The 57671-nt window shown below is 60.5% G+C and carries 48 protein-coding genes, 3 pseudogenes and 2 other annotated features (1 of these 53 running past the window's edge); of the genes and pseudogenes, 20 read left to right on the forward strand and 31 right to left on the reverse strand.

Features of this window, described 5'->3' with window-relative positions; genetic code table 11:
• Nucleotides 1-74: 74 nt before the first annotated feature.
• From poxB to MF610_RS16850, 3 genes are all read right to left on the reverse strand, one after another.
• A complete protein-coding gene (gene poxB, locus MF610_RS16840; protein WP_242201450.1) occupies nt 75-1751 on the reverse strand; it encodes a ubiquinone-dependent pyruvate dehydrogenase in 1677 nt (558 codons plus the stop codon).
• A 250-nt stretch (nt 1752-2001) separates the two neighbouring features.
• Complete coding sequence (locus tag MF610_RS16845) at nt 2002-2244, reverse strand: hypothetical protein (RefSeq protein WP_242201452.1); 243 nt, start codon at nt 2242-2244, stop codon at nt 2002-2004.
• Nucleotides 2245-2463: 219 nt separating this feature from the next.
• A complete protein-coding gene (locus tag MF610_RS16850) occupies nt 2464-4551 on the reverse strand; it encodes a catalase (RefSeq protein WP_242201454.1) in 2088 nt (695 codons plus the stop codon).
• Nucleotides 4552-4805: 254 nt separating this feature from the next.
• Nucleotides 4806-4861, forward strand: a sequence feature (sul1 is cis-regulatory element that is thought to sense ions involved in sulfur or methionine metabolism; They are found in Alphaproteobacteria).
• A gap of 61 nt (nt 4862-4922) precedes the next feature.
• Here MF610_RS16850 and MF610_RS16855 point away from each other — a divergent pair.
• Nucleotides 4923-6404 carry a SulP family inorganic anion transporter gene (locus tag MF610_RS16855; protein ID WP_242201456.1) on the forward strand — a complete coding sequence of 494 codons (1482 nt, stop codon included), beginning with the start codon at nt 4923-4925 and terminating at the stop codon, nt 6402-6404.
• Nucleotides 6405-6656: 252 nt separating this feature from the next.
• Here MF610_RS16855 and mqo read toward each other — a convergent pair whose 3' ends face one another.
• The 4 genes from mqo to MF610_RS16875 all read right to left on the reverse strand — a co-directional run bounded on the left by mqo (nt 6657) and on the right by MF610_RS16875 (nt 11343).
• The gene (gene mqo / locus MF610_RS16860; RefSeq protein WP_242201458.1) at nt 6657-8372 is read right to left on the reverse strand and encodes a malate dehydrogenase (quinone); all 1716 of its coding nucleotides are present in this window, start codon (nt 8370-8372) and stop codon (nt 6657-6659) included.
• A gap of 262 nt (nt 8373-8634) precedes the next feature.
• On the reverse strand, nt 8635-9471 hold the full coding sequence (locus MF610_RS16865) for a helix-turn-helix domain-containing protein (protein ID WP_242201459.1): 837 nt from the start codon (nt 9469-9471) through the stop codon (nt 8635-8637).
• Nucleotides 9472-9917: 446 nt separating this feature from the next.
• Nucleotides 9918-10844, reverse strand: a complete 927-nt coding sequence (locus tag MF610_RS16870; RefSeq protein WP_242201461.1) for a replication initiator protein A — start codon at nt 10842-10844, stop codon at nt 9918-9920.
• A gap of 136 nt (nt 10845-10980) precedes the next feature.
• Complete coding sequence (locus tag MF610_RS16875; RefSeq protein ID WP_242201463.1) at nt 10981-11343, reverse strand: hypothetical protein; 363 nt, start codon at nt 11341-11343, stop codon at nt 10981-10983.
• Between the two features lie 317 nt (nt 11344-11660).
• On the opposite strand from MF610_RS16875, the gene rfbB reads away from it, so the two are divergent.
• The 3 genes from rfbB (at nt 11661) to MF610_RS16890 (ending at nt 14669) form a co-directional block, all read left to right on the forward strand.
• A complete protein-coding gene (gene rfbB, locus MF610_RS16880; RefSeq protein WP_242201464.1) occupies nt 11661-12713 on the forward strand; it encodes a dTDP-glucose 4,6-dehydratase in 1053 nt (350 codons plus the stop codon).
• A 67-nt stretch (nt 12714-12780) separates the two neighbouring features.
• Nucleotides 12781-14028 carry a DegT/DnrJ/EryC1/StrS family aminotransferase gene (locus MF610_RS16885; protein WP_277924185.1) on the forward strand — a complete coding sequence of 416 codons (1248 nt, stop codon included), beginning with the start codon at nt 12781-12783 and terminating at the stop codon, nt 14026-14028.
• Entirely contained in the window at nt 14025-14669 is a 645-nt protein-coding gene (locus tag MF610_RS16890) for a sugar transferase (RefSeq protein ID WP_242201466.1), read from the forward strand. Before MF610_RS16885 ends, MF610_RS16890 begins: the two co-directional genes overlap by 4 nt.
• 13 nt (nt 14670-14682) lie before the next feature.
• Here MF610_RS16890 and MF610_RS16895 read toward each other — a convergent pair whose 3' ends face one another.
• The 8 genes from MF610_RS16895 to MF610_RS16930 all read right to left on the reverse strand — a co-directional run bounded on the left by MF610_RS16895 (nt 14683) and on the right by MF610_RS16930 (nt 21493).
• The gene (locus MF610_RS16895) at nt 14683-15276 is read right to left on the reverse strand and encodes a GNAT family N-acetyltransferase (protein WP_242201467.1); all 594 of its coding nucleotides are present in this window, start codon (nt 15274-15276) and stop codon (nt 14683-14685) included.
• A gap of 9 nt (nt 15277-15285) precedes the next feature.
• The gene (locus MF610_RS16900) at nt 15286-16380 is read right to left on the reverse strand and encodes a DegT/DnrJ/EryC1/StrS family aminotransferase (RefSeq protein WP_242201468.1); all 1095 of its coding nucleotides are present in this window, start codon (nt 16378-16380) and stop codon (nt 15286-15288) included.
• Nucleotides 16377-16790 carry a sugar 3,4-ketoisomerase gene (locus tag MF610_RS16905; protein ID WP_242201470.1) on the reverse strand — a complete coding sequence of 138 codons (414 nt, stop codon included), beginning with the start codon at nt 16788-16790 and terminating at the stop codon, nt 16377-16379. Before MF610_RS16905 ends, MF610_RS16900 begins: the two co-directional genes overlap by 4 nt.
• Nucleotides 16787-17254, reverse strand: coding sequence for an acyltransferase (locus MF610_RS19110; protein ID WP_277924186.1), 468 nt, complete (start codon nt 17252-17254; stop codon nt 16787-16789). Before MF610_RS19110 ends, MF610_RS16905 begins: the two co-directional genes overlap by 4 nt.
• A gap of 39 nt (nt 17255-17293) precedes the next feature.
• Entirely contained in the window at nt 17294-18100 is an 807-nt protein-coding gene (locus MF610_RS16915) for a glycosyltransferase family 2 protein (protein ID WP_242201472.1), read from the reverse strand.
• A 106-nt stretch (nt 18101-18206) separates the two neighbouring features.
• Nucleotides 18207-19241, reverse strand: a complete 1035-nt coding sequence (locus MF610_RS16920; RefSeq protein WP_242201474.1) for an acyltransferase family protein — start codon at nt 19239-19241, stop codon at nt 18207-18209.
• A 38-nt stretch (nt 19242-19279) separates the two neighbouring features.
• Entirely contained in the window at nt 19280-20098 is an 819-nt protein-coding gene (locus tag MF610_RS16925; protein WP_242201476.1) for a hypothetical protein, read from the reverse strand.
• Nucleotides 20099-20728: 630 nt separating this feature from the next.
• A complete protein-coding gene (locus tag MF610_RS16930; RefSeq protein WP_242201479.1) occupies nt 20729-21493 on the reverse strand; it encodes a hypothetical protein in 765 nt (254 codons plus the stop codon).
• A gap of 315 nt (nt 21494-21808) precedes the next feature.
• Between MF610_RS16930 and gmd the strand changes: the two genes are divergently transcribed.
• The 3 genes from gmd to MF610_RS16945 are packed head-to-tail and all read left to right on the forward strand — an operon-like array spanning nt 21809 to nt 25045.
• Nucleotides 21809-22936: a GDP-mannose 4,6-dehydratase gene (gene gmd, locus MF610_RS16935; protein ID WP_242201481.1), complete on the forward strand. Its 1128-nt coding sequence runs from the start codon at nt 21809-21811 to the stop codon at nt 22934-22936.
• 4 nt (nt 22937-22940) lie between these two features.
• A complete protein-coding gene (locus MF610_RS16940) occupies nt 22941-23873 on the forward strand; it encodes a GDP-L-fucose synthase family protein (RefSeq protein ID WP_242201482.1) in 933 nt (310 codons plus the stop codon).
• A complete protein-coding gene (locus tag MF610_RS16945; protein WP_242201484.1) occupies nt 23870-25045 on the forward strand; it encodes a DegT/DnrJ/EryC1/StrS family aminotransferase in 1176 nt (391 codons plus the stop codon). The genes MF610_RS16940 and MF610_RS16945 overlap by 4 nt, the downstream gene beginning before the upstream one ends.
• Before the next feature lie 73 nt (nt 25046-25118).
• Here the strand turns inward: MF610_RS16945 and MF610_RS16950 are convergent, their stop codons facing one another.
• Together MF610_RS16950 and MF610_RS16955 are read right to left on the reverse strand one after the other, a co-directional pair.
• The gene (locus tag MF610_RS16950; protein ID WP_242201487.1) at nt 25119-25448 is read right to left on the reverse strand and encodes a hypothetical protein; all 330 of its coding nucleotides are present in this window, start codon (nt 25446-25448) and stop codon (nt 25119-25121) included.
• Between the two features lie 11 nt (nt 25449-25459).
• A complete protein-coding gene (locus MF610_RS16955) occupies nt 25460-26281 on the reverse strand; it encodes an IS5 family transposase (RefSeq protein WP_242201538.1) in 822 nt (273 codons plus the stop codon).
• Here MF610_RS16955 and MF610_RS16960 point away from each other — a divergent pair.
• Nucleotides 26280-26983: pseudogene (locus MF610_RS16960) on the forward strand (IS3 family transposase); the annotation flags it as partial. The gene MF610_RS16955 and the pseudogene MF610_RS16960 sit on opposite strands and share 2 nt — an antisense overlap.
• Nucleotides 26561-26677: a sequence feature (AL1L pseudoknot), on the forward strand. It overlaps the preceding pseudogene by 117 nt.
• A 47-nt stretch (nt 26984-27030) precedes the next feature.
• Here the strand turns inward: MF610_RS16960 and MF610_RS16965 are convergent.
• Nucleotides 27031-28271: pseudogene (locus MF610_RS16965) on the reverse strand (IS256 family transposase).
• Between the two features lie 66 nt (nt 28272-28337).
• On the opposite strand from MF610_RS16965, the pseudogene MF610_RS16970 reads away from it, so the two are divergent.
• Nucleotides 28338-28856: pseudogene (locus tag MF610_RS16970) on the forward strand (IS3 family transposase); the annotation flags it as partial.
• A 698-nt stretch (nt 28857-29554) separates the two neighbouring features.
• Here the strand turns inward: MF610_RS16970 and rfbA are convergent.
• From rfbA to MF610_RS17010, 8 genes are all read right to left on the reverse strand, one after another.
• On the reverse strand, nt 29555-30433 hold the full coding sequence (gene rfbA / locus MF610_RS16975) for a glucose-1-phosphate thymidylyltransferase RfbA (RefSeq protein WP_242201489.1): 879 nt from the start codon (nt 30431-30433) through the stop codon (nt 29555-29557).
• Nucleotides 30434-30451: 18 nt separating this feature from the next.
• A complete protein-coding gene (wecC, locus tag MF610_RS16980; RefSeq protein ID WP_242201491.1) occupies nt 30452-31672 on the reverse strand; it encodes a UDP-N-acetyl-D-mannosamine dehydrogenase in 1221 nt (406 codons plus the stop codon).
• The gene (wecB, locus tag MF610_RS16985; protein ID WP_242201493.1) at nt 31673-32818 is read right to left on the reverse strand and encodes a non-hydrolyzing UDP-N-acetylglucosamine 2-epimerase; all 1146 of its coding nucleotides are present in this window, start codon (nt 32816-32818) and stop codon (nt 31673-31675) included.
• Between the two features lie 59 nt (nt 32819-32877).
• Nucleotides 32878-34050 carry an N-acetyl sugar amidotransferase gene (locus MF610_RS16990; protein WP_242201496.1) on the reverse strand — a complete coding sequence of 391 codons (1173 nt, stop codon included), beginning with the start codon at nt 34048-34050 and terminating at the stop codon, nt 32878-32880.
• Nucleotides 34043-34792: an AglZ/HisF2 family acetamidino modification protein gene (locus tag MF610_RS16995; protein ID WP_242201498.1), complete on the reverse strand. Its 750-nt coding sequence runs from the start codon at nt 34790-34792 to the stop codon at nt 34043-34045. The genes MF610_RS16990 and MF610_RS16995 overlap by 8 nt, the downstream gene beginning before the upstream one ends.
• Nucleotides 34789-35412 (reverse strand): imidazole glycerol phosphate synthase subunit HisH, encoded by a 624-nt coding sequence (gene hisH / locus MF610_RS17000; RefSeq protein WP_242201500.1) that lies wholly within the window; start codon nt 35410-35412, stop codon nt 34789-34791. Before hisH ends, MF610_RS16995 begins: the two co-directional genes overlap by 4 nt.
• Entirely contained in the window at nt 35409-36734 is a 1326-nt protein-coding gene (locus MF610_RS17005) for a lipopolysaccharide biosynthesis protein (protein ID WP_242201502.1), read from the reverse strand. Before MF610_RS17005 ends, hisH begins: the two co-directional genes overlap by 4 nt.
• 114 nt (nt 36735-36848) lie before the next feature.
• Nucleotides 36849-37973, reverse strand: a complete 1125-nt coding sequence (locus MF610_RS17010; RefSeq protein WP_242201505.1) for a glycosyltransferase — start codon at nt 37971-37973, stop codon at nt 36849-36851.
• Nucleotides 37974-38135: 162 nt separating this feature from the next.
• Here MF610_RS17010 and MF610_RS17015 point away from each other — a divergent pair, with 162 nt between their 5' ends.
• From MF610_RS17015 to MF610_RS17040, 6 genes are all read left to right on the forward strand, one after another.
• Complete coding sequence (locus MF610_RS17015; RefSeq protein WP_242201508.1) at nt 38136-39902, forward strand: right-handed parallel beta-helix repeat-containing protein; 1767 nt, start codon at nt 38136-38138, stop codon at nt 39900-39902.
• Nucleotides 39903-40098: 196 nt separating this feature from the next.
• On the forward strand, nt 40099-41997 hold the full coding sequence (locus MF610_RS17020; protein WP_242201510.1) for a polysaccharide biosynthesis protein: 1899 nt from the start codon (nt 40099-40101) through the stop codon (nt 41995-41997).
• Between the two features lie 43 nt (nt 41998-42040).
• Complete coding sequence (locus MF610_RS17025; protein WP_242201512.1) at nt 42041-43423, forward strand: O-antigen ligase family protein; 1383 nt, start codon at nt 42041-42043, stop codon at nt 43421-43423.
• 51 nt (nt 43424-43474) lie between these two features.
• Nucleotides 43475-44173, forward strand: coding sequence for a polysaccharide biosynthesis/export family protein (locus tag MF610_RS17030; protein ID WP_242201513.1), 699 nt, complete (start codon nt 43475-43477; stop codon nt 44171-44173).
• 14 nt (nt 44174-44187) lie between these two features.
• Nucleotides 44188-46404, forward strand: coding sequence for a GumC family protein (locus MF610_RS17035; RefSeq protein WP_242201514.1), 2217 nt, complete (start codon nt 44188-44190; stop codon nt 46402-46404).
• Nucleotides 46405-46454: 50 nt separating this feature from the next.
• On the forward strand, nt 46455-47630 hold the full coding sequence (locus MF610_RS17040; RefSeq protein WP_242201515.1) for a hypothetical protein: 1176 nt from the start codon (nt 46455-46457) through the stop codon (nt 47628-47630).
• A gap of 214 nt (nt 47631-47844) precedes the next feature.
• Here MF610_RS17040 and MF610_RS17045 read toward each other — a convergent pair whose 3' ends face one another.
• Together MF610_RS17045 and MF610_RS17050 are read right to left on the reverse strand one after the other, a co-directional pair.
• Nucleotides 47845-48483 (reverse strand): hypothetical protein, encoded by a 639-nt coding sequence (locus MF610_RS17045; protein ID WP_242201516.1) that lies wholly within the window; start codon nt 48481-48483, stop codon nt 47845-47847.
• A gap of 100 nt (nt 48484-48583) precedes the next feature.
• A complete protein-coding gene (locus MF610_RS17050; protein ID WP_242201517.1) occupies nt 48584-49906 on the reverse strand; it encodes a S8 family serine peptidase in 1323 nt (440 codons plus the stop codon).
• Between the two features lie 366 nt (nt 49907-50272).
• On the opposite strand from MF610_RS17050, the gene MF610_RS17055 reads away from it, so the two are divergent.
• Together MF610_RS17055 and MF610_RS17060 are read left to right on the forward strand one after the other, a co-directional pair.
• The gene (locus MF610_RS17055) at nt 50273-50755 is read left to right on the forward strand and encodes an RNA polymerase sigma factor (protein ID WP_242201518.1); all 483 of its coding nucleotides are present in this window, start codon (nt 50273-50275) and stop codon (nt 50753-50755) included.
• On the forward strand, nt 50752-51444 hold the full coding sequence (locus MF610_RS17060; protein ID WP_242201519.1) for an anti-sigma factor family protein: 693 nt from the start codon (nt 50752-50754) through the stop codon (nt 51442-51444). Before MF610_RS17055 ends, MF610_RS17060 begins: the two co-directional genes overlap by 4 nt.
• A gap of 172 nt (nt 51445-51616) precedes the next feature.
• Here the strand turns inward: MF610_RS17060 and MF610_RS17065 are convergent, their stop codons facing one another.
• Together MF610_RS17065 and MF610_RS17070 are read right to left on the reverse strand one after the other, a co-directional pair.
• Nucleotides 51617-52927 (reverse strand): type II toxin-antitoxin system HipA family toxin, encoded by a 1311-nt coding sequence (locus tag MF610_RS17065; RefSeq protein WP_242201520.1) that lies wholly within the window; start codon nt 52925-52927, stop codon nt 51617-51619.
• A complete protein-coding gene (locus MF610_RS17070) occupies nt 52924-53187 on the reverse strand; it encodes a helix-turn-helix domain-containing protein (RefSeq protein WP_242201521.1) in 264 nt (87 codons plus the stop codon). The genes MF610_RS17065 and MF610_RS17070 overlap by 4 nt, the downstream gene beginning before the upstream one ends.
• Before the next feature lie 208 nt (nt 53188-53395).
• On the opposite strand from MF610_RS17070, the gene MF610_RS17075 reads away from it, so the two are divergent.
• The 3 genes from MF610_RS17075 (at nt 53396) to MF610_RS17085 (ending at nt 57262) form a co-directional block, all read left to right on the forward strand.
• A complete protein-coding gene (locus MF610_RS17075) occupies nt 53396-53650 on the forward strand; it encodes a WGR domain-containing protein (RefSeq protein WP_242201522.1) in 255 nt (84 codons plus the stop codon).
• A gap of 119 nt (nt 53651-53769) precedes the next feature.
• Entirely contained in the window at nt 53770-56280 is a 2511-nt protein-coding gene (locus tag MF610_RS17080) for a TonB-dependent receptor (RefSeq protein ID WP_242201523.1), read from the forward strand.
• 133 nt (nt 56281-56413) lie between these two features.
• Nucleotides 56414-57262: a peptidoglycan-binding domain-containing protein gene (locus MF610_RS17085; RefSeq protein WP_242201524.1), complete on the forward strand. Its 849-nt coding sequence runs from the start codon at nt 56414-56416 to the stop codon at nt 57260-57262.
• A gap of 205 nt (nt 57263-57467) precedes the next feature.
• Here MF610_RS17085 and MF610_RS17090 read toward each other — a convergent pair whose 3' ends face one another.
• Nucleotides 57468-57671, reverse strand: partial view of a hypothetical protein gene (locus MF610_RS17090; RefSeq protein ID WP_242201525.1) — the final stretch only. The gene runs 669 nt beyond the window's last position; 204 of the gene's 873 nt are visible here — the last part of the coding sequence; the start codon falls outside the window, past its right edge; it ends in the stop codon at nt 57468-57470.

The raw sequence follows: 57671 nt of genomic DNA on the forward strand, positions 1-57671 counted from the left end.
GAGCTTGATCAATCGTCGTCGATCAGGAGTCCGCGGCACACCCGCCAAGGTTCAAACAGTCGCTGGCGTTGACGTCAGCGGAGGAGTAAACTCGGCCAACATCTCAGATGGCAGTCATGAGAGCGTACGTTTTCGACCATCCTCTCACCGGTCCCCAGTTCCAGCGTCTCGGTCACGACATCGACCAGCGCCGGGCCGTCATGGGCGAAGGCCGCGCGCAAGGTTGCTTCCAGCTCGTCCGACCGGGTGACGCGGGCGCCGAAGAATCCCATCTGCGCCGCGATCGCGCCGAAATCGGGGTTCTGCAACGCGACATTGGTGTCGACATAGCCCGCCGCCTTCTGCTCCAGCTCGACGAAGCCGAGCGTCGAATTGTTGAACACGACGATCTTGATCGGCAGCCGCATCTGCACCGCGGTCAGCATGTCGCCCATCAGCATCGTCAGCCCGCCATCGCCCGACAGCGACACGACCTGCCGCGCCGGATAGGCCGCCTGCACGCCCAGCGCCTGCGGCATCGCATTCGCCATCGACCCGTGGTTGAACGACCCGATCAGCCGCCGTTTGCCATTCATCGTCAGGTAGCGCGCCGCCCACACCGCCGGCGTACCGACGTCCGCGGTGAACACCGTATCCTCGGCCGCCACCGCATCGATCACCCGCGCGACATATTGCGGATGGAGCGGCTTGTCGCCGTCGCGCGGGGTGGCGAGGTCGTCCAACCTTTTGCGCGCCTTGGCATAATGGGCGCGCGCCTTGGTCAGGAACGCCGCGTCACGGTCGGGCGCGATCAGCGGCGTCAGTGCCGCCGCCGCCTCGGCCACGTCGCCGACGATGCCGATATCGATCTGCACCCGCCGCCCCAGCGCGGAGGGGTCGCGGTCAACCTGTGCGACCTTCGCCTTCTCGGGATAGAAGTTGCGATAGGGGAAATCGGTGCCGAGCATCAGCAGCGTGTCGCACTCCATCATCGCGTGATAGCCCGACGCAAAACCGATCAGCCCGGTCATCCCGACATCATAGGGATTGTCCCACTCGATCCATTCCTTGCCGCGATAGGCATGGACGATCGGCGCGTTCAGCTTCGCCGCCAGTGCGACGACCTCGTCATGCGCGCCCGCCACGCCTGCACCGCACAGCAGCGTTACCGCCTGCGATCCGTTAAGCAACTCGGCCAAGCGCTCAATTTCCCCCACCTGCGGCACGATGCGCGGGGGGAGGGGGGCGGCGAAGTTGGCGCGGGCGGTCTTCGGCGCGTCCTTCAGCGCGACATCGCCGGGGATCACCAGCACCGCCACGCCCTGTTGCCCGATCGCGGTACGCAGCGCCCGGTGGAGCAGTTCGGGCAGCTGTTCGGGGGTCTGCACCATCTCGCAGAAATGGCTGCATTCGCGGAACAGCTCGGTCGGGTGGGTCTCCTGGAAATAGTTCAGGCCGATCTCACTCGACGGGATATGCGCAGCGATGGCGAGGACGGGCACCCGGTTGCGCTGGCAATCGAACAGCCCGTTGATGAGGTGAAGGTTGCCAGGGCCACAGCTGCCCGCACACACCGCCAGTTTTCCGGTGGCGGCGGCCTCCGCCCCGGCCGAAAAGGCGGCGACCTCTTCGTGGCGGACATGCATCCAGTCGATCTGGCCCGACCGGCGCAAACTGTCGTTGATCGCGTTCAGGCTGTCGCCGGTCACGCCCCAGATGCGCTCGACGCCAGCGGCGATCAGCGTGTCGGTGATGAGGTCGGCGATCTGCATGGGGGTACCTTCCGAAGAGTGTTCGGAAGAGGAAACCGGTGAGCGCGGGATTGGCTTCTTGCAAAGCGTGCAGGCCGGGTTGCGTATCTATGCGCTGGTCCGTTCCAACACCTGCCGGGTTCCAGCGCCGGACAGACTTCTAGCGCGATGGTCGACACGAAAAAGCGGCCGTGCGCTGCTGCGCACGACCGCTCATTGCGTTGCGTCGCAGGGAATCGATCGGTCCCCTATGACGCCGACGCCAGCCCGATCAGTTGCTGTCGGGCGATTCGTCGCTCTTCACGATGGCAAGGATGCCGATCGCGGCGATACCCGCACCGATAGCCGCGGCAACAAGGCCGGGACCGGCAAGCTTGTTCGACTTGTCGGCCGAAGCCGAAGCACGCACCGGCTGCACGACCGAGAGCTTGGTTGCCGGGTTTGCCGGAGCGGCCATGACCGGAGCGGCAACCAGCGTGGTAGCCGCTACTGCGGTGATGAATTTGGCAATCATAATGGTCTCCTTCGGTGAGGGGGCTGACTGCCTCCCCATGTAGATCAAGTCGAGGCGTTATCGACCAGGCGAAACATTATCTTACAAATCCGAAGATTCCGATCCTGTTCCGTTCCGTCCGTACGCTATTCGACAAATAGCGACGGCCAGCACCTGGCGATGATCGAAATCTATGCAGGTATGAAATACCTTACCAATACTCCATCAACGGGCAGAATATCACGCCAGCGTGCGCACCTTCGCTTCGCGGTCCCAGTAACGCTTCTTGGCGGCGTCGATAAAGCCGGCGATGTCGGTGACACCTTCGTCGACTTCTACACCGGCCTTGTCGAGCAGCGGTTTCGCGTCGGCGTTGTGGCCGATCGCCTTGAGGTGCCCGAACGCGTCCATCACCCACTGGACCGCAGCACCTTCCTTCACCAGCTTGGCCGTCGCTTCCGCCGACAGCAGCACCGCGCAGGCATCGACCGTGACCGAGGGCTGGCCGAACAGCTGCGCATCGGCGGCGATGGTCGATCCGTCGGACAGTGGCACCTTGCCGACCTTCGGCGCGATCGTCATCGCGTTGCCGCCGGCTGCCTTGATCGCGTCCTTCAGCGCCTTCAGCTCGCCGGCATCGCTGCCGTCGGCGATCAGGATGCCGACATTGCGTCCCTCGAGCGTATGCTTTTCGAGCGGCCCGCGGATGATGCGCAGCGCGGGCGACGGGTCCATGTCGAGCACCGGCGCGGCGGTCGGCGACGCTTCGGGCAGGTCCATGGCGAGACCGTCGGCGACGCGGGTGGCAAGGTCCTCATCGACGTTGCGCAGATTGGCGAGCATCGCGGTGCGGATATGCTCGAGGCTGACCTTCGACAGCTCGAACACCAAAGCCGAGGCCAGATGCGCCTGTTCCGCCGGATCGATCGAGCGGAAGAACAGCCGTGCCTGGCTGTAATGGTCGGCGAAGCTCTCCGGGCGGATGCGCAGCTTCTGGCCCTGCTCTTCCGAGGGGAAGGTCTTGTAGCCCTTCTCCGGGTCCTCGCGCGCGCCGGCCTCTTCGCCCGCCTTGGCGAGGCTGTTCGGCTCGTAATTGGCGCGGCCCTTGGGGACGGCCATTTGCATGTGACCGTCGCGCTGCTGGTTCAGGAATGGACACCCGGCGGCTTCGGCGCGGCCCTTTGCCGCATTGATCGGCAGCTGGTGGAAATTGACCGAGCCGAGCCGCGACAGCTGCGTGTCGGTATAGCTGAACAGCCGGCCCTGCAGCAGCGGGTCGTTCGAGAAACCGATGCCCGGCACGACATGGCTCGGCACGAACGCCGCCTGTTCGGTTTCGGCAAAGAAATTGTCGGGATAGCGGTCGAGCACCATCCGCCCGACGATGCGCACCGGCAACACTTCCTCGGGGATGATCTTGGTCGCGTCGAGCACGTCATAAGGGAGCGAGTTCGCGAATTCCTCGTCGAACAGCTGCACGCCCAGTTCCCAGGTCGGGAAATCGCCGCGGTCGATCCGTTCGAACAGGTCGCGACGCTGGAAATCGGGGTCGGCACCGGCGATCTTCACCGTCTCGTCCCAGATGGTCGAGGCGAGGCCGGCCTTGGGCTTCCAGTGGAACTTGACGAAGGTCGACTTGCCTTCCTTGTTCACGAACCGGAAGGTGTGGACGCCGAACCCCTCCATGTTGGCAAAAGTGCGCGGTAGCGTGCGGTCCGACATCGCCCACATGATCATGTTGGTCGATTCGGGCATCAGCGAGATGAAGTCCCAGAAGGTGTCGTGCGCGGTCGCCGCCTGCGGATAGCCGCGATCGGCCTCCATCTTGGCGGCGTGGATCAGGTCGGGAAACTTGATCGCGTCCTGGATGAAGAAGACGGGGATGTTGTTGCCGACGAGGTCCCAGTTGCCCTCGCGGGTGTAGAATTTCACCGCGAAGCCGCGCACGTCGCGCGGGGTGTCGACCGATCCGGCGCCGCCGGCGACGGTCGAGAAGCGGGTGAACACTTCCGTGCGCTGTCCCTTCTTCTGGAACATGTCGGCGACGGTGATGTCGGCGAGGCTGTCGGTGCATTCGAAATAGCCATGCGCCGCCGAACCACGCGCGTGCACGATCCGCTCCGGAATGCGCTCGTGATCGAAATGGTTCATCTTCTCGCGGAAGACTTCGTCCTCGATCAGCACGGGCCCGCGCGCGCCCGCCTTCAGCTGGTTCTGGTTGTCGCTGATCGGCGTGCCGTGGTTGGTGGTCAGCACCGGATGATCGGCATCGGTCACCTGATGGGTTTCGCCGCCGTTGCCGGCGTTGAGGGGCTTCGTGTCGGTCATGGGGGAATCCTTGGGATCGGAGGTCGTAAGACCAACGTCCCGGCAGGGGCCGCGGTTGCCCTGTCGCGAAAGATTGCGGCGAAATACCAATGGGGTGCGGCGGGCGTGTCCAGCGGGCGTACCCGCGCGCAGGCCGGGGTCCAGAGCCGCCGACGCGACCGTCGGCGATCATGGCCATGTATCCCCGCCTGCGCGGGGATACGGTAGCGGGGCCTTGCCCCACCGCATCGCCCCGGCTACACGCCGGCCACTCGCAAGGACCCGGTGCAATTCCGGGTGGCTATTCCGGCCGCCGATCCGCCGGACAACATCCCCGCATGCACCCCTGACCGCGCCCGATGATGCGCCATGCGGCTCGATGTGGAATTCCCATGAGCTTTTTCGCAACCTATCGCCGCCAGTGGTTCGGCGGACCCGTACAGATCCGGCGCGACATCCTTGCCGGGATCGTCGTCGCGCTCGCGCTGATCCCCGAAGCGATCGGCTTTTCGATCATCGCCGGGGTCGACCCGCGCGTCGGCCTCTATGCCTCGGTCGCGATCGCGATGACGATCGCGTGTGTCGGCGGCCGGCCGGGCATGGTCTCCGCCGCGACCGCGGCGGTCGCGGTGCTGGTGGGGCCGTTGGTGCGCGACCACGGCGTCGCCTATCTCTTCGCCGCCACCATCCTGATGGGGCTGATCCAGATCGCCGCGGGGCTGCTGCGGCTCGACCGGGTGATGCAGTTCGTGTCGCGATCGGTCATCACCGGCTTTGTCAACGCGCTGGCCATCCTGATCTTCCTCGCGCAGCTGCCGCAGCTGACCGGGGTGACGTGGCATGCCTATGCGCTGATCGCGCTGGGGCTCGCCATCATCTACCTGTTGCCGCGCATCACCCGCGCGGTGCCGTCGCCGCTGGTGGCGATCCTCGTGCTGAGCGGGATCAGCATCGCGCTGGGCCTGCCGGTCAATACGGTGGGCGACATGGGGCAGTTGCCGCAAGGGCTGCCGAGCTTCGCGTGGCCGCAGGTGCCGCTGACGCTGGAGACGCTGACGATCATCCTGCCCTATGCCCTGACCATGGCCACCGTGGGCCTGCTCGAATCGCTGCTGACCGCGCAGATCGTCGACGACATGACCGATACCGACAGCGACAAGGCCCAGGAATGTGCAGGCCAAGGCGGCGCGAACATCGTCGCCGCGCTGTTCGGCGGGATGGGCGGCTGTGCGATGATCGGGCAATCGGTCATCAACGTGACCTCGGGCGGGCGGGGGCGGCTGTCGACCTTCGTCGCGGGCGCGTTCCTGTTGTTCCTGCTCGCCGTGCTCGGCCCCTGGGTCGGGCGGGTGCCGATGCCGGCGCTGGTGGCGGTCATGATCATGGTGTCGATCGGCACGTTCAGCTGGAACTCGATCCGCAACCTGCGGCATCATCCGCTGCCGTCATCGATCGTGATGCTGGTGACGGTCGCGGTGGTGGTGGCGACGCGCGACCTCTCGCTGGGGGTGCTGGCCGGGGTGCTGCTGTCGGGGGTGTTCTTCGCCGGGAAAGTGCAGCGGATGTTCGCGGTCGAGCGGATCGCGCAGGAGGGCGGCGTGACCTACCGGGTGACGGGCCAGATCTTCTTCGCCTCGGTCGACCGCTTCCGCCGGGCGTTCGCGCTTGAGACGGTACCCGTGACGATCGACGTCGCCGCGGCGCATTTCTGGGACATTTCCGGCGTCGACGCGCTCGACAAGATCGTCGCGCGGCTGCGCCAGGGCGGCGCGGCGGTGACCGTCATCGGCTATAACCGGGCGAGTGCCGACCTGGTCGACCGGTTTGCATTGCACGACAAGACCGGGGTCGAGCTGGGCGTCGCGCCGCATTGAGGGAGGGGTGCCCTCGCGCCGGCAGGGGTCAGAGGCTGATACCATTGTAGAACCGTTCGCGCTGAGTAGGGGCTGAGCTTGTCGAGGAGGATCAGGTGAACCATGCCCCGCATGGTTCAGGATCGTCCGGGGGACGATCCGACCTGATCCTTATCGAAGCACCTGTGTCGGTCCTTCGATACGCCATTTCGACAAGCTCAATGGCTACTCAGGACGAACGGTTTCGCCTTATGCCGCCACGCCCCGCAGCCCTCACATCGCCTGTTCTTCGCGGTTCAGGCTGCGACCGGGCTGGGTCGCGGCCGGCGCCGGCGCGCCCGCCGGGATGGCGCGGACATCGGCCGGCACCTCGACGAACGGCAGTTTCAGCGTCTCGCTGGTCATCCGCCGGATCTGGTTGGTGAAGCCCGGATCATCGTTGAGCGTGCGGCCATAGGACGGGATCATCGTCTCGATCTTCGGGGTCCAGATGCTCGCGAAACGTTGCGGGAACGCCTTTTTCAGCACGTCGAGCATGATGGCGGGCGAGGTCGAGGCACCGGGCGAGGCCCCCAGCAGCGCGGCGATGCTGCCCTGCTTGTCGGTGACGATCTCGGTCCCGAACTGCAACACCGGTCCCTTTTTCGGGTCGCGCTTGATGATCTGCACCCGCTGTCCGGCGGTGACCAGCTTCCAGTCGCCCTGTTTGGCGTTCGGGAAATACTTCACCAGTTCGGCCTGCCGGTCCTTGTCGGTCAGCATCGCCTGTTGGACCAGATACTTCACCAGCTCGGCATTTTCCGCGCCGACCGCCATCATCGGCCCGACATTGTCCTTGTACACGCTGTTGAACAGGTCCTGCCACGACCCGTTCTTCAGGAACTTCGTGCTTTGCAGCGCGAAGGGCCCGAACAGGATCACCGATTTGCCGTCCAGTTTGCGCGCGTCGAGATGCGGCACCGACATCGGCGGCGATCCGGCTTCCGCCTTGCCATAGACCTTCACGTCGTGGCGCGCGGTGATCGCGGGATTCTGGAAGGCGAGGAACTGGCCGCCGACCGGGAAGCCGCCGTAATTCTTCGCTTCCGGGATGCCCGACATCTGCAACAGCTTGAGCGACGCGCCGCCCGCGCCGATGAACACGAAGCGCGCGCGGACCGTCCGGTCCTTGTTGTCGGCGAGGTTGCGGACGGTCACGTTCCAGATGCCGTCGTCGCCGCGGCGGATGCCCCGCACCTCGTGGCGCAGCTGCAGGCTGAAATTGGGGTTTTTCGTCAGCGCATTGGCGAGCTGGTTGGTGATCACCCCCCAGTTCACGTCGGTGCCGATCGGCATATAGGTCGCAGCGACCTTCTGTGCCGGGTCGCGGCCCTCCATCACCAGCGGCGCCCATGCGGCGATGCGCGACCGGTCCTGGGTGAACTCCATGCCGTAGAAGAGCGGGTTCCTGACCAGCGCCGCCTGCCGCTTGCGCAGATAGTCGATGTTCGCATCGCCCCATACGAGGCTCATATGCGGCGTCGGGTTGATGAAGCCGTTCGGCGCGCCGAGGCGCCCGGTCCGCACCTCATGCGCCCAGAACTGGCGCGCGACCTCGAACTGTTCGGCGATCTCCACCGCCTTCGTCGTGTCGATCGACCCGTCCGCGTTCTCGGGCGTGTAGTTCAGCTCGGCGAAGCCCGAATGGCCCGTGCCGGCATTGTTCCACCCGTTCGAGCTTTCCTCGGCCACGCCGCCCAGGCGTTCGAACATCGCGACGCGCCAGTTGGGCTCCAGCTCCTGGAGATAGGTGGCGAGCGTGACGCTCATCACCCCGCCGCCGATCACCGCCACGTCGAGCGGTTGATCCTGCGCCGGCGCGGGGCCGGGCGACGAGGCCATCGGGCGGAACAGGAAGGCGACGATGCAGAACAGCAGCAGGCCGAGGATGCCGAGCACGATCTTGGTCTTGCGCCGGCGCTGCGGACGCGGTGCGGAGGGAGGTTGCATGGGGATATCCGTCATGAAGATGGGTGCGCGGACACGCCGTTTCGGTTCGGCCTGCGCAGGGGATCCTCTTGTTGTACGCGTTATACGAAGCGGTAATCTGAGGCAAATCCGTGCTTTCCCCCAATGCTGCCGTCGCATCTGCCACCCACGGTTCCGCCTGCTCTCGTCGGAGAGCATCGCGCCGGCGTTAGCCGGTGCGTCCGGCAGGGGCAGCGGGGGTGGGGATGATGGGTGTCGTCGGGGTTTCCTGTTGGGTTAGCCGTCAGGCTGTACGCCGTCGGCCGGCGAGGCCGACGACATTCGTCGTCTGGTCAAATGACTCTAGGAGCGGTTGCGGATCGTCATGAGACTCGCACGCGGCACGATCGATCGCCGCGCCCAGCGAGGCGAGGACCCGGCCGAGCGCACCGCCCAGCGTCACCTCGGCCAGCTCGCGACAGCTGAGCGTCGCGCGCATCGCCGCCAGCTCGGCGGCCTGTTCGGCATGGTGGACGACGGCGTCGCACGGCAACGGCGCCGGGCGGAACCGCCGCGGCAGGAAGCGCAGCAGCTTGCCCGGCAGCAGCGGGCGATAGAGGTTCGACGTCTGGCGATAGCGCGGCCCGGCACCGCTGTTGCGGCAGAAGCGCCGCTGGCGCACGAGGAACCCCGCCGCCTCCAGTGCCGCCAGCGCACGCGCGACGGTGGCGCGGCCGAGCGCGGTCGCCTTCGCCAGATGGTCGTAGGTCGGGAACACCCGGCCCGCGTTCAGCCGGGCGAGGGTGCAGATCTCCTCGAACACGCGCACCGCGCCGGCGGTGAGGCCCGCCAGCACCGCCTCGTCGGCACGCAGAAGCCGCCCTTCGGCGCGCGCATCGCGGCGCACCCGCCGCCCGGCATCGAGCGCGGCGCGCGCGGTGCGCAGCAGCCGGTCGGTCTCGCCCTTCGCCGGGACCGCGAAGAAACTGTCCTCGACGCTGCCCGCCTCGACGCTGCCGCGCCGTACCGGGGCGCCGGTGCGATGCACCCCGCCGCTGCGTGGCCGTGCCGCCCGCGCCGGATATGCGCGCGCCGGATCCACCATGCGTGCGATCGCTTCGCTCAGGATGAGCGCCATCATCGTCCCCTTGTTGGGGGCCGGGACCATTTTTGCAAAAAAAGGGCGTGGCGCGAAACGCGCGTCCTTGAACCGGCAAGCGATCGGGGGTATTTGGAGAGTTGTTGAGACTGTGTTCGACGTTTGGCGACGTCGCTCCAAAACCCTTGGGACGCCCGGCCTTCGTGCCGGGCTTTCCTTTATGTGGTCACGGCCATTCCCTCATCTGCCGGCCCCGCCGCCGACGTGCTTCGGCCCCACCGCCGATTGGGGTGACCTTTGCAGATGAAATCCAACATCGGAAGCGTTCCCGGTTCGTGCTTTCGAGTAGGAAAGGCACAATTATGTTCGTTTCGGCGCAAACTCCCGCGTCCGATTCGTGCTTTCGAGTAGGAATTGCTCGTTCGATTCGTGCTTTCGAGTAGCAACGAACCGCGAAAATTCGTGCTTTCGGGTAGGAAATGCCGCGCTCAACCGGCGGGTGATTCGCCTGGTCCCGAATCATCGGTACCCAGCAGCGGCGGACGCCGGGTCAGCACCACCTGCACCGGCGCGCTGCGCCGTCCGCGGCGGGGGGCGTCGGTCTCTTCCATCTCCTGCTCGATCAGCTCGAGGCGATAGTCGGGAATGCTGTCTGACGCCGCTATCTGCTTCAAAGCGTTGCGGAAATTGGCGAGCGGGTTCTGATAGCCGATCTGTAGCCGGAAGGTCGCGAGGTCGGTTTCCAACCGTTCCTCGCCGCTCGATCGCGCCACTTCGTAGATGCGCCGCTCGATCGGCCCCAGTTGGAAGTACGCCGCGGCATAGTCGAGCACGTGCCGGTCGAGCAGGATCGCGCGGAACAGCCAGTCGCACAGGCGGACCTTCACCGCCTTCAGCCGTCGCTCGCCGCCGCGGGTGCGCGAATAGTGCAGCTTGGCCTCGGACAGCCACGAGAAGAAGCCTTCCTCGCCCTCGCCCCCGGCTTCGATGTTGGTCTTGATCTGCGTGCCCTGCAGCCGCTCCAGCGCCTCCGACAGTCGACCGTACGACCGCGCCGAGTGATTGGCGCCGGTCACCGTGAACAGATCGTGCGCGGTGAAGACGAAATCCTGGGTGACGCTCTCGCCGACCTCGATCTTCGCCAGCATCAGACTGGCAATATAAAGAACGATTTCCTTGTCATAGATGGTCGCGACCCCGCTGGCCGACGGGCGGACCTCGATCGTGACGTTGTTCGCCTGGTAGGTCAGCGGCTTCATCCACGCATTCTTGGCGAGCGCGAAGAACGGAAACGCCATCAGCGACCGCTCGCCGCGGATCTCGGCGGTCAACGGGCTGTCGAGCCGGAACAGATCGCCCTGCGGACGGGCAGGCGGACGTTGGGGCGCCTTGGCGGCGGGGGGCTTGCGGCTCATGGGGCTTTTCTACTCGAAAGCACGAAGATGCGACGGGAAACCGGGCTTGTCCGGACATCGGCATGCCGACAAGCCATGTCCATTCGTGCTTTCGAGTAGGAAATGGCCGGACGGGCATTCCCGCCCGCCCACGCGATCACCGCCGCGGCCGCCCGGCAGCGCGCGCCTGGTCGCCGGCGACCTCGAACGGCGAGGCGGCATTGGCCTGCGGGTCGTAATAGCGGTCGATCCGGTTGCGTATCCGCGACTGCACCCGGTTCTGCACCCGGCTGTTGATCCGCGCCATCGGCTCGATCCCGGCTTCGGCCGCAAGCTGATCGCGCGTCTGGCGCTGCCCGGTCTGCCCCGCAACCGACCGGGCGGTTCCGCCTTGGCGGGTTTCGGGGAGTGATGGCTGGAGGGGCGTGGGCTGTTGCTGGGTATCGTCCTGATAGCGGTCCTGCGCAGCGACGGGGGAAACGGTCAGGCACAGGGCAAACAGAAGCGGGATGATACGCATGTCGCCTTCATAGCCCGATCCGGTTGCCAGCGTACAGGGCCAAGCATGCAATATCGACCGACGCCTGCAAAGGATCCAAGGTCCGTTAGAAACAGCCCGTTCTGCAGGCGACAGCCACATGGTCAGCATCGTCACGCGCATTGGCACGCCAATGCCACCGCTGGCTCTACCCATGATTGCGGCCTTCTCGGAAGAACGGTAGGCGTCCAGCATGTCATGCCGACTTCTTACATCCATCTGCTCCATTGCCATGGGAAGCCAAGTCGCCGTGCGACGGCGTCCGCTCCCTTTCCTGGCTACCTAAAAGGATACCGTTCGTGCGCATCTTCGTCACCGGCGGGGCCGGGTTCATCGGTTCGGCATTGGTCCGCTACTTGATCCGGGAAACCAACCATGAGGTCCTGAATTTCGACAAGCTGACCTACGCTGGCACGCTTTCGACGGTCGAAGAGGTCGCAAGCTCCGACCGCTACCGTTTTGTGCAGGGCGACATCTGCGATGCACGGGCCGTGCGTACGGCCATAGCCGGATTCCGTCCCGACGTGATCACGCACTTGGCTGCCGAAAGCCATGTCGATCGTTCGATCGATGGACCTGGCGCATTCATCCAGACCAATGTGGTCGGCACTTACACCATGCTTGCTGAAGCGTACGCTTATTGGCTGGAACTACCCCAGAATGCCAAGCCCAGCTTCCGCTTCCATCATATTTCGACCGACGAGGTATATGGCTCACTGGGCGATACGGGATTGTTCAGCGAGGACACGCCGTACGATCCGCGTTCGCCCTATTCGGCCTCTAAGGCTGGAAGCGATCATCTCGTCTCTGCTTGGGGGCATACCTACGGGTTGCCGGTGCTCATCACCAACTGCTCGAACAACTACGGCCCCTATCATTTTCCTGAAAAGTTGATTCCGCTGATGATCGCCAAGGCGCTCAACGACGAACCACTGCCCGTCTATGGCGCAGGGGATCAGGTGCGTGACTGGCTTTACGTTGAAGACCATGTCCGCGCGTTGCAGGCGGTATTCGAACATGGCGTGCCCGGACGAACCTATAATGTCGGTGGGCATAACGAAAAACAGAACATTGAAGTCGTCCGAACGGTCTGCACCATCCTTGATCGGCTCCTTCCTCGCCCCGATGGTCGCCCCTACGCCGACCAGATCACGTCGGTTGCCGACCGCCCCGGACACGACAAGCGCTATGCCATCGATGCGCAGCGCATCGGCGACGAACTTGGCTGGACCCCGGTGGAAACGTTCGAAACCGGCATCGACAGGACGGTCCGCTGGTATCTCGAGAACGAACATTGGTGGCGCCCCCTCGTCGCCACCAATGCCGCCGATCGTCGCGGGCTCGCACGATAGTCCGCCAGAAATTCAGGCGGACGAGTATGTAACGTACCGCTCCGAAACCTGAAACGGATGGCCGAATATGCGCGTGCGTGATAGCCGCGGTCCAACGACATTTGGACATCCGATCATTCCCTTGCCAATATCCCGAAAGAACAACGTCACCATGGCACGAGAATTCATTCCCTTCGCAAAACCTGACATCGGCAACGAAGAAATCGAGGCAGTGAGCGCGGTCCTGAGATCGGGATGGGTAACGACGGGACAAAAATCCCTGGAGTTCGAAAAGAGGTTCGAAGAACTTTTTGGTGACGGAACTATTGCGATGGCCGTCAACTCGGCCACGGCAGGGCTGCATCTGGCACTGGAAGCGATCGGCATAGGTCCAGGTGATGAGGTAATCGTCCCATCGCTTACGTTCACCGCAACGGCGGAAGTCGTGCGCTATCTCGGCGGCGATCCGATCTTGGTAGACGTAGACGCCAATACGCTTAATATTGCGCCAGACCGCATCAGGGCTGCTATCACGCCCAAGACCCGTGCAATCATTCCCGTCCATTACGCCGGCCTGCCCTGCGACATGACAGCGATTCTCGAAATTGCTGCACAGCATGGTTTGCGCGTTGTGGAAGATGCCGCTCACGCCCTTCCGGCCGCCCATCGCGGCCGCCCGATCGGAACACTGAACAGCGATGTTACGGTGTTCAGTTTCTATGCCAACAAGACCATGACAACCGGCGAAGGAGGCATGGTCGTTACACGCCGCCCTGATCTGGCAAAGCGAATGCGCGTCATGCGCCTTCATGGAATTGATCGGGATGCATTCGACCGGTTCCGGTCCAAGGTTCCTGCCTGGTATTACGAGGTGGTTGCCCCGGGGTTCAAATATAATCTCACCGATATTGGTGCTGCGCTCGGGCTGGTCCAGCTCGGCCGTCTGGAAGGGTTCCAGGACCGGCGGGTCGCGCTGGCGGAACGCTATCGCCAAGCGCTGGCAACCCTGCCTCTTATTCTGCCGTCATGGGGCGAGGCAAATGATCGCCATGCGTGGCATCTGTTCGTCCTGCGCCTGAACGAGGACGCACATGCGCGCGGATTATCCCGTGACGGATTGATCGACCACCTGTCGCGGGACGGGATCGGCACCAGCGTGCATTACGTTCCCCTTCATCGGCAGCCTTACTGGCGCGATAGCCTGAAGGTAGAAGCCGAAGATTTTCCGGTTACGGAAGCCGCATATCAAGCCATGCTCAGCATCCCGCTGTTCACGGCAATGAGTGACGACGATCAGGAACATATCATCAATAGCGTGACGTCATATTTCGCATGACCCGCATGTCTTCGTTTGGGCGATCGGCAAAACGATCCTTCGACATCGCTGGTGCTGCGGCAGGCTTGTTGGGATTGCTGCCGATCCTGATCGCCTGTGCGGTCGCCGTTCGCCTGAGCTCACCGGGACCGATCCTCTTCCGGCAGCAACGCGTCGGGCTGCATGGCAATATATTCGATATCCTCAAATTCCGGACCATGCGGCCGGCGCGCACCGGCCAAGAGTTGCAGATCACCATCGGCCGCGATCCCCGGATCACGGCGATTGGTGCCTTTCTGCGCAAATGGAAGCTCGACGAATTGCCGCAACTCTGGAACGTCGTGGCAGGCGACATGAGCATTGTGGGACCCAGGCCTGAAGTGCCGAAATACGTCGCGATCTATCCGACAGCGATACGCGATATCGTTCTAAGCGTACGGCCGGGCATCACCGATCCGTGTTCGATCTACCTGCGGCATGAGAGCGAAATCCTGGCGCGGGCGGATGACCCCGAACGCTTCTATATCGAAACTCTTCTTCCGGAAAAACTGCGCCTTGCTAGCGCATATGCTCGCAATCAGACAATGATGAACGACATATCAATCATAGTCCGCACGATCTTGGCAATTTTTGTCAAGGACACCGGCCAGGCGAAAATGTAATTGGCCAGCTCGATCAGATACTTCCTACTTGCGCTTCCATATAATATTGGTTGCCGTGAAAATCTTTCATCCGAAAGCCGGACCGATAGTAGGAATCGATGGCGCGGATGTTTTCGTCATTGACATAAAGACCTACCGTTCCGTGGCCTTTGCGATGCGCGGTCTTTAGCAACTCGCTCAGCAAGGCGTTGCCCAATCCCCGCATGGACGGCACAACGGCGATCGACAGAAGCAGGAAATCCGCCGGAGCATACGGTACATGACGATCGAAGCGGGACCGCAATGCCTTGAGCGCTTTTGGTATCGCTGTTCCGGGATGGCGCAACGACGTCAGGAAAATGGCCTTGGCGCACGCCTTCTTGAACACTGCGATCTTGTCCGGAATGCCGACGCCATAGACCGAGAAGCCTTTTACAGCCCCCGAGACATCGTCCAATCCGACACATATCTCCGTTCCGTTCGACAGGAACGCGGCATAATATCGCATCAGAACTTCATGCGAGAGAAGCGCGGTGAAATGACTGCGTGAATACGCCTCCCGATGGATGTCCGCGATCGTCGCAAGGTCATCGTGAGTGGCCAGGCGCATCGGGCGAATTGCCGTCATCGTTCCCGCCTATTCCGCGGCCAGTGCGGCAATGACCTGATCGACCTGATCGTCCCGCATTGCCGGTCCGATCGGAAGACTCAACAGCGTATCGGCCATTGCTTCCGCAATTGGAAAGGTGCCGCGGGCATGGCGCATTCCGGCATAGGCGTTCTGCAGATGCGGCGGGATTGGATAATGCACCAGCGTTTCCACCCCGTTCTCGGCAAGCCGACGACGCAATTCGTCCCGGCGGGGATGCCGAATGCAATAGAGGTGCCACGCCGATTCCGCACCCGTGATGATATGCGGCAAGGTAATGGTAGCGTTTGTTATCTCTGCCGAATACCGCCCGGCGATACGTGCGCGCCTCTCATTCCACTTCCGCAGATGCCGCAACTTTACCCGCAGGATCGACGCCTGGACCGGATCCAGGCGACTGTTATACCCTTGAACCTCGTTCACATAACGCTCGCGCGATCCGTAATTGCGCAACACAGCAATCCGGTCGGCCAGATCGGCCCTGTTCGTCGTAACTGCGCCGGCATCACCGGCAGCGCCCAGGTTCTTACCGGGATAGAAACTCCACGCGACGATGTCGCCATGCGCGCCTACCGGCTGCCCGTGATAACGCGCGCCTTGCGCTTGTGCGGCATCCTCGATGACCGGCACGCCATGACGGCGCGCCACCGCGAGAATGGGAGCGAGGTCTGCGGGCTGCCCATAAAGATGGACCGGGATGATAGCCTTGGTACGCGAAGTGATCGCCGCATCGATCCGGTCGGGATCGATATTGCAGCTGTCGACGTTCGGTTCGACCGGTACAGGAACAGCCCCGACCTCGCTAACGGCAAGCCAGGTGGCGATGAACGTGTTGGAGGGGACAATGACCTCATCCCCCGGCCCAATGTCCAGCGCCTTTAGCGCAAGGTGGATCGCGGCCAACCCGTTGGCAACCGATACGCAATGATCCGCCTCTACAAAGCTGGCGAATTCCTGCTCGAACATCTCCACCTCGGGACCGCCAATATAGCGGCCGCTCCGCAATGATGAGAGCACTGCAGATTCAATCTCGTCCTGTATTTCAAAATACGACGCCTGCAGATCAAGAAACGGTACTGTCATGCTGGATTCCGCGCCTTTAGAAATGCGTCATAGTCTCTGAAATAATCTGCCTCGTCGTATTTTCTCGACGCCAATACAAGGCATACTGAATTCGGCTCGAAATTTTCGAGATCCCGCCATATCATGGGGCAGATATACAAACCCTCGCTCGGACTGGCGAGATGGATGCGCCGTTTTTGCGCGCCGTCATCGAGCACGATGTCGAAACTTCCCGCCAAAGGAATCATCAACTGATGCAGATCCTTGTGCGCATGCGCACCGCGACCGGCATCCTTGGAAAGATCGTAGAGATAGTAGACCCGCTCGATCGCGAACGGCACGTGAACCCCGGCCTCGACGAAACTGAGGCTGCCCCGTGCGTCCGTGAATTTCGGCAGCGCAACCACCGCACATGTATCGACGTCCATCATACGGCTTCTTGTTCGACATATCGAATATGCCGGGCAGGATTGCCGACGACCACGCTTCCGGCTGCGACATCGGCTGTCACGACCGCCCCGGCACCCACAAGCGCCTTCGCACCGATCCGCACGCCAGGAAGGATCACCGCGCCACCTCCGATCGAGGCACCGTCTTCTACAATGGTTTGTGGGAAACCATCCGGATAGTGCTTGCTACGGGGAAAACGGTCGTTCGTGAAAGTCACGTTCGGACCGATGAACACGTCGTCAGCGATCCGCAAGCCGTTCCAAAGCTGTACGCCGGATTTCACGGTAACGCGATCGCCGATCACCACGTCGCCTTCAATCAGGACATGCGCACAGATGTTGCAATCCGCGCCGATGGTCGCATCGGCCAGAATTACAACATACTGCCACACCTTGGTGTTTTTCCCGATCGTGCATTCGGCAACGTCCGCCAGCCTGTGGATCATAAGATTGCGTACCGCTCCCTGTGTACATCGCTCATATGGCTACCGGAGCAGCCTGCCTAGAAGGATGTCATGTACGAAGTGAAGGCCGTTCGCCATGAGCCAGATCCTGGGTTTCACGAGATTGAAATTTTTCGCGAGAATTTTTGCCTTCTCATGAAAGATCGCATGCCCCCCCCGGGTTCGCATGGTGTTCGCCGGGTGGGCGCGATAGTTTAGCAGCGGTTGGTCCACAGCTGCAAAGGGCGTGTTCGCCGCGCTGCGGATCACAAAATCCCAGTCTTCCTCCCTGAGATTTTCGTCGAAGCCGCCCAGCGCGTCATACAGCCGCCGCGAAAAGAGCATCGTCCCGGCGGGGACGTGTTGCCGAACGAATACCTTGTCGAGGATGTTGCCGCGAGCGCACCGGCGAGGAAACACCCGGCCCGACCCGAGATCGCTGTCGTCATGGAACTCGCGTGCCTGGGAAAAGCAGAATTGCGCATCCGGCGTTGCGGCCAGCGCAGCGATCTGAAGGCGGATCTTGTCGGGATGCCAGGAATCGTCCGAGGCGAGCAGGGCAATGAACTCCCCCGTGGCAGCCTCGCATATCCCGCGGTTCAGCGTCTTGCAGACGCCGGCATTCTCCTGGCAGATCAGCGTGAAGCCATGCTCGGCACTGAGCGCCTGCAGCTTCTCCACGGAGCCATCGCGCGATCCGTCATCGACGACAATCAGCTCGATCGCCGGATAGGTTTGGGCCAGCACGCTGGCGATGGCTTGGCCGATATAGCGGGAATGATTGTATGACGGCATGACGACCGACACCAAGGCGCCATCCAAACATTCGGGGGTGATGTCGTTAGCCATAGGATCCTGGAAATCCTCCGCGCAAAGCGCTCATGCATTTGGGTAAGAACGTGTCGGCCGGCCCGTACCGGTGCGATGCTCATGCGATCTGCGGCGCGGAGCGCGACTAGGGATGCGCCGACCGGTTGCCTGACCGCTGCCTGATCAGCTTCATACTTTCAAGCCGCGTTCCGAACAGGGCGATAGCACCGAAGATCAGCAGCAGTGCCGGCCCCATCAACCATGATCGCTCACCAGATGCCCCATATGCGAACAACAGCAACGGGAAATGGAGTACGTAGAGAGCGTAGGCAAAATGTGAGCTCCATTCCAGCGCATCGTTCGTCCAGCATCTCCCGCCCCGAAGAACGCGCATCATATGAACGATAAACCAGCCACCGACCACCAGGTTGGCGATCAGCTGCGCACCCCTTGCAACCTCGATGGCGGCCAGCGCCACCAGAAGAATGGCCGCAACTAGAAACGGAAATTCCGGCACCTTCGGAATCCTGCCCGCGCCATGCAATGCCGACAGGCCGAACCCGGCCAGCCAGATCGTCCCGAAGATGGCAAATCTTGGGTTCGCGAACGTCAAGGCCAGGGTGAGTATCACCGCCAATACTGCCAACCATCGGTACCTGTGTACCGTGGCAATCCCGATGAGAAAGGCAATCAGATAATACCAGACCTCATACGACAGCGACCATAACGGACCATTTGCCGACAGGGTCGGGCCCGCGAACCCGTTCAGGAAAAGGATACTGGGAACCAGGCCGTCGAGTGAGAAACCACTACGTCCCGTAATGGTCATGAAGCTCCGGTCGCCGCCTGCGAATGCCAGTGGTGCCAGCATCCACAAAATGATAATTAGTATTACAGAAAAAATAAAAGGCGGGAAAATACGATTTATCCTGCCGATCAAAAAATTCTGCAAATTCCCTATCGAAATACTTTTCGCCAATGCTTTATGGATAAAGAATCCACTCAGTGCGAAAAATATCAATACTGACGACGTAGCCAGCACTCCCCATATGGGATGCGGATGCTGCTGAAATATATCGAATCCGTGCCCGATTAGGACAACGATCGAAGACCCCCCACGCCACGACGCGAAATATCGCGATTCTCGCTGACCCACACCGACATACTTGAAGTATTCCATGACTGGCATAGCTTCTTTTTCGAAAATCGGAGTGATACTCATTTTGGTACGGGCATTCCCAAGTCAGGCAACATCAATTTCGCGCGTTGCCCCGAAAGCTGGCGAGGGAAAGAATACAACAATATTACCAGAAAAATTAGGCCGGATGTTAATAGCGCCGCTGTTACGGTATTACTTATCAATACAAAAGATACGTAAACCACAACCACAAAAATCATACTTTTGGGCAATCCGACTACAGCTCCATCAATAACTCTTAGCAATGCCGACAATATTACAGGATATATCAACACGCCCACGAATCCTAAATTCATGTAAGCATCCGAAAAAAGACCATTATTGGCGCGAGCTGTGAAATCTCCGATTGCGAACTCACCAATCAAAAATTGTATGTTTTCGTGAGGAGTGTGATTAAATATCTTCAGCAGTGATTCGTTATAATAAAGAAATCTATTGTTCTGAAAGTAAGAATAATAACTATAATTTAGTTCCGTAGGAATGAACAAGACACGATATGTAAATATACCATGCAATGCGATTTCATCGTAAAAATACGCCTGGGCTACGCAGGCAACTGTAAATAAAATACATCCCAATAGAAGAGCGTATGTTTTCACATATTCCTTGAACGCGAAGAAGCCGATAATGCCAAGCATTGGCACAAACAACGACTGCTTCTGACCACTAATCGAGAAGTTGATGAATATAACCAGCATGACAGCGCAGGCAAATAGCCAGCGCCGCCTTGTAAGAAGATATATCATCAAGACAGGAAGAAGATTATCTGCAAAGGATACGAGATAATTTATGGGAAAAGGCGCCTCGAACCCGCGAGCCTCTGCTCTGATGTCGTACACGTTTATCAGATCAAGATGAAATCTTAAGCCAGTGTTGACATATGAGTATATCAGAACGGATCCGGATAAAACAATTAGCGATATAATATAAAAAGAATTTGACCGAAATCGGTCAAATGACTTTATCCTGATAGGCTTCATTACCAGCCAGGATATATAGAATAACAACCAAAAAATCGATATCATCGATATGTAAGCATACCCATAATCAGGGCGAAATGATATCAGCGTAATAGTAGGAATAACTGAAAATAGCCCAAGCAGACATAGGATGTTGCCTGAAACCGATTTATCTTCGAAAACATGCTTCAGTGCAGGAGTTGCACATGCCAGCATTATCCATGATAAAATTTCGGAACCCGCCGTTTTTCCATCATAGAAGAAGTTTTGATAACTAAATACGTAAGCAATTTGCGAATACGCGATATCAAGTACAAATTTATACAAAAAGACCGTCAGCACAAAATATATGCTACGGATAGTCGCTGTATTATGCGACGAAAAATTACCGCCCGCCGGGGCATTTTTTATAACTGCAGAATCTGAATTCATGGAAAATACTCGTCTCCAGAATTATTATAAGCCCTGTTGCAATACAGAAATGCAATTTTGGGCCTACTTTGCCTTTCCTCAGCGCCAATGCTTCTTCAGTACCCGAAATAAAAAATTATGAAACAAAAATGCCTGTATGTATAAGTAGCCCTTGGCACTAAGCTTCGCGCGATCTTTGAGAAGGTAAGAAAACCCTTCCTTTTTCAGGAAAGGAACAACTGGCCAATTCCACTGGCCCTTGATAACGGCGTTGATGAACGTGATCGGTGGATTGCGGACTTCTTTACCTGTCAACGCATAAAAGGGATCGTCGAGCTCGTTTGATATCGTACTCTGATCAAGGTCCCATGCTGAGGCACCGGGGATGAGAAGTTTCTTCAACGTCTCCACCTTGTACAACGACAGACCGATAGCCGAGCGATAGCGTACGCCTTTTGGAATAGGGCCGATTTCCTGTCCCTTGGCGTAGGAAAGCGGCAGATCGGGCGAAACCTTCAAATACCCCACGGGGACTGCGCGCGCCTGTGCGATGATTGCCTCGAAGCGCTTTGTGTCGACCGGCGCCGAGATGAAGATATCCTCAAGCCACAGGATCACCCAAGGCTCGCTTATCTGCTTGATCGCAGCCGATAGATTATCGGAATAGGATCGGTCATCCCCGACCTTGATCACGGTGACGCCAGGCGCGTCGTAGCTCTTGTGGTTGGTTACCAGATATACCTGATAGGGGCAGTCCGGCCAATATTTCCGCAGGCAGTGAAAGAATGGGTCCCACAGATCGGCATATCGGTCGCAGGACACGACCATGAACGCTACTGGCGCGGCGGCGGGGCTGGGGGTCATCGCTTCTCGTCCGATCGGTGCAATTAGAGGTTACGGTCAAACACGGCAGCGCCTTTCCGTCGGCTGCCAGGACTCAAACCTTGCTTCGACTTTTGTCCTGCGCTGAGACGCAGGGCTGTAATGGGGCGCAACCGATAAGTCGATGGGCGGACAGCCTTACCCAGGGGCGCGCAGCCCGCCTTGCCGTCGTCTGGCGAAATATCAGGATCGCAGTCCCGTTGATCCGGATCGCGCTTGCAGATGAGGATCGCGTTCGGCAAGGACCGCAGGCGGGCCATGCATCAGGCACGCCGAAGCGCTCCATAGGGGAAAACATTGACGAATCGTACTGAGCCTGTCGGGACCGGCAAAGTCGCCCTGATCACTGGCGTCACGGGGCAGGACGGCGCATATCTTGCCGAATTTCTTTTGGAAAAGGGCTATCAGGTTCACGGGATCAAGCGGCGCACTTCGCTGTTTAATACCGCCCGTATCGACCATCTTTTCCATGACCCGCATGAAACCGGCAGCTCTTTTCACCTGCATCACGGCGACATGACGGACTCTTCCTCCCTGCTGCGCATTCTGGAGCAGGTACAGCCCGACGAGGTTTACAATCTCGCCGCGCAAAGCCATGTCGCGGTGAGCTTCGAGGAACCGGAATATACCGCGAATTCCGACGCGATCGGCGTGCTTCGCCTGCTCGAAGCCATCAGGATCCTGAAGCTGACCGACAAGACGCGTTTCTATCAGGCGTCGACGTCGGAACTATATGGCCTGGTCCAGGAGACTCCGCAGCGCGAAACCACGCCCTTCTATCCGCGAAGCCCCTATGCCGTCGCTAAGCTCTATGGTTACTGGATCACCGTGAACTATCGGGAAGCCTATGGCATGTACGCGTGCAACGGCATCCTGTTCAATCACGAGTCCCCGCTACGCGGCGAGACATTCGTTACCCGCAAAATCACGCGGGCGTTGGCCAGGATCGCGCTAGGTTCGCAGACGGCTTTGTATCTGGGCAATCTGGATGCGATGCGCGATTGGGGCCATGCCAAGGATTATGTCGAAATGCAGTGGCTTATGCTGCAGCAGGAAAAGCCCGAAGACTTTGTGATTGCCACCGGCGTGCAATATTCGGTCCGCGAGTTCGTGGATCGCGCGGGCGCAGCGATCGGCATGCGCTTCGAATGGCAGGGCAAGGAAGCGGAAGAGGTGGGCATTCTTGCCGCCGTCGAAAGCGATGACCAGGCATTGCGCGCGCGCATCGGCCAGGCCGTCGTCAAGGTCGACCCGCGTTACTATCGCCCGGCCGAAGTGGAAACCCTGTTGGGAGACGCCAGCAAGGCGAAGAACAAGCTGGGCTGGACGCCGCGTATCTCCTTCGAGGAGCTGGTCGAGGAAATGGCTGCAGCCGATATGCTCGAAGCGCAGGTAGAACTCGCCACCAAGCATATCCGGCGCTGAGAGCATGACCCGATCCCGCAAGCTTCTTCTGACAGGCGGCGGCGGCATGGTCGGCCGCAATCTGGCCGAGCATGCTGCATTGGCAGATTGGACGATCCTGTCACCAACCCGCGGCGAGCTGGATCTTACCGATTACGTCGCCACCCAGGCCTATATCGAACGACACCGGCCGGATGCCATCATCCATGCCGCCGGCAAGGTGGGTGGAATCCAGGCAAACATTGCCAATCCCGTGCGCTTCCTGGTCGACAATCTTGATGTAGGTCGCAACGTCGTCATGGCGGCGCGTCATGCAGGGGTATCCGTACTGCTCAATCTCGGCAGTTCCTGCATGTACCCGCGCGGTCATGATGCAGCATTGCGCGAAGAACAGGTCCTTACGGGGGAATTGGAGCCGACCAACGAAGGATATGCCATCGCAAAAATCGCGACGGCGCGACTGTGCAGCTATATCCGTCGCGAGGATCCCGCATATCAGTACAAGACATTGATTCCCTGCAACCTCTACGGCCGGTACGACAAGTTCGCTCCGCAGCATTCCCACCTCGTGCCGGCGGTGATCGCAAAGGTGCACGATGCAAAGATCAATGGCCTCGACGCTGTCGAAATCTGGGGTGATGGCAGCGCGCGTCGCGAGTTCATGTACGCTGGCGATCTGGCCGACGCACTCGTGCGCGCGCTGGATAGCGCCGCTACGCTACCGGATATGATGAATGTCGGGCTAGGCTACGACTATACCATCAATGAATATTATGCGGCTGCCGCCAATGTTATCGGTTGGCAAGGGCGCTTCGTCCACAATTTGGACAGACCCGTTGGCATGGCGCGCAAGCTTGTCGATACCACGCGTCAACGTGATTGGGGGTGGCAGGCTTCCACATCGCTGGAAAACGGCATCCGTAAAACCTATCACTTCTATCTGGAAGAACAACCATGACCATGCGGTTCCCCCTTGCTACTGCAACCTGGGATCAAGCCGAATATGATGCACTTCAGCGTGTAATCGCGAGCGGCAACTTCACCATGGGTGAAAATGTCCGCACTTTTGAAGATGCATTTGCGAACTTTATCGGTTCGAATTACGCGGTGATGGTCAATTCGGGCTCTTCGGCGAACCTGCTCATGATCGCCGCGCTCTGCTATCGCAAGCTGGGATCGAGCCTTAAGCCGGGTGACGAGGTGATTGTCCCGGCTGTCTCGTGGAGCACCACTTATTATCCCCTGCATCAATATGGCCTGAAGCTTCGCTTCGTCGACATCGATCTGGCTACACTGAATATCAGCATGGATGCGTTGGAAAACGCGATCACGGATCGTACCAAGGCAATTCTTGCAGTAAACCTTCTCGGCAACCCCAATGATTTCGACCGGGTTTCCCAAATAATTGGTGATCGCGATATTCTTCTCCTTGAAGATAACTGTGAATCGCTCGGTGCGACCTTCAAGGGCAGGCAAGCTGGTACGTTCGGTGTGATGGGAACGTACAGCAGCTTCTTCTCACACCATATATCGACGATGGAGGGTGGACTCGTCGTTACCGATGACGAGGAACTGTATCACCTGATGCTCAGCTTGCGGGCACATGGCTGGACGCGGTCGCTGCCAAAGCATAATCTCGTATGCGGCGAGAAGAGCGATGATCCCTTCGAGGAAGCTTTCCGGTTCGTTCTACCTGGCTATAATCTTCGTCCGTTGGAAATGTCAGGCGCGCTAGGTATCGAGCAGCTCAAAAAGCTTCCGATGCTCGTTTCCGAGCGTCGCAAGAATGCGAAACTTCTGCAGGATCGTGTTGGTGATCATGACAAAGTTTTGATCCAACAGGAGGTCGGCGAAAGCAGCTGGTTCGGATTTTCGCTAGTGCCGCGCCCTGGAACGGGCCTGACGCGTGACATGTTGAGGTCGCAGTTAACCCCAAAGGGGTTTGAAGTACGCCCAATCGTAGCGGGGAACTTTGCCAAGAATGAGGTCGTTAAGCTTTTCGATTATGACATCGCCGGCACGCTCGAAAATGCGGATCATATCGACAAGCAGGGTCTGTTCATTGGCAACCATCATTACGATGTTAGTGAAATGATCGGGGAATTAGAACAGGTTTTGAGTTCTCTGTAAAATTTAGCCAATATGCCCCAGAACTATCGCCGTACTACGTTGCGATAGTTCTGAGAGTCTGTTTGAGAATGGATCAGGCGCTGGCGTGACGGCTGTAGATGACAGTTCGGTTTGTGGCGAAAGGCGGGAGAATGACCGCATCGCGCCATTGCCGGTCGAAGCCGGGCAAGCTCTCGAAGCGCTTCATGGTAGCGTCAAAGCCGGGTAGTTCTTCGTGGATGGTGCGTATCTTCTCACCGTTGCCCGCGCCCGTCACGATGTCGCAGCAGACCAGATCGGTCGTGAGTTCGTCTAGCTTGTAGGCGACGATCGCGCTCACCTCGTCAAAGGACACGGCATCAGTCGCCTTGGCCGTGACGATCGCGAAGTCGTTATCGGTGGTGATGATCTCTGGCTTCTGCATGGCACGTCCGTTCAGGGGGTGAGCCGCCGGAGCAGGTTGCTGGCCATGGCAAGATGGATCATCGCCTCCGACACGTCGAGGCGCTTCTCGTAGTCGCGGACTAGCCGCCGCCAGCGCGTCATCCAGGCGAAGGTCCGCTCGACCACCCAGCGCCGAGGGAGCACCTTAAAGCCGGAGACGTCGTCCGACCGCCGGATGATCTCGACGGTGAAGTCGCGCAGAGCTGCCGCATCAAGCAGTTTGGTACGATCGTACGCCCCGTCGCCGAACAAGTGCTTGAGCCACGGCCAGCGTCTGCGGATCGCGGACATGATCTCCTGCGCGCCTGCGCTGTCGGAGATGTCGGCCGTCGTTAGGTTGACCATGAGGAGCCGCCCGTCGGTGTCGACCGCGATGTGACGCTTGCGCCCCTTGATCCGCTTGCCCGCGTCGTAGCCGCCGCCGGACGGAGCCGAGGGCGCCTTCACCGACTGGCTGTCAACCACGGCTGCGGACGGGCTCCGCTCGCGCGCCTCGCGCTCCCGGTCGAGCATCAGCGCCACGTCATGGATCGTGCGGAACAGGAGGCGGCGCACGAAGCGGCGAAACCACCAGTAGACCGTCTGCCATGGCGGGAAATCCTTCGGCAGCATCCGCCAGCCACCGCCCGAACGAGCAAGGTACCGCAAGGCGTTCAGCACCTCGCGCAGGTCCGTCGTAGGCTTGCGCCCGCGCTTCGGCGGCGCGGGCAAGAACGGGCGGACGATCTCCCACTCTGCATCCGTCAGATCGGTCGGGTTGAACCGCCCCGGGTTTGTCGGAGGCTCCAACTCCTGAAAAGGTGGAGCCTGTATGAGCAAGACGACGAACAAGTTTGCGCCTGAGGTCCGCGAGCGTGCGGTGCGGATGGTGCTCGACCACGAGCGCGATCACCCGTCGCGGTGGGCAGCGGTGGTGTCGATCGCGGAGAAGATCGGCTGCGTGCCGCAGACGCTCCACGAGTGGCTGAAGAAGGCCGAGGTCGACAGCGGCAAGCGCGCCGGCGTGCCAACCGAGGTGGCCGACAAGATGAAGGCGCTGGAGCGCGAAGTCCGCGAGTTGCGGCAGGCCAACGAAATCCTGCGCAAGGCGTCCGCGTATTTTGCTCAGGCGGAGCTCGACCGCCCGTTCCGGCGATGATCGCCTTTATCGACGATCATCGCGCAACCTATGGGGTCGAGCCGATCTGCCGCGTCCTGCCGATCGCCCCATCGACGTACTTCGAGCGTGTCGCGCAGCGACGGGATCTGATGCGCCTGTCGGCGCGGGCGCAGCGGGATCAGGCTCTCAAGCCCGAGGTCGCCCGCGTCTTTGCCGAGAACTTCGGGGTGTATGGCGTGCGCAAGGTCTGGCGCCAGATGATGCGGGAGGGTTTCCCGGTCGCTCGCTGCACCATCGAACGGTTGATGCGCGAGATGGGTCTGGCAGGCGTGATCCGTGGCAAGCCGGTGCGTACGACCATCAGCGACAAGGCAGCGCCGTGCCCGCTCGACCACGTTAACCGCCAGTTCCGTGCCCCAGCGGGGACTGTCAGGAATTTTGTGCGGGAGGCCGGTTACCGTCATCAGATGACGAAGCGCTCACCGAAGATCACGGCGAACTGGCTTTTGGCTTCACCCCATTCACGCGGGGGGCGTTTCCATTCGTCCGCCGCGTGATTGAGCACGAGGTATAACAGCTTCATCGCGGCATCGTCACCGGGGAAATGGCCGCGGGTACGGACGGCACGGCGGATCTTCGAATTCAACGCCTCAATGGCGTTGGTAGTATAGATGATCCGACGGACGCCTTCGGGAAAGGCGAAAAACGGGATGACCTGGTCCCAGTGCCGCCGCCAGCTCATGGCGATGGCCGGGTGTTTCTGGCCCCAGGGGCCTTCCTCGAACGCCTCCAGCGCCGCCATGCCGGCCTCGGGCGTCTCGGCACGGTAGACGCCGCGCAGCGCCTGGGCGATGAACTTGCGCTCCTTCCACGACGCAAAGCTCATGCTGTTGCGGATCAGATGAACGATGCAGGTCTGGACAATAGCCTCAGGGAAGACGGCGTTGATCGCTTCAGGGAACCCCTTCAGGCCATCGACAACGGCGATCAGAATATCGGCGACGCCGCGATTTCTGAGCTCGTTCATGACCCTGAGCCAGAATTTGGCGCCCTCGGTCTGCTCGATCCATATGCCGAGCACCTCCTTCGTGCCGTCGGGCTGGATGCCGAGCGCGATGTACACCGCCTTGTTGCGGACGAACCCTTCGTCGCGGATCTTTACCCGGATCGCGTCGAAGAAGACGAGCGGGTAGCAGGTGTCGAGCGGGCGGCCCTGCCATTCGGCGACTGCTTCCAGAACCGCATCGGTCACGCTCGAGATCAGGTCGGGCGAGACGTCGATCCCATACAGCTCCTCGAGGTGCCCGCGGATCTCGCGCACCGTCATGCCGCGCGCGTACATCGATACGGCTTGCCGGGGCATAATCCCCCGGATTATGCCCTGATCGGCGCGCTGTCGTCGAAATCGGGGAAGCGGCGCTGGTATTTGGCGATGAGCTTGGGGTCGAACGTCCCCGCACGGTCGCGCGGCACATCCAGCGTCACCTTCGATGTGCCCGTCAGCATCGTCTTCCTCGACGACCCGTTGCGCCGGTTGATGGTGCCTGCGGCACCTTCGTTTTCCAGATGGTCGTCCAACTCTGCCGACAGCATGCGCTCCGACAGCGCCTTCTTCAGCTCGTCGAGCAGACCGTCCTTGGCGAACAGTTCTTGCGGGTCACGGCCAGCCAGAAGCTGATCCAAAACGTCCTTGTCGATTGCCATATCGATGGTCCCTTCCATTCCATCCTATGGCCTCCCGCACAAAATTCCTGACAGTCCCCCCCAGCGCCAAACAGGCTCTGGGTGTCGGACTTCACCTATGTCGCGACCTGGGCAGGGTTCGTCTACGTCGCCTTCGTCATCGACACCTATGCCCGCCGGATCGTCGGCTGGCGGGTCAGCAGGACGGCGCATGCCAGCTTCGTGCTGGATGCGCTCGAGCAGGCGCTACACGATCGCCGGCCGGTTCATCGTGGCGGCCTGGTTCACCATAGCGACCGCGGGTCGCAATACGTGTCTATCAAGTACACGCAGCGCCTCGCTGAAGCGGGGATCGAGCCATCGGTGGGCAGCGTCGGTGACAGCTACGACAACGCTTTGGCCGAGACGATCAACGGCCTCTACAAGGCCGAGGTGATCCACCGGCGCGGACCGTGGCGCAGCTTCGAAGCCGTCGAGTACGCTACCCTCGAGTGGGTCGACTGGTTCAACCATCGCCGGCTGCTCGAACCCATCGGCAACATCCCGCCTGCCGAAGCCGAAGAGCTGTATTATGCTGCCGCGGACAACATCGATATGGCAGCGTGACTCACAACCCAACGCCTCCGGCAAACCCGGGGCGGTTCAAACCCTTTCTCAAACGGGCTCTGAGAGGGAATACCCTACTCCGATACTATCCAACCAAAATCTTGAACCAGAAACAGAGCGGTTTCAGCCGAGCTGAGGCAGCCAAGCATACACAGGACCGCTACTCTCTGATTCATGATCCTTGCCGGCAAAGGATGATAGCCCGAATGGGTCAGCCTTATCAGGTAGTCAGCGGGACGTTTTGTTGCTGCCGTCGAAGGTGGAATACTGCTGGCAGGCAGCGCGCGGTTTGGCGCCAGTACCGCGAACGCGGTGTTTGTCTATCGCGCGATAGCAAGTAAGGTCAGAAGCGGCGTCCCTTGCACGGCGAGGGTCTAGGACGATGCAACTTTCATTCTCGCAGCCCGAGCCGACGCTGATCGAGGTGCCGGCCCCGCGCGGAGTGAGCATCGGCATCACCACCTTATGGCGGCTCTTTGCCCTACATGGGATTACGCGGAAAAACCGATTATGCGACCGAGCAGGGCTGCCCCCATGTCCTGAAGCACCGAGAGAAATGGTTCGAGGGTTAGCCCGAACTCGATCCCGACGAGCCGGTCTCATCGCCAAAACCTGAGCATCCGCAGAAATGGTCCACCGCCATGGACGCTGCAGCCGGCGATTGCGCGCAGGCATCTCCTTCGGCACTGCAAGCAATGCTACTGCATTGATACGAGGCTCGCGATGTATGCGCCGTAGGCAGTTTTCGCCAGCGGCTTGGCAAGTCGCGCAATCGCCTCGGCATCGATCCAGGACTGACGGAATGCAATCTCTTCCGGGCAGGCAACCATTAGACCCTGACGCTTCTGCAAGGTAGCGATGAAACCGGACGCTTCCAGCAAACTGTCGTGCGTCCCGGTATCGAGCCAAGTAAAACCACGTCGCATAATCTCTGTATTAAGCTGCCCCATCTCCATGTAACGCTTGTTCAAATCGGTAATTTCCAACTCACCTCTCGGTGACGGTTTGATATCCGATGCAATTGAGCACACGCGATTGTCGTAGAAATACAGCCCAGTGACCGCATAGTTGCTCTTCGGCCGGGCCGGCTTTTCCTCTAGGCTGACTGCTCGACCACTCTTGTCAAATTCTACGACGCCATATCGCTCCGGATCTTCGACATGGTAGGCGAATATCGTTGCACCATCTTCACGTACATTGGCATTGCCAAGCAGATCGACCAGATTATGGCCGTAGAAGATATTGTCCCCAAGGACCAATGCACTGGGGTCGTTGCCGATGAATTCCTTACCAATAATAAATGCCTGGGCCAGCCCGTCCGGGGAAGGCTGCACTGCATATTGAAGATCGATTCCCCACTGGCTGCCATCCCCCAGAAGCTCGGCGAAACGTGGCGTATCCTGCGGCGTACTAATCACCAAGATACTATCGATGCCGGCCAACATAAGCGTCGACAACGGATAATAGATCATCGGCTTGTCATAGACCGGAATAAGCTGCTTGCTGATAGCACGGGTCGCGGGATACAGCCTCGTACCCGACCCACCAGCGAGGATAATACCTTTTCGCTTAGCCATGATAGTCGCGCCTCCTGGTCAGACGTTGATGCCACAAAAATCAAGAACGACCTTACCAGACAGGCGCCTACCCACGGATGGGTTCACGAAGTTCTTGTGGCGGACCATGAACGCAAAAACGTCGCAACTTTCACTGGCGTCGTCCAACGACACCAGCTTCAGGTTCGGGTGCTCGGTGATGTTTGGTTCGACCGCGACGATATCATGCCCCATTTCCTGCAGCTTCTCACTAATCGAAAGCGCAGGTGATTCACGAAGGTCGTCGATATCGGGCTTAAAGGCCAAGCCCATGCACGCAATACGTGGACGCCGGCCGAGCTGGCGTTCTGCATCCCCCGCGGCAGCCACGATACGGTCGACCACCCATTCCGTCTTATGGCTGTTCACGCCCCGGGCAGCTTTGATAACAACAGCGTCCTCGGGATTTCTGGCGACGATGAACCAGGGATCTACGGCGATGCAATGACCACCGACACCGACCCCCGGTGTCAGGATCGAAACCCGCGGATGATGGTTGGCCAACCGAATAAGATCCCAGACGTTAATGCCTTCCTTGTCACACAGCAGGGAAAGCTCGTTTGCAAAAGCGATGTTCACGTCACGGAAGCTGTTTTCCGTAAGCTTGCACATTTCCGCAGTCTTGGCGTCGGTTTCCAGTACGTGCCCATCGACGAACGTACGGTAGAAATCGGACACGCTCGTCGTCGCTTCCGGTGTATAGCCGCCGACGATGCGATCGTTTTCGACCAACTCGACCATGACCTTGCCCGGCAATACACGTTCGGGACAATAAGCGATGTTGATGCTGGTCACGTCTACTCCGGCAAGTTCAAGAACCCTTGCCATTTCATGGGTAGTGCCGACCGGTGATGTCGATTCGAGAATGACCGTATCCCCGGCTTTGAGCAGGGGAGCAATTTTTGCAGTAGCGGACAGGATGTAATCAATATTGGGCTGCGGGATGTCATCAGTTTCATGAAACGGCGTAGGTACGCAAATCATATAGACGTCGGACGATTGGGGTTCGGCGAAGGCCTTCAAATTGCCTGATGCGACGGCGGATCGGACATAGGCGTCCAGATCGGGCTCAACGATATGGATACGCCCTTCGTTGATCGTCTTTACGACATGCGAATTGATATCCACGCCGGCCACCATATAGCCCTTGGCTGCCAGAAGCGCCGCAGTCGGCAGACCGATATAGCCCAGGCCGACAACGCAAATCGATTTCTTTGTCATTTAGATCGCCTTCAAAACGTCAACGATCCTCTGGCTGGCCGCGCCGTCGCCATAAGGATTGTGAGACCGTGACATACGCTTGTAGAGACCCTCGTCCTCGATCAACGACGAAACGCCCTCGACAATTCTTGCCTTGGATGCGCCAACGAGTTTGACGGTTCCGGCATCGACCGCTTCGGGACGCTCCGTCGTTTCGCGCATCACCAGTACCGGCTTGCCGAGACTGGGAGCTTCCTCCTGAATACCCCCGCTGTCGGTCAGGACGATATGGCAGTTCATCAGAAGGTAGACGAAAGGTTCGTAATCCAGCGGGTCAATCAGATGGACATTCGGAATCGACGACAGGAGATCTTCCACCGGCCCCCGGACATTAGGGTTGAAATGGACGGGATAGACGAAATGGATCTCCGGATAGGACAGCGACAGTTCCCTGATCGCCTCGCAGATTTCAAGAAAGCCGCCACCAAAATTCTCTCTGCGATGCCCGGTAATCACAACATAGCGCTCATTCTGCCACGCGAACGGCAACTGCGCACTGAGCTGCTCGGCGAGTAGATGGCGGCGTTCGTCGTCATACTCGATCCGCTTGACGACCCACATCAAGGCATCGATCACGGTGTTGCCAGTAACGACGATCCGTGCCTCAGGCACCATTTCACCAAGAAGATTGGCTCGGCTTTGCTCCGTCGGCGCAAAATGCCATTCGGCCAATGTACCCGTCAATTGCCGGTTGAGTTCTTCGGGGAAAGGCGCTCGCAGATTATGGGTACGAAGCCCGGCTTCCACATGACAGATCGGAATGCCGGCATAAAAACTTGCCAGCGCCGCGGCCATCGAGGTTGTCGTATCGCCATGGACCATAACGGCATCGGGCCGTTCGTCAGCCAGCACGTCGCTTATTCCCGTCAGTACCGCTGACGTGATACCGGGCAGCGTTTGCCCCGGTTTCATCAAGTCGAGATCGATGTCTGGAACGATTCCGAACACGTCAAGCACCTGGTCCAGCATCTGACGGTGCTGGGCTGTTACGCAGACCCGCACCTCCAGATCGTCCGAATGTTCCCGCAACTTCAGGAACAGCGGCGCCATCTTGATCGCCTCTGGCCTCGTTCCGAAGACGAGCAAAATTTTCTTAGGATGGTTCATCGGACGTTCTGATAGCCTGTGGTTGGATCTTGCGATCGGGCACTGCCGGAGAAATGAGGTCAGCCGACCCGGGTTATCCTGGATCTTGCCCAGCGGACGATGTGACTGAACCGCTGCCAAAGCTGGCTATTATTGGGATAATCCTCGTACGTCTTGTTCGGGGATCGCAAGATCACCTGAAAATCGGCGTCGGATATCCCGAGCTTCTTCAGCACGTAGGATTTATCCTGAGCGATCATTTCCGCGGGCGCCGGGGGATGACTCAGTTCCTCCAGCGCCTGGTCACGCGTGATCTGCCCAGAACAAATCAAAGCCGAGTTATAGGATTTGCGCAGATCATACCCAAATTTTTCCGGCAAGTAATATGCATGGAAAAATCGGGTGAAAATCGACTCATAATGCTTACCGCCGTAATCTCGCCAACCAAGATCATCGATCAGCAGCTGCTTGGCCGCCGCCTTGTTAAAATCGATATAATTCAGGATCGGCACCCATCGCGTTCCACGCGCGAGCAGGCGATAGACATAATCAAATGTGGACAGATACGGATAGGTACGCATCTTCACAGTTCCAAACTGCTTGTGAATGGAACGGATCAGCTTCGAATCTTTAGACCCATATAGCCACGATTCCGGCATGATGGATTCAGTGACGACGTTATTCCCCGCAATAATATACGGAATCTTCATTTTTGCAGCAGTTTTGATCAACACTGCCCAAATTGCGTGATCCGTCGGTATTTCGACGTTCGCAATCGAAGATTTTAGAAAACTTGCCTGAATATCCCTGAATTCATTCCAATCGAGAACATGGGTATAAAGGTCAATGTTTAGCGTCTTAACCAATCTTTCGATGTTGGCGACAGACAGTTCGGAATTCCATCCATTGTCGAGATGAACCGCCAGGGTACGGAGCCCATATTTCCGCGCAACCAGATAGGCGACATAGGAGCTGTCAACACCCCCGCTCAATCCGATCAGGCAGTCATACTGACTGTTCTTTCCACGTCGTTTGATTTCCGCGATCATCGTCTCAAGCGCGGCGGCTCCAGCGGCATCGTCGTGCAAATCGTGCGTGGTAATTTCGTCGTAATTCTTACAGAAATTACAACGGCCGTCGTCATAGAATTCTATTTCAGTTGCTGTCGTATCCATTACGCAGCGGCTGCAGATCCGAACGTCGTGCTTCATCAAAAAATGGCCTTTAATGATCGGTATCGCCGGGTCAGGCATGTACCGCAGCTGGGTCAGTGTAACTGATCAGCACAGCGTTGTGCCTTCCATGGAAGACAAACATCGCGCCAGCCCCAGCTGCGGAAGCCCCCGCACGCAACCCTTCCCGCAAATGCTCAACCGTACCGGCCCCGCCAATGCAGATAACAGGTATCGAGACGCTTTTGGCGACCTTGTCGATGAAAGCAAGGTCGTACCCGCCCATCATGCCATCACGATCGATCGACTGTAGCGCCAACTCGCCCACGCCCAGCGCTTCCAACCTGCGGGCATGGTCCAGCACATCGACCCGCTGCCGATGACGACCACTATGGGAGTAGAGAGATTGCCGGCCGAGAAAATCCCGCTTGACGTCGATGCTTGCCACGATGCTCTGGCTGCCAAAGATGCGGGCAGCTTCGGCGACCAATGCCGGATTCTCGAACAGCACGCTGTTCAGCGATACCTTTTCCACGCCAGCCTTGAACAATCGCTCGATCTGACCGAGCGTATTGATACCGCCACCATAACCGATCGGCATGAAGGCCTCGGAGGCGATATCGCCGATCATGCCGTAATCGGGATCCCTGCCCGCTGCTGTCGCAGCAATATCGAGCAGGACAAGTTCATCGACTTCCTTCTCGTTGAATATCTTTACGGCATTGATCGGATCACCGATATATTTGGGACCAGCAAAGCGCCGTGTTTTTACGAGACTTCCCTCCCGCAACAGCAGGAACGGAATGATACGGGCCCGACTCATGCGCCGAAACCACTGACGAAGTTACGAAAAAGCTGAATGCCGTAACGATGGCTCTTCTCTGGATGAAATTGTACCCCGACGATATTGTCGCGAACGAACGCAGATACGAATGGCTCACCATAGTCGGTGACACCCCATACATCATCCGGGTTATCGCACGTCACTCGATAGGAGTGCACAAAGTAGAAACGCGCCCTTTCGCCCAGCTGATCGGATAGCGCATTCTCCTTTTCGAAGGATACTTCCGACCAGCCCATGTGCGGCACCTTGAGCCCGGTCACGACGGGCGGCGCAAAGCGGCACACCTGCGCATCCACATAACCAAGCCCCTGCCGGTTTCCCTCCTCGCTTGCCGAACACATCAACTGCATTCCCAGGCAGATACCCAGGATCGGCATCTTGCGATCGAGAACCAGATCCTTCAGCGGCTCGATGATGTCGAATTTTTCCAGGTTCTGCATCGCCAGATCAAAATGGCCCACTCCCGGCAGGACGATCTTGTCGCAAGACGCGATCTCACGGTGATCCCTGGATACGACATGGGGAGCACCGATATATTTCAGCATATTGCAGATCGACCCTATGTTGCCCATTCCATAGTCGATGACCGCAATATTCATAAAATTCCCTTGGATGGCCGACGCCGGACAGCGCCCTGATCGTCCGTTGGCCGTTTAGCATACCGATAAGACAGGACCATGTAGTGCACATAGCTGAATGAACGAGCGATCGTGAACAGCCATAGCGTCCCGGTTACGGTGTTGAAAGCCACGATACCCACCACGAGCGCGGCGCCGCCGAGCACCAGGCTCACGACTTGCCACCGCAACGATACCGCCATCTGCTCGGCGATGACGAGAACGCCGCCAAGCGACATGGCCACGAAATTGAAGAAGAACATTGGAACAAGTATCCGGGAATACTCGCCCGCCTTCGCCCATTCCGGACCGAAGACAAAGACAAACAACCATGGCGAAATGACATAGAGCAAGCCGAACCCAGCAAACCCAAGGAGCGCAACCGGCAGAACCAGTTTGGCATAGAGCGGGCGACAGGTGCCGTCCCTGACATAGTTGATGCTGGCTTGCTGCCTGAACACATCCTTCAAGCTGGAACTAACGATGGTGACTGGCAGGTAAAGCGCCGAGAACAGAAGCGACACATAGCCCAATTCGGTCGGACCGAAGGCATAGCCGATCGCCAGAACGTGGATCGAACCACCAATGGTGTTAACGAGCTGGTCGGGGACCATCAGGCGAGGGAAACTTCGATAACGCCGCCCCATCGCGGCCATCCTTCGCTGGATTGCGACCGTTCCATCGGCAGCACGGGACCAGCTCAGCCTGCCACGCCATACCCGACGATAGCTGTGCCCGATATAAAAGAGACGCCCGAGCACTTCACCCAGCACAAGCCCACCGCCGATCCCGCCTGCGACACCGAATGCCAGCTTGGAAAGGGACAGAGAAGAGCTTTGCCAAATGCGGTTGATGGCGAGACCGCGAAAGGCCTTCTCGCGAACGAGCCATTCCGATGTGCAGTTGTAAATGATCTGTCCGAAACTGATCAACGGTACGCAGATCAGGAGCGAACGAAGCGCGGGGTTATCCAGCGCCGCGGCAATCGGCACGCGTAACGCGACGAATACCAGTAGCGCGGGTAGCAGAACGATTGCGCTGCGTTGCATAATGAAAAGGAATAGATTTACCGTTCCCATTCCCGAACGAACCAGCAGAAAGGCTTGCTCATAGCTGCCGCTTGCAACAATTGCCAAAGGCGTCGCAATCATCGAAACAATAGCGAATGTTCCAAAATCAGCCGGAGAATATAATCTTGTAAATATGGGATAAAACAAAAGCGGCAATACTTGTGCAACGATCGTTCCGATCATAACCATGCCGGCATTTCGAATAAAATCCCCTGCAACGATTTTACGGAACATTGAAAATATCATATCGATAAACGGTCGTTTTCTACACGCCTGCCACATTGCTTTATGAGCATGAGCAATAAGTTACAGCATCCAACGGAATAATCCGCCGCATGACGCGCTCCATCATGCAGCTTCCATTAATTTATTGAATAATTCAACATACTTCTTCTCTTCGGAAGACCAGTTGAACTCTTCGATGATAGCCCGACGCCCATTCTGCCCCATGCGATATGCCCGTGCCTTGTCGCTGACAAGATACTCTATTGCATTGGAGATAGCAGCCACATCCCCTGGCGGAACACAGATTCCACAATCATACCGTTCTACGATATCTTGCCACAGTTGATAATCGGTACAGATGAACGGTATTCCCGCTTCCATATACTCGAATATTTTATTGGTCCCATAAGAACCCAACTTGTTGCCCAGATTAAGCTTGTAATCGTAAACGACGACACCAATCAAAGCAGCTTCATAAAATGCGTGCAGATCGGGCCGCGACAGCCGGCCATGGAACTTGACCTTATCCCCACCCGGCATCATGGCAAGGCGCTTGCCATGTTCCTCATCGATGTATCCAGCAATATGATATTCCAAATCGTCGAAATCATTCAGCGCAGAAACAATTTCCTCTTGATTCGAATAGGAATATACTGTTCCGGAATAGCATAATATGTTGCTTCGGCGAACAAACTGATCTTCTCCAAAATCCCAATTGTTTGCGATCAGAGGGAAATTGGCAATCAGCAGCCCTTTGCCAAGCAACTGGTTGAGGTTGGCGACGACGTGCGAATGAGGACTGACGATGCCATCATACTGACGCAGCGCCCGAAGCATGTAGCGTTCGAACGCGGAGGATACGATCCGACGAGAAAAATGCGGCAACCATTCCTTCTCGAGAAGGTGGCGCGGCATATCCTCATGCGCATCGTAAACGACCTTCTTGCCTGCCCGCTTTAGGGCGAGGCCCAGAGGCAGCAATTCCGGGGAGTGAAGCTGGTAGATATCGGCATTGATCTCGAGTGCCTTGTCCAGAAACTGACGCGTTGCGGCAGCGAGGGTCTTCCAGCGTGGCCAGGGCTTTCCGCAGTCGTACACCGGAATCCCGTCCAGCACCTCATCCGGACTGCCATCATTCGTCAGGATGGTAACGTGGAAGCCATTGTTATGGAGTGACTTGCACTGCCTGAGGAAAACGCGGGCATCGTTGCGAAAATACCCGCTAATGACATGGCATATGCTGTTCAACGTCCGCTATTCCCGATTATGGCCTGTTCCGGCGCTGCATGATGGTGGATGTCGCCGCTTCGCTGCAGGACGACATTGCCGGTCATGGGTCAATGTCGTACCCGTCCGTATCCTTCCAATCCGTATCGCCGGGGTGCCTAGTCCCATCCACTTAAAAAGTCGATGGCATTGCAAGCGGCCTATGGGCACGATTTTCCGTGCCGACGCGCACCGTTGTCCAGGCGCTCGTTCACCTTGGCGGAAAAGCAACCACAAAGGTACGTGATGGCAAGAACCGTAATCGACCGCCGTACTCTCATCGCCGGGATGGCCAGCGGGATCATCGTCAGCGCAGAAGCCACATCGTGCAGTGCGGCACCAGTTCATAACGGTGTAGTTCTCGACCTCGCCGAGTTCGGCGTTTCACCGGGCGCGACACCGCAGGAAAATCTGTCCGGGTTCAAGAAGGCGATATCGCATGCTCCTCCGGGCGCGATGCTGCACTTGCGCCCGACCGCTCCATTGGCCTGTCGCATCGAGGTCGGTGGCGACTGGTCGACAGCGATCACGATCGACCGACCCGTCATTCTTCGTATTGATGGAGATTTGCAGGCTTCGCATGCCGGCGCTCCACCGGCTTCGTCGTTCATGCTCAACATCACCGCGCCTGGGGTCACCATTACAGGGACCGGCCGGATCATTGGAAGTGGTGCAATCGACGACGGCAATTCCGGCACCGACGAAACATTCCCCGGCCTTATCAGAGTGTCGGCCGACAATTTCGTTATGACGGAAATAGAGTTGGTTACGCCGCCCAAGGTAGGATTGATGCTATATCAATGCCGAAAGGCGAAGATTGTACGCGCGCGATTTTCCGGTGGGCCGAAAGTATACGGAGATACAGGATATTTCGCCATTCGTGCAGCAGGCGGCGGTGAACATCTGTTCGATACCAATCGCTTCTACCCCGCCGAAGACGGCGGCATGTTCGTACAGTGTATAATGCTGGGGGGTTCGCACGATAATCTCTTTACAGGCAACCACGCGCGCTACCCTTATGAAAAGCTGATATATGGCTATGGCGATAGAAACGTTGCCAAAGACAATATCGTGATTGGGAACCCTGGATATATTCCAGGGACGAACATCCAGGGCACGATTACCTCGGTTTTCCGATTTCATGGTTCGTTCAACACGGTACAGAACAATCATGCCCATGGTTGCGCCGGCGGGGCACAGATGATGGATGGCCGCGCCCATATCGTCGTCGATAACGAGTTCCTGTCTTGCGGACAGTCGGCGATATCCGCTTACAGGGGAAACATTTCGGGTTCGACGTTCAGGCGGAACGTCGGTACGCGAGCCGATCTGGCCGGGTTTGTCGCCGGCGACGGGATACGCATTGTATCGGACGACGCCGCAAGCGGGATCGTCGTGGAAAACAATCGCATATCGGGGTTTTCAACCCCTGATCCGATTGCGACCCTCGCGGTGTGGCGAGGGCGGACCTCGTTTGGCAGAAACAGCTTGGTGAGGCCACGGGCAGGTAACGGCCGCTTCTACATGGCTCAGGGGACTGGCGTCTCGGCGACGAACGAACCACGATGGCCTGCAGCACCCGGAGAGACGGTGGTAGACGGGACCGTTACTTGGGTCACTATAGCGTATGAAGGCGGTCAGGCAGGGCTGAAACTATACGGATCAAGCGCCGCTGCGCCAATTACCGGCAGCACCATATCAGGGAATAGGATCGATGGCGGCCGCTATGGCATCGTGACCCGTTTCGTCACGCACTCGCGCATTGTCGGCAATATTCTGGATGCATCCGAATGGGGCATGGTCGAGGATGCTGGCAGCCATAACATCTGGAAATCCAACGACATCAGAGGCACCGCGTCCCGGCAGGTGCAAAACCTGGCGTCGACCAGTTCGATGCTGAGCGACCGCTGAAACCCGATATCCGAGACTGGCAGGCGTACCCTGTCGCTCGATCATTGTCCTGAGCGCTTTTGGACCTTAATGGCATCGTCGATGCCGCTCTATCCACACGCTGGCTAATGCTATTTTCCGAGGTCAAAGGTCGATGACGAGTTTACGGAAGCGGTTTGAGTCGCGCGCCATGAACGCCTTGCGATGGCTGGTAGACATGGATCGACTGACGAAGTTCTCCGTCGTCCTGATCGCCGATGCGTTGTCATGCATAGCGGCAGTCTGGATCAGTTTTTCACTACGCTTGGGGGAATGGGATCTTTGGAGCTCGGCAATCGGCACGATGATGGCGATAACGCTCCCATTGTGGTTGGCGATCTTCCTGTGGCGCGGAACCTACCAATATGTAGTCCGCTTCTCGGGCCTGGGCACGATGATCGACATCGCAACGTCCTGCCTGTTGATGATGATCATCCTGGCGTCGATCTTTCTGATCCACACTCCAGCAGGGGTTCCCCGTACGGTCGCCGTCATTCAACCGCTCGTCTTTGCGGTCTTGCTAATGGTGAGCAGGGTGATTGCACGCTACGCGCTGTTCGATCTCCTCAACCAGCGCGAGTTCATCGGAAACCTGCACAGGGTGCTGATCTATGGTGCCGGATCGGCCGGACGGCAGCTTGCCGTTTCACTGCGGCATGAAGCCAATATGACGCTGTGTGGCTATATCGACGACGATCGCCGACTGACAGGCAAGCGATTGGACCGTGTACGCGTCCATAACAGCGAGGACGTGACCAGGTTGATCGAGAGCCTGTCTGTCGACACCGTGTTTCTCGCCCTCCCTCGTATCTCGCGCAAAGAGCGCGAGACGATCGTGCGAAAATTCGAAAACGTCTCCGTGCGCGTCATGATCCTGCCGGCCATGGGCGACCTGCTGACGGGATCGATTTCGGTTGGTGATCTTCGTCAGATCGAGATCACCGATCTGCTTGGACGAGATCCGGTACCGCCCAACCAACTGCTGCTTCGTCACACGGTCGAACGTCGCAAGATCATGGTCACGGGTGCGGGTGGCTCGATCGGCAGCGAATTGTGCCGACAGATCAGCAGGCTCAATCCCGCCCAGATCATTCTGGTCGAAATGACCGAGCACGCCCTTTACACGATCGAAGGCGAACTACGCGAAGCGCAACGTGGCGGGCAGCTCGGTGCCGACGTCTCCATCCATGCGGAACTTGGCAACGTCGCGGACGAGGACGCCGTACACAGGCTGTTCCATCGCTGGCGGCCGGATACGGTCTTTCACGCAGCGGCATACAAGCACGTGCCGCTGGTCGAGGAGAACGTGATCGCAGGAATGCGGAACAATATCTTCGGCACCCTGAACTGCGCCTTGGAAGCGCAACGCGTAGGGACCCGCCATTTCATCCTTGTCAGCACCGACAAGGCAGTCCGGCCGACCAACGTCATGGGAGCCAGCAAGCGCGTATGCGAGTTGATCCTTCAAGGGCTGGCTACGCGCGATGACGAGACCCGTTTTGCCATCGTCAGGTTCGGTAACGTGCTGGGCTCCAGTGGATCGGTAGTTCCGCGCTTCCAACGACAGATCCGGGCAGGGGGGCCCGTGACCCTGACCCATCGTGACGTCACTCGATACTTCATGACCATTCCCGAAGCGGCCCAATTGGTCATCCAGGCAGCCGGCATGGCCGAGGGGGGTGAGGTGTATGTACTCGACATGGGAGAGCCGATCAGGATCTATGATCTGGCTCGAGCGATGATAAACCTGTCGGGCCTCACGATCCGCGACACATCCTCGCCAGAGGGCGATATCGAAATTTGCGAGATCGGCCTGCGTAAGGGCGAAAAGCTGTACGAGGAAATCCTGATCGGTAATTCTCCCAAACCTACGCACCATCCACGGATCATGCAGGCGCGGGAAGACCTGATCCCTTTGGACGTGCTATCCGCCAAACTCGACCGGCTAAGTGCCGTGTTGAAGCAAGGGGACCAGGCCGACGCGCTGAGAATGTTGAGCTTTCTGGTTCCCGAATTTGTTGGCGAACAGTCCAGCAATCGTGTCGTCCAGATGGTGAACGAGGGTGGGATGGCATAAACGTGGTTTCGCGCCGCGACCGTATGATCTAGGGGGCAGCGCCATGCCTTCGCGTCGTTCCGGTCTCTTCCCTCGTCCCAGCCTGCCCCTCACCCTCTTCTGGGCGTTGCTGGCATGTGTTTGGCTGGCGGGCGGCGCTTCGCGACCGGATGTTCTGGGGCAGGTCGTCGTCCGTGGCACCGCATGGACGCTGCTAGTGGTTTTGGCCCTGTTCGGCCCCCGTCTGTCGTTCGTCGGCTCCAGACCAGTCCTCGTGTTCCTGTTCGCGGCGCTGGCGCTGGCGCTGCTTCAGCTTGTGCCACTTCCGGCCGATGTCTGGCAGAACCTTCCCGGTCGTCGCCCATTGGCAGGGGCGATACTCGCGAGCGGCCAGTCGCTGTCCTGGGGGCAATGGTCGATGGTGCCACAGGCCACGCTGAATGCCGCTGGTTCACTCGTCGTGCCCTTTGCCACGCTACTGCTCCTGCTGGGAATACAGGAATCCGAACGACGCCTTGTCATCACCACGCTGCTGACGTTCATCGGTGCTTCGATGATTATTGGATTGCTGCAATTCTCGACCGGCGCATTCAATAACGTCTTCGTCAACGATACACGTGGCGTGATTTCCGGCATGTTCGCCAACCGCAATCATTTCGCTTTGCTGCTGGCGATAGGATGCCTGTTAGCGCCGGTTTGGGCGTCGGAAAGCCGGAACGTCTTATCGTGGCGGGCGGCGCCGGCAGCCGGACTGGCATTGCTTTTCCTTCTGACCCTCTTGGCGACCGGTTCCCGGGCGGGGCTGGTGCTGGGAATCCTGGGAATATTGCTCGGCCTGCTGATTTCGGGCCGAACGATTCGCCGCGCATTGAAACGCTATCCTTCTTGGGTTTTTCCAGCTCTGATGACAGGTGTCGTCGGCATCGGTGCGATCGGCGTGCTGGCCAGCGTCGTCGCCGGTCGGGCGGAATCCATCAACCGCTTCTTCGCCATGGACCAGGGCCAGGATATGCGGATGCGAGGGCTGCCAATCGTATGGCAGATGACCCGGGATTATTTTCCGGTTGGAACGGGACTTGGCACCTTTGATCCCGTCTTTCGCATGTATGAACCCATGGCATTGTTGAAACCGACCTATTTTAACCATGCCCACAACGATTTCCTCGAAATCGTTCTGACAGGCGGATTGCCGGGATTACTGCTGCTTGGGGCAGCGGTTGGTTGGTGGATTTGGGCCAGTGTCGGGGCATGGAAGGCGCGAAGCGCAGGCTCGGTACTGCCAATATCGGGGTCGGCGATATTGTTTCTGATCCTCGTCGCCAGCGTATTCGACTATCCCGCCCGTACGCCCACGATCATGGCGTTCATCGTGATCGCGGCAACCTGGCTTTCGGCTCACGGACGCGCAGGTTCATCAGCTTTACCGCAAGAGCGTGCGTCCCTATGATCGTCCCGTTCCCTTTCAGTTGGAAAGCTCCCCGCCAAGATGCGTAACGCCGTGACCATTCTGTTCATGATGATTGCCTTGACGGCGTGCAATCGTCGCGAGCCGCTACAATCGAGCTCTCGTCTTACCGTCGTCGACGACAGTACGACTCTTCCTCCACCGGAACGGTTGGATCTGACCGCCGCGGATCGACCCGCGTTGATCGGTCCGCTGGATACGATCCAGGTTGATGTCTTCAATGTTCCCGACTTGAGCCGTGAGATACAGGTTGATGCCGGCGGCCAGATCGCGATGCCGCTGATCGGTACGATCGATGCTCGAGGACGCACTGCTCAGGAACTGGGCACCGCGATCGAGACCGCGTTGCGCAAGCGCTATGTCCGTGAACCGGAAGTTACCGTCAACATCAAGAGTTCCATCAGCCAAGTTGTCACGATCGACGGCCAGGTCGTAGAACCGGGTCTGTATCCCGTCACCAATCAGATGACGTTGCTGCGAGCAGTCGCATCCGCAAAGGGACTAAGTGAGTTCGCACGACAGGATGATGTCGTTATTTTACGTACCGTCAATGGCCGCAGGATGGCCGGCCTGTACAATGTCAGCGCGATCCGTCGTGGTGCATATGACGATCCCCCCATCTATGCCAACGATCTGATCGTCGTGGGAGACTCTCCGCAGCGGCGTCTTTTCCGTGATTTCGTGTCGCTGGCTCCGCTTCTTGCGGCCCCCCTCATCGCCATCCTGCAGTAAGGTTCCGAAGTTCAATGAATCTGGTCACGTCCAATCCGCTTGGCGGTTCAGACAATTCATCTCGGCTGTCGGCTGACCTTCAGGGTGCCGAGCCGGATCGTCCATCGATCCTGCGCCAATATCTGCGTATCGCACTTCGTTGGCGATATGTGATCATTGGCGCGGTGATCGGGTGCGTTCTTATTGGATTGATCGCGACGCTGCTGACCACGCCGAAATATACGGCGACCGCAACCGTTGAGATTGCGCGAGAGGCCAGCAAAGTCACCGATTTCCAAGGCGTGGAGCGTGAAGGCAGCACCCTTGATCAGGAATTCTATCAGACCCAGTATGGCCTGCTGAAGTCACGCGCATTGTCGGAACGGGTCGCAACCCAGTTACGCTTTGTCGACGATCCCAAGTTTTTTGAACTGTTTGGCCACAGCAGCAAGGAACAGGCATTCCAGATCGTCAATGGTCGCTTCCCCGCCGCCGGAAGAGCCGAGCGGCAGCGCGTTGCTGGTGAGATTCTGCTGCGCAACCTGTCGATCAACCCCACGCGCATGTCACGTCTCGTGGATGTGGCGTTTACGAGCCCGGATTCGGCGCTATCGGCACGGGTCGCCAACGCCTGGGCGGATAGCTTCATCCAGATCAATCTGGAACGAAAGGTTCAGGCGACATCCTATGGGCGCAACCTGCTCCAGCGCCAGTTGGCCCTACAAAAGGAGCGGCTCGATGAAAGCCAGCGTCAACTGGTCGCCTATGCATCAGCGCAGGAAATCATCAACTTGCCGGCTCAGGGCAGTGGATCATCCGGAGCGACAACGTCGGAACGCTCGATCGTCGCCGACGATCTAGCCGCGTTGAACGCCGTATTGTCACAGGCTACCGCAGACCGCATCCAGGCCGAGGCGCGCTATCAACAGGGAGGCCGCTCCGGTGCATCGACCGAGGCATTGCGCAACCCGGCGATCAACAGCTTGCGTCAGCGTCGAGCGGAACTGGCTGCTGATTACCAGCGGCTGATGGTTCAGTTCGAACCTGCCTATCCGGCCGCACGCGCCATCCAATCCCAAATCGACCAGCTCGATCGTTCGATCGCTCGTGAAGAAGGCCGGGTATCCGGCTCCATCGTTGCCGAGTACAATGAAGCACGGCAGCGTGAAAGCGCGCTCCAGCAGCGCGTCAATCAATTGAAGGCAAGTTACCTCGACAATCGTCGGCGCAGCATTCAGTACAATATCTACCAGCAGGAGGTGGATACCAACCGCGCACTTTATGATGGCCTGCTACAGCGGTTCAAGGAAATCGGCATTGCCGGCGGCGTGGGCGTCAACAACGTTTCCGTTGTCGATCCCGCGGAGGAGCCACAAAGTCCGTCCAGCCCCCTGCTTCTGATCAATCTGATCGTCTCGGTCCTTGTCGGATTGGGATTGGGTGCGCTTGCGGCATTCGCGCTGGAGCAGATGGACGAAGCGTTCGCCGACCCGGCCGAGGTGGAAAGGCGCCTTGGCCTCCCACTGCTGGGCTCGGTGCCCAAGGTGGACGACAAGACGTCGCCGTACAACGAACTGCTCGATCGCAAGTCCGACCTCGTCGACTCCTATTTGGCCATCAACACCAACCTGGGCTTCACGACGGAGCACGGCGTACCGCGAACCTTCTCGGTCACTTCGACACGACCGGCCGAAGGCAAGTCGATTACGTCGCTTGCGCTTGCGACCATGCTGGCGCGTGCTGGTAAGCGCGTGATCCTTGTCGACGGCGACATGCGCTCGCCCTCCATCCATCACTTGGGTGGTGTCAGCCACGATCGCGGTCTCAGCAACTTTCTGGCCGGCGACGATGCATTGGATGCGTTGCTTTTCCCAATGAACGATCTCGGCTTCGACGCGATGTCGGCAGGCCCGATCCCACCCAACGCAGCAGAACTGCTGACCGGCAACCGTCTGTCGGTACTGCTAGATCGGCTACTCGAGCGATACGATCATGTGGTCGTAGATTCCCCGCCGGTCATGGGGCTAGCCGATGCGCCACTGATTGCGAACAGAGTGGAAGGCGTGGTGTATGCGGTTGAATCGCATGGCATCCGTGCAACCTTGGTAAAAACGGCTCTTGCGCGACTTTCCAGCGCCAATGCGCGGATATTCGGCGGCATTCTGACAAAGTTCGAAGCCCGCAAATCACATTACGGCTACGGCTATGATTACGGCTATGGTTACGGTCGGGACAAAGAAGCGAAAGATTGAGTAGACGCATGTCTCGCCGACGCACTACTCGACGTTCATCGTCTGAATGGATGGCACGGAGCGCGATCGCCGCGACCGTGGCGATTGTCGGCGGCTTTGCGGTGACGTTCTCGCTCGCTCAGGTCGTCGCTGGCCGCAATCCAGCTCTTGCTTATAATCTGGCCTCTTACGATGGGCGGATTACAGCTAGATATGCCGCCGCTTTGACCCGGGATGGATCCAGCGCCGCAGACCAGCAACGTTCGGACGCCCTTGCCCGACACGCACTGTTGCAGGATCCAATGGCGGTAACCGCCTTGTCGGTATTGGGGTTCAATGCTGATCTGCGCGGCGATCGGATTGCTGCGCAACGGATGTTCAGCCGTGCCCAGACAATGTCGCGACGTGATGTACGCACGCAGTTGTGGATGATTGAGTACGCGGTCGGCCAGAACGATATCCCTGAAGCGCTCGATCAGTATGACATGACCTTGCGGGTCTTTCCCTCACTGGGCGCGTTGCTGTACCCGATTTTGGCACAAGCCAGCGACGATCCGGATATTCGCCGCGAGCTTGTCAAAACGCTGGCCCGCAGAACCTCTTGGAGTGAAAGCTTCATCTCTTATGCAGGGCGAAGTGGCTCCGATCCTCGGGTGACTGCAACGCTGTTCTCGGATTTGCGCCGCGCTGGCGTGAATGTACCTCCTACCGCGCGTGCAACAGTTGTCGATGCCCTGATCGCCAGCGGACAAACGGAAGCCGCATGGCAATATTATGCTGCCGATCGCCCGGGCGCTGACCGCCAGCGATCACGCGACACCGACTTTGCCGCCGCCTTGGATTCGCCCTCGCAATTTGATTGGGTTCCAACCAACGGCGAAGGTATAGCGACCTCCATCTCCGATGGAACTTTCGACTTTACCGTGCCGGCAAGCGTCGGTGGTACGCTGCTGCGGCAGGTTCAGCTTCTGCCTCCTGGTGACTATCGATTGAGTGGTCGAAACGAGTTGGACGATCAAGCGTCTGCCGCGCTACCATATTGGACGTTGGCATGTCAGAACGGCCGCGAACTGGGTCGTATTACTTTGGCCAGTTCCGTCGGGACAAAGGGGCCGTTCTCAGGGTCGTTCCGCGTACCAACGGGTTGCCCGGTGCAAACACTGATGCTGGTTACGCAGCCGTCGGAAGCGATTGCCGGCCTGACAGGACGCATTGACCGGATCGAGCTTGGTCCGGTTTCTCGATGATGCTACCTGGCGGGAGCGTTGAATCCTGCCGCCAAGAGCATGTTCTCGATAACAGTCCGACTACTTTGACGGTACGAAGTTAACGGCCTTCGCCGTCCAGATCCAACAGTCGCGGGCGAGGATATCCGCCCCCGCCGGCTTCAATATGGCATTCAGACCCATAGACCAGACACGGGCATGTCTCGTCTTGAGGTCGCGTCCAATCTCTTCTCGCTTATTCCGGCGAAGTGCCTTCGTCGCCTGTCAGCGACACCGTGCTCGAACCACTGCCCGATACCAAACCAGTCCCGGCAGTACCACTCACTTTACCCAATCCGTTCACGGTGCCGCTCGTGCCATTTACCCGGTCGCGGACCGATCCGACCGGGCCTTGGGCACGATCGCGTGTACCGCCAACGGCGCCCTGCACCCGGTCGCGTGCCGCGCCGGCGGTGTCGCGCACTGCATCGGTACCGATCAGCTGCGCATCGACGCTGCCACCGGCGTTGCCCGATCCACTGCCCGAACCACCGAGCGTGCCGCCCAGCGCCTGTGCGGTGCCGTCGATCGCGCCGTCGCCGCGGGCCGAGCCGCCGCCGCGCACCCGGCCGCTGCGGCGGTCGACCTGACGTTCGGTGGTCACTTCGCCGCCGCCGCGGCGGGCGGTGCGGGCGGTGGTGTCGGCGCGGTCGCGCACCCGCTCGATGGTCGGGCTGAGCCCACGGTCGAAGGTGCCACCGGCCGTGCCGCCGAGCCCGCCGCTGAGGCTCCCGCCCAGCCCGCCGCCGCCGCCACCGCCGCCCAGCAGCTGCGCCGACGCGGGGGTGGCGATCGCGGCAGCCAGTGCGGCACCCATCAGGAACATGGTCTTCATCGCGGTTCTCCTTTGTTCGTGCGCCGCGTGCAGGCGCTTCGGGAAGGAGAACGGGTGCCGCTTTCGCTTTAATCCCGGCGGATGCGATTTTTTCCGAAGGTCACCGCGCGACCGTCCTGCAATCCCCGCACACCACCCCGCGCCCGGTGCGGCCCCCCGCCCCCTTCGCCTCGCGGTCGAGCGTCTTGAGCGCCGCCGCGGCATCGCCGGCCCATGCCGCCGATAGCCGCGCAGCGACCAGCGGGGCAGCGAACGACGTGCCGCGCACCGGCTTCGCGCTTCCGCCAGCATCCAGCGCCAGCATGTCCGCCCCCGGCGCGGCATAGTCGAGATGGCACGCCCGCCCCGCCTCCAGCAGCACCCGCCCGCGTCCGTCGACCCCGGTGACGGCGATCGCCTGCGGGTAGCTCGCCGGATAGGCGGGCGGTGCGGCGGGGCCGTTATTGCCGACCGCCGCGACCACCAATGTCCCCCGCGCCCGCGCCGCGGCGACGAAGCGGCCGAGCAGCGCATTGTCGGGGCCGGCGAGGCTCATCACCACCACCGGCACCCTCGCCTGCACCATCCACGCCAGCGCACGGGCGAGCGCGCTGGCGCTGCCGCCCGCCGGATCGCTGCCATAGACGTCGGCGACGTGCAGCTGGGCGCCGGCCGCGCTGGCCTTGATCCCGCCGCCACCGGTCAGCAGCGATGCGACCGCCATGCCGTGGTCGCTGGCGCGCGGCGCACCGGCGGCAAAGCCCTGTTGCGCGGCCAACCCCGGCGTCCCCGCCGCCACGCCGCCGTCGATGATGCCGATCCGTTTGGGGCCGGTACCGGGGGCAAGGCGTCCCCCGCCCCCTTCCCGTACCCCGGCGAAGGCCGGGGTCCAGTTACGGAACGGTCGTTGGTGACCATCGGCGTCCCCCAACTGGACCCCGGCCTCCGCCGGGGTACGAGAAGAAGGGGCCGACGCCACCCCACTCGCGCTATACAACGGGTCGAGCGTCACCCGGTCGCCACCGACGATCCGGCCGAGCCGCCGCGCCGCCTCCACCGCCGACAGCCCGGCGGGTACGCGCAGCCGGGCAAAGCCGATGCCGAGATCGTCGTAGCGCTCGCTCTCGATCACCGAAAAACCCGCCCGCTGCGCCAATTCCAGCACCGCCGGATCGGGATCGGCCAGCGTCACCTCGCCCGCACGCACCGGATTGTCGTCGCGGTCCAGCTCGATCCGGTCGGGAAAGCGCCGCGCGAGGTCGCGGGCACGCTCGACCGACTGCCGCACCAGCTGCCGCGCCTCCGCCGCCGCGCCATCGAGCGGCAGCGCCCCCCGGATGCCGCCCACCGCCGTACCGACCCGCCCGGGCAGCTGCGGCAGTTGCGGGACCTGTGGCAACAACTGCGCCGACGCCGCCGTCGGCAGGGCCAGCGCGAGGGCCATGCATCGCAGAAATCTGGCGCCGGCCATCACGCTCTCCCTCGCCCGGCACATGCCGGCCGCATCGGTACGCCGGAATGGCGCGTGGCCGGAAGAAAGATTGGTTCACGCGAAGGCGCGAAGGGCGCGGAGGGGGTGCGCTTGCCGCCAGCGCGGTCCTTTCCCATCAGCCATTCGATGACAGGGCCCCGCTGCCCGAAGCGTAACCCCTCCGCGCCCTTCGCGCCTTCGCGTGAAACCATCACTTCTTTCCCTTTCCGGGGATCGTACGAAGATCGTATCCGATCGCCACTAGGATTTTCCATCGTCATGCCGGATGAAACGGGCGACGCCATCCGTTTCATCCGGGAAGCGACGAAAGGACCAGGGTTGCGCTTCGAGGACGAGCTGGTTTCCCATCTGCCCCGGTTGCGGCGCGTGGCGCATGCGCTGGCGCGCGTGCCTGCCGATGCCGACGACCTGTTGCAGGCGGCGGTGGAGCGCGCGCTGATGCGCCGCGACCAATGGCAACCGGGCACCAGGCTGGATGCATGGGCGATCCGCATCCTGCGCAACCTGTGGATCGACACGGTCCGGGCACAGGGCCGGCGGCGCGAAACCTTCGTGCCGCCGGAGGAAGGCGACGCCGTGGGACGGCAGGGCGAACAGGAGACGGCGGTGGAACTGCACAATATCGGCCGGGCGATGGGCACGCTGCCCCCCGAACAGCGCGAGGTGATCGCGCTGGTGATGGTGGAGGGCTTTGCGTATCGCGAAGCCGCCGACATCCTCGACATCCCCATCGGCACGCTCACCTCGCGTCTGGTGCGCGGACGCGAGGCGTTGCTGACGGCACTGGGAGAAGCGGCATGACGATCGATCCCGAAACGCTCGCCGCCTATGCCGATGGCGAACTCGACCCGTTGAGCGCCAGGCGCGTCGAACGGGCGATCGCCGACGATCCGGCGTTCGCCGCAGAGGTCGAACGCCACCATGCGCTGACCGCGCGGCTGCGGGGGAGCTTTGCGACCCTCGACACGCAACCGATGCCTGCCGGGGTCGAGGCCTTATTCGCGCGACCGGATAACGTCGTGGCGTTCCCGGTCCGTAAGCCTGCACCCAAGCCGCAGCGCTGGTGGGGTGCGATCGCCGCCAGCCTCGTCGCCGGGCTGTTGCTGGGACAACTGGTACCGCGGTCGGGCAGCGATCTGGGGTTCGAGGGCGGCACGGCGGTCGCGCAAGGCAACCTCGCCCGCGCGCTCGACACGCAGTTCGCCTCGACGCAGGGGGCACAGGCGCCGGTAAAGATCGGCATCACCTTCCGTGACCGCGCCGGCGCGCTGTGCCGCACGTTCGAGACCGGCACCACCGGCGGCATCGCCTGTGCGGGCAACAAAGGCCTATGGCGGGTGCAGGCACTGCAGGGCGGCGCCGAGACGACCACCACCGCCTATGCCCAGGCCGGATCGCCGATCGCGGCGGTGCTGGCACAGGCGCAGGCGATGGCGGCCGGCGACCCGCTCGATGCGGCAGGGGAGGCGGCGGCGCTGAAAGGGCGGTAGAGGTGACCAGCAGCGGGGATGCTCCATCCTCCCCCGCCACGAACGTCATCCAAGCGCAGGCTGGGATCTCCCCGTTGGGACACGGCACGCGCGCCACCTGGAGACCCCAGCCTGCGCTGGGGTGACGCATGGGGAATGGTCTCCCCCCGTTCGGGTCGAGAAACTCCGCCGCCTACGCCCCCGGTCGCAACTGGCGCAGCCGCTCCCGCGCCCCCGCGAGCACAGCGGCATGGATCGCCTCCGGAAACCCCGCCGGCAACCCCGCTTCCACCGCCGCAAAGGCCGCATCGAACCCGGCATGCAACTCCGCCATCGCCGCTTCGACCGCCGCCACTGCCAGCCCGGCAGCGCGACCCGTTTCGACGAAATGCCGGCCATGCAGGTCGCCGATGCGATATTTGCGCGACGTGCCGACTGCCATCGCCAGCTTGAACTGGTTACACCCGATCTGGTGCGCGGCAAGGCTCGGCTGCGCACTCAGCACGTCGTACAGCGGGGTCAGCCGAAACCGCCCGCCGGGCGACAGGAAGATACTGAAATTCTTGGCATGACCATCGGTCGCGCCGATCAGCCAGAACAGCATCTGCGCCTTCAAAAAGGTCAGCCGGTCGCCATTGGGATCGTCGCTGCCCTCCAGCAGCTTCGCGACATCGACGATCCCCGGCCCGCCTTCGCTTTCATATTTGGCGGTGGGCGGGACCGACAACGCCTGGCACATATCCTCCTGCGGCAACCGCAACAGCCGCCCGTCGCCGGTCCGGCGCCGGTCGAACCGTTCGACCGCCAGCACGCAGGTATCGCCAAAGCACACGATCTCCGCCGCGTTCACCTTTAGCCCGAACGCGGCGAGCAGCTTCAGGCAGTAATATTCGTTCTCGACGCTGTCCGACAGGTCGATGCCGTTTGGCAACGCGCCGATCTGCGGCTTCAATATATGCGTCGTCGGCGTGGTGCCGATCGGCTTCATCCATTGCCCGTCATGGTACAGCAGCGCGGTCTTTTCCTGCGCGCCCGCAACCGAAATGCGGAACGCGGCATCGCGGTCGAGGCCGAGCGGCGCGCGCGTCAGATCGGCGATGATCGCGGCGACCTGCGCATCGTCGATGGCCACGCCGGCCACGCCCATGGCGTCGGGCGGATCGACATCGTTGGGCACGAACTGCAACGCGCCGACGCAATCGCGGCCGATTTCGCTCAGCAGGCTGAACGCATCGGTCCCCTGCGCCCCGACCCGTTCGGCGACACGGGTGCGGATCGGCGGGGAATCCGGCAACAGGTTTTCGAACACCGCCAGCACCCGGTCGCCATGATAGCCGCCGGGGCGCAGCGGCAGCGACAGCGACACCGGAATCGCCCGGTCCAGCGCCAGCCAGGCATCGACATAGGCGAATTCGATCGCGCCGCTCGACTGCCGCGTCAGCCGCCCGACATGGCGGTTGTTGAGGAAGACGTTGAGCGGCGCCCGCGCCGACCGGCGCGTCATCCGATCAGGTCCTCGATATCCTCGTCACTGCCCTGCGACCGGGGGGCGACGGTCAGTTCGAGATCGAGCGCGGCCAGCACCGCGCACAGCGTTTCGATCCGGGTCGCGCCCTGCCCGGTTTCGATCTGAGAGATCGTCGCCTGCCGCACGCCGGTCCGCCGGGCGAGCAGGGTCTGGGTAAAGCCAAGCTGCAGGCGATAGCGGCGCAACGCCTCCCCCAGCTGCTTCGGGGTACGGGCGAGAAGAGACGACGAAACCATCGGCAGTTAATACGCCAACCGGTATAAACAAACAATATACGGCGTGGCGTATATATCCACATTATACGCCAGAGCGTATTGCTGGTACCCTCCCCGATCGCCGATGTAGTTCGCCCAAGGCCAATGATTCACCCGCCCACTCAAACCCGTCGCACTGATTCAGACAATCCATCGGACGGCACCCTCAACCGCGCGTAGACTCGCCGCCATGGACCTCCCCTTCACCCCGATCGAACTGACCGCCCGCGATCCTGCGCGCGGGCTGGCGCGGCGGTGGCGGGTGGCGGCCTATCGCGACCTGTTCGGCACGCTGCTGGTCGAGACGCAATGGGGCCGGATCGGCAGCGGCGGGCAAAGGCTGGTGCGTGCCTTTGCCGACGAAGCCGCAGCACTCGCCCATGTCCGCGCGTTGCTGCGCCGCCGCGCAGGTGCAGTGCGGCGGATCGGGGTGGCCTATGCCTGACCTTTGGGGGGCGGATATTCGGATACCCCCAAGCAAAACTACCCGCCCCCTAAATCCCTACGCTATTGATGGATATATCGCACCGCGTCATTCTCCCAGCAAAATACAGGGAGATACGCATGGCATTGTCGTTGGCGCTGATTCTGGCGCAGGTCGCCGCTCCGACCGCGTCCGAACCGGTCGCGCCCGTGCAGAGCGCCCCTTCCGACCCGCAAACGTCCGAGGAAACCCGCGCCGACACCGGCCGCCTCGCTCCGGCGCAGAGCGGCGGCGAGATCGTCGTGACCGCGCGGCGCCGCGCCGAAACGGTGCAGCAGGTGCCGATCGCGATGTCGGTGATCGGCGGCACGACGCTGGCCGATACCGGCGCGTACAACGTCAGCCGCCTGACCCAGCTGCAGCCGACGCTGCAATTCTATTCGACCAACCCGCGCAATTCCGCCGCCAACATCCGCGGGCTCGGCGCGCCGTTCGGGCTGACCAACGACGGCATCGAACAGGGCGTCGGCATCTATGTCGACGGCGTATATTACAGCCGCATCGCCTCGGCGACGTTCGACTTCACCGACACCGAACGCATCGAAGTCCTGCGCGGGCCACAGGGCACGCTGTACGGCAAGAACACGACCGCCGGCGCGATCAACATCACCACCCGCCGGCCCAGCTTCACCCCCGAGGCCCGCGTCGAACTGACCACCGGCAATTACGACTTCATCCAGGCCAAGGCGTCGGCCTCCGGCCCGATCGTCGACGGCAAGCTCGCGGCGCGCATCTCCGCCTCGGTCACGTCGCGCCGGGGCACGATCCGCAACACCGTGCTGGGCGGCTATGCCAATGCGCAGGACAATCGGAGCGTGCGCGGCCAGCTGCTATGGACGCCGGCGCCGAACCTCGATGTCACGCTCTACGGCGATTACGGCCACCAGAACCCCGATTGCTGCGCCCAGATCTTCGCGCGGGTCGGCCAGACGCAGCGCCCGCTGAGCCGCCAGTTCGACCAGCTCGCCGCCGCGTTCGGCTATGCCCCGCCGTCGCGCAACGCGTTCGACCGGTTGACCGACCTCGACACGCCGCTGCGCGCGCGACAGGAGCTGGGCGGCGTCTCGCTGGTTGCCAACCTCGATCTGGGCGCGGCGACGCTCACCTCGGTCAGCGCGTGGCGCTTCTGGGACTGGGACCCGTCGAACGACCGCGACTTCACCGGGCTGCCGATCACCACCGTGTCGGCCAATCCGTCGCAGCAGCGCCAATGGAGCCAGGAACTGCGCATCGCATCCAACGGCAAGCGCGCGATCGATTACGTCGCCGGGCTGTTCTATTTCCACCAGACGATCGATACGCAGGGGTTGCAGGTCCAAGGCCCGGCCGCCTCGCGCTTCCTGCTCAATCCCGGCAATCCGCCCTTCGGTACCAATGGCTGCGCCACCGCCACGACCAATGCATGCAACCCGGCGGTGCTGAACGGCCTGACCGCGCGCAACACCATCGGCTTTTCCAACACCAGCGCGGCGGTGTTCGGCAAGCTGACCTGGCATCTGACCGACGCGCTGTCGATCGCGCCGGGCGTGCGGGTGAATTACGACAAGAAGACCGGCGATTACGTGTCGGTGGTGACGACCGGCACCGGCGCGCTGCTCAACTGCGCACCTGCGGCCCAGACGGCGAGCAGCGTCACCCGCGACCGCTGCGGCGTGCTGGCGCCGCAGAGCTACCGACCCGATTTCGACGACTGGAACGTGTCGGGCGACGTCACCATCGCCTATGACGTGGCGCGCGACATCCATGCCTACGCGACCTATGCGCGGAGCTACAAATCGGGCGGCATCAACCTGTCGGGACTGCCGCTCGACGCCAGCAACAGCCCGATCCTGGCGGCCGCGCAGGTGAAGCCCGAACAGGTCAACCATTATGAGGTGGGCCTCAAGACCCAGTGGCTCGACCGGCGGATCACCGCGAACCTCGCCGCCTTCTGGACCGACATCAGCGACTATCAGGCGACGGTGACCAACGGTCAGCTGGGCGTGCTGCGCGGCTACCTTGCCAATGCCGAGGCGGTGCGCACGCGCGGCATCGAGCTCGACACCGCCTTCCGCCCGACCGAGCGGCTGAACCTCTACGCCAACGCCGCATACACCGACGCGAAGTACGTCCGCTTCGTCGACGCCCCCTGCCCGCCCGAACTGTCGGGCGGCAGTGCACCGGCGGCGGGTCAGAGCCCCAGCGCGCCCGGCACGCCCGGCGGCATTAGCCCGTCGGCCTGCGACGTATCGGGACAGCGCCTGCCCGGCATCTCGAAATGGGCGTTCAGCTACGGCGCCGAATATGCCCTGCCGGCAAAGATCGGCGACACCGACGGCAACGCGTATCTCGGCTATGACGGCAGCTACCGCTCGCGCTTCTCGTCCAATCCGTCGCCCTCGGCCTACACCTATATCGACGGCTACAGCATCTCGAACTTCCGCCTCGGCTACCGCGCCGATGCCGGATGGAACGCGTTCCTGTGGCTGCGCAACGCCTTCGACCAGAATTACTACGAACTGCTCGCGACCCAGTCGGGCAATACCGGCTTGATTGTGGGCCAACCCGGCGATCCGCGCACCTATGGCGTGACGATCTCGGCGTCGTTCTGAGCTTGTTGCGGGCGGCCTTGCGTTCCGATGATCCTCTTCCAAGATCATCGGAGCGCAAGGCCGGCCAAGGAACGCAGCGGGACGACGCGGGTTCTCGGCATGGAGGAACCACGCAATGGTCCAAGCGAGAAGGTTGACCGCCGCCGAACAGGGCCTTGCGCGCACGGTCTATGCCTCCACGATTCCGTTCGACCGCGTCTATGTCACCAATCTCGAACTGGGTTCTGCCGTCACGCTGGCCGGCATGGATCTGTCCACGGGCAAGTTCGACTACACCATCAACTGGACGGACGGATTTGGCGGCATCATGACCGATGCCGAACGCCGGGCCACGCTGATCCACGAACTATGCCATGTATGGCAGGGCGAAAATGGCGTCTGGCCGACCTTCTACATGGGCCAATCGCTCTGGTCGCAGCTGTCCAGCGGCGTCGAGGACATCTGGAAGAAACGCAAATGGCGGGGATGGGGTACCCACCGCAGTACCGCCTATAAATTCCCCCGTTCGGCCATTGGCAATCCATGGACCAGCTTCAACGTCGAGCAGCAGGCTTCGCTGGTCGAAAGTTGGTTCATGCCGGAACGAGACCGTATACGACCTGCGGGACCGGGCCGTGTCTTCATCTCGGACTTCGGCGACGGCGTATTCGGTGGCGATCGATCGCCATGGGACGCGCGCTTTCCCTATATCCGCGACGTCATCCGGGCGCGTAATCGCCGTGCCGCCTATCGAGCGCTCACCTTGCCCGGCGGCGGTGACCCGCAGGTAAAGGCGATGCAGGACCGGTTGGTCGCGTTGGGTTACCTTGAGGCACGCCATGCCGATGGCCTGGTCGGGCGCAGCAAGAGTGCTACCCTTGACGCAGTCCAGGCTTTCCAGCGTAGTAACGGCTTGAAACCCGATCGTGATCTGGGGGGCCCAAACAGCCAGACCCGCCAACGCCTCGCATTGCCGGCCGCGAAGCTGGTGCGCGCTCGATGACGCGCGCCCTTGCGATCGCCGCCCTGATCCTGCTCGCCGCGTGCAGCCGCAGTAGCGGTGGTCCGCTGGAGCCGGTGGAGGCCCCCGGCGTACAGCTGTCGAAGGACGCCGATGGCAAGACCGCGGCGACGATCCGGACGGCGTCCGTGTCGGCCAGCGTCACCGCGCACTGGTCCGATACCGGCGGCCAGTCGGCGAATGTCGTCTACGCCAATCGCGGCAGCGTGCCGGTACGCATCGACCTGGGCACCCTGACGATGACCGGTCCGGCGGGGGAAGCGGTGATCATGTCCGCCGCCGACGTCACGGATACCGACCTGCTCGACGCCCGCACCGACAACGACGACGCCCACCCCCTTCTGCAACGCGATGCATCCGGGACGGCCAGCGGCGTACTGGAGCTTCCCCC

Origin of the sequence: Sphingomonas hankookensis, from assembly GCF_022664465.1 — a bacterium.
GTDB classification, from domain to species: domain Bacteria; phylum Pseudomonadota; class Alphaproteobacteria; order Sphingomonadales; family Sphingomonadaceae; genus Sphingomonas; species Sphingomonas hankookensis.

Bases quoted from the DNA above. Each gene is read 5' to 3' on its own strand.
- poxB (WP_242201450.1), bottom strand. From the start codon at position 1,751: ATGCAGATCGCCGACCTCATCACCGACACGCTGATCGCCGCTGGCGTC.
- MF610_RS16845 (WP_242201452.1), bottom strand. From the start codon at position 2,244: ATGATTGCCAAATTCATCACCGCAGTAGCGGCTACCACGCTGGTTGCC.
- MF610_RS16850 (WP_242201454.1), bottom strand. From the start codon at position 4,551: ATGACCGACACGAAGCCCCTCAACGCCGGCAACGGCGGCGAAACCCAT.
- MF610_RS16855 (WP_242201456.1), top strand. From the start codon at position 4,923: ATGAGCTTTTTCGCAACCTATCGCCGCCAGTGGTTCGGCGGACCCGTA.
- mqo (WP_242201458.1), bottom strand. From the start codon at position 8,372: ATGCAACCTCCCTCCGCACCGCGTCCGCAGCGCCGGCGCAAGACCAAG.
- MF610_RS16865 (WP_242201459.1), bottom strand. From the start codon at position 9,471: ATGATGGCGCTCATCCTGAGCGAAGCGATCGCACGCATGGTGGATCCG.
- MF610_RS16870 (WP_242201461.1), bottom strand. From the start codon at position 10,844: ATGAGCCGCAAGCCCCCCGCCGCCAAGGCGCCCCAACGTCCGCCTGCC.
- MF610_RS16875 (WP_242201463.1), bottom strand. From the start codon at position 11,343: ATGCGTATCATCCCGCTTCTGTTTGCCCTGTGCCTGACCGTTTCCCCC.
- MF610_RS16885 (WP_277924185.1), top strand. From the start codon at position 12,781: ATGCGCGTGCGTGATAGCCGCGGTCCAACGACATTTGGACATCCGATC.
- MF610_RS16890 (WP_242201466.1), top strand. From the start codon at position 14,025: ATGACCCGCATGTCTTCGTTTGGGCGATCGGCAAAACGATCCTTCGAC.
- MF610_RS16895 (WP_242201467.1), bottom strand. From the start codon at position 15,276: ATGACGGCAATTCGCCCGATGCGCCTGGCCACTCACGATGACCTTGCG.
- MF610_RS16900 (WP_242201468.1), bottom strand. From the start codon at position 16,380: ATGACAGTACCGTTTCTTGATCTGCAGGCGTCGTATTTTGAAATACAG.
- MF610_RS16905 (WP_242201470.1), bottom strand. From the start codon at position 16,790: ATGATGGACGTCGATACATGTGCGGTGGTTGCGCTGCCGAAATTCACG.
- MF610_RS19110 (WP_277924186.1), bottom strand. From the start codon at position 17,254: ATGATCCACAGGCTGGCGGACGTTGCCGAATGCACGATCGGGAAAAAC.
- MF610_RS16915 (WP_242201472.1), bottom strand. From the start codon at position 18,100: ATGGCTAACGACATCACCCCCGAATGTTTGGATGGCGCCTTGGTGTCG.
- MF610_RS16920 (WP_242201474.1), bottom strand. From the start codon at position 19,241: ATGGAATACTTCAAGTATGTCGGTGTGGGTCAGCGAGAATCGCGATAT.
- MF610_RS16930 (WP_242201479.1), bottom strand. From the start codon at position 21,493: ATGACCCCCAGCCCCGCCGCCGCGCCAGTAGCGTTCATGGTCGTGTCC.
- MF610_RS16940 (WP_242201482.1), top strand. From the start codon at position 22,941: ATGACCCGATCCCGCAAGCTTCTTCTGACAGGCGGCGGCGGCATGGTC.
- MF610_RS16945 (WP_242201484.1), top strand. From the start codon at position 23,870: ATGACCATGCGGTTCCCCCTTGCTACTGCAACCTGGGATCAAGCCGAA.
- MF610_RS16950 (WP_242201487.1), bottom strand. From the start codon at position 25,448: ATGCAGAAGCCAGAGATCATCACCACCGATAACGACTTCGCGATCGTC.
- rfbA (WP_242201489.1), bottom strand. From the start codon at position 30,433: ATGGCTAAGCGAAAAGGTATTATCCTCGCTGGTGGGTCGGGTACGAGG.
- wecC (WP_242201491.1), bottom strand. From the start codon at position 31,672: ATGACAAAGAAATCGATTTGCGTTGTCGGCCTGGGCTATATCGGTCTG.
- wecB (WP_242201493.1), bottom strand. From the start codon at position 32,818: ATGAACCATCCTAAGAAAATTTTGCTCGTCTTCGGAACGAGGCCAGAG.
- MF610_RS16990 (WP_242201496.1), bottom strand. From the start codon at position 34,050: ATGCCTGACCCGGCGATACCGATCATTAAAGGCCATTTTTTGATGAAG.
- MF610_RS16995 (WP_242201498.1), bottom strand. From the start codon at position 34,792: ATGAGTCGGGCCCGTATCATTCCGTTCCTGCTGTTGCGGGAGGGAAGT.
- hisH (WP_242201500.1), bottom strand. From the start codon at position 35,412: ATGAATATTGCGGTCATCGACTATGGAATGGGCAACATAGGGTCGATC.
- MF610_RS17005 (WP_242201502.1), bottom strand. From the start codon at position 36,734: ATGTTCCGTAAAATCGTTGCAGGGGATTTTATTCGAAATGCCGGCATG.
- MF610_RS17015 (WP_242201508.1), top strand. From the start codon at position 38,136: ATGGCATTGCAAGCGGCCTATGGGCACGATTTTCCGTGCCGACGCGCA.
- MF610_RS17020 (WP_242201510.1), top strand. From the start codon at position 40,099: ATGGATCGACTGACGAAGTTCTCCGTCGTCCTGATCGCCGATGCGTTG.
- MF610_RS17025 (WP_242201512.1), top strand. From the start codon at position 42,041: ATGCCTTCGCGTCGTTCCGGTCTCTTCCCTCGTCCCAGCCTGCCCCTC.
- MF610_RS17035 (WP_242201514.1), top strand. From the start codon at position 44,188: ATGAATCTGGTCACGTCCAATCCGCTTGGCGGTTCAGACAATTCATCT.
- MF610_RS17040 (WP_242201515.1), top strand. From the start codon at position 46,455: ATGGCACGGAGCGCGATCGCCGCGACCGTGGCGATTGTCGGCGGCTTT.
- MF610_RS17045 (WP_242201516.1), bottom strand. From the start codon at position 48,483: ATGAAGACCATGTTCCTGATGGGTGCCGCACTGGCTGCCGCGATCGCC.
- MF610_RS17050 (WP_242201517.1), bottom strand. From the start codon at position 49,906: ATGGCCCTCGCGCTGGCCCTGCCGACGGCGGCGTCGGCGCAGTTGTTG.
- MF610_RS17060 (WP_242201519.1), top strand. From the start codon at position 50,752: ATGACGATCGATCCCGAAACGCTCGCCGCCTATGCCGATGGCGAACTC.
- MF610_RS17065 (WP_242201520.1), bottom strand. From the start codon at position 52,927: ATGACGCGCCGGTCGGCGCGGGCGCCGCTCAACGTCTTCCTCAACAAC.
- MF610_RS17070 (WP_242201521.1), bottom strand. From the start codon at position 53,187: ATGGTTTCGTCGTCTCTTCTCGCCCGTACCCCGAAGCAGCTGGGGGAG.
- MF610_RS17075 (WP_242201522.1), top strand. From the start codon at position 53,396: ATGGACCTCCCCTTCACCCCGATCGAACTGACCGCCCGCGATCCTGCG.
- MF610_RS17080 (WP_242201523.1), top strand. From the start codon at position 53,770: ATGGCATTGTCGTTGGCGCTGATTCTGGCGCAGGTCGCCGCTCCGACC.